This is a genomic window from Geomonas sp. Red276 (assembly GCF_054784495.1).
The window spans coordinates 1-57,671 of sequence record NZ_BLXW01000020.1 but is presented as its reverse complement, the minus strand read 5'-3'; the positions used below and the strand labels follow the sequence as shown (position 1 = coordinate 57,671).

General features: G+C 62.0%; 44 protein-coding genes, 1 pseudogene and 1 riboswitch (1 of these 46 running past the window's edge). Of the genes and pseudogenes, 16 read left to right on the top strand and 29 right to left on the bottom strand.

Annotated features, from left to right (window positions below; all coding sequences use genetic code 11):
- Positions 1-1,424: the 3' portion of a methyl-accepting chemotaxis protein gene (locus ACYVL5_RS14680; protein WP_460596326.1), read on the top strand. It extends 193 nt beyond the left edge of the window; 1,424 of the gene's 1,617 nt are visible here — the last part of the coding sequence; its start codon lies off the left edge, out of view; it ends in the stop codon at positions 1,422-1,424.
- A gap of 215 nt (positions 1,425-1,639) precedes the next feature.
- Here ACYVL5_RS14680 and ACYVL5_RS14675 read toward each other — a convergent pair whose 3' ends face one another.
- From ACYVL5_RS14675 to ACYVL5_RS14665, 3 genes are all read right to left on the bottom strand, one after another.
- The gene (locus ACYVL5_RS14675) at positions 1,640-2,848 is read right to left on the bottom strand and encodes a class I SAM-dependent rRNA methyltransferase (RefSeq protein WP_460596325.1); all 1,209 of its coding nucleotides are present in this window, start codon (positions 2,846-2,848) and stop codon (positions 1,640-1,642) included.
- Between the two features lie 247 nt (positions 2,849-3,095).
- Positions 3,096-3,479 (bottom strand): hypothetical protein, encoded by a 384-nt coding sequence (locus ACYVL5_RS14670; protein WP_460596324.1) that lies wholly within the window; start codon positions 3,477-3,479, stop codon positions 3,096-3,098.
- Positions 3,480-3,674: 195 nt separating this feature from the next.
- A complete protein-coding gene (locus ACYVL5_RS14665; protein WP_460596323.1) occupies positions 3,675-5,303 on the bottom strand; it encodes an ABC-F family ATP-binding cassette domain-containing protein in 1,629 nt (542 codons plus the stop codon).
- A gap of 248 nt (positions 5,304-5,551) precedes the next feature.
- Here ACYVL5_RS14665 and ACYVL5_RS14660 point away from each other — a divergent pair, with 248 nt between their 5' ends.
- Both ACYVL5_RS14660 and ACYVL5_RS14655 read left to right on the top strand, forming a co-directional pair.
- Positions 5,552-7,024, top strand: a complete 1,473-nt coding sequence (locus ACYVL5_RS14660) for a hypothetical protein (protein WP_460596322.1) — start codon at positions 5,552-5,554, stop codon at positions 7,022-7,024.
- A 44-nt stretch (positions 7,025-7,068) separates the two neighbouring features.
- The gene (locus ACYVL5_RS14655; RefSeq protein WP_460596321.1) at positions 7,069-8,982 is read left to right on the top strand and encodes a metallophosphoesterase family protein; all 1,914 of its coding nucleotides are present in this window, start codon (positions 7,069-7,071) and stop codon (positions 8,980-8,982) included.
- Between the two features lie 21 nt (positions 8,983-9,003).
- Here ACYVL5_RS14655 and ACYVL5_RS14650 read toward each other — a convergent pair whose 3' ends face one another.
- The 8 genes from ACYVL5_RS14650 to ACYVL5_RS14615 all read right to left on the bottom strand — a co-directional run bounded on the left by ACYVL5_RS14650 (position 9,004) and on the right by ACYVL5_RS14615 (position 16,960).
- Positions 9,004-9,240 carry a hypothetical protein gene (locus ACYVL5_RS14650; RefSeq protein WP_460596320.1) on the bottom strand — a complete coding sequence of 79 codons (237 nt, stop codon included), beginning with the start codon at positions 9,238-9,240 and terminating at the stop codon, positions 9,004-9,006.
- A 180-nt stretch (positions 9,241-9,420) separates the two neighbouring features.
- Positions 9,421-10,119: a YggS family pyridoxal phosphate enzyme gene (locus tag ACYVL5_RS14645; RefSeq protein ID WP_460596319.1), complete on the bottom strand. Its 699-nt coding sequence runs from the start codon at positions 10,117-10,119 to the stop codon at positions 9,421-9,423.
- Between the two features lie 13 nt (positions 10,120-10,132).
- A complete protein-coding gene (locus ACYVL5_RS14640) occupies positions 10,133-10,708 on the bottom strand; it encodes a Maf family protein (RefSeq protein WP_460596318.1) in 576 nt (191 codons plus the stop codon).
- A gap of 23 nt (positions 10,709-10,731) precedes the next feature.
- Complete coding sequence (locus tag ACYVL5_RS14635) at positions 10,732-10,932, bottom strand: hypothetical protein (protein ID WP_460596317.1); 201 nt, start codon at positions 10,930-10,932, stop codon at positions 10,732-10,734.
- Positions 10,933-10,994: 62 nt separating this feature from the next.
- Positions 10,995-12,320: a methylenetetrahydrofolate--tRNA-(uracil(54)-C(5))-methyltransferase (FADH(2)-oxidizing) TrmFO gene (trmFO, locus tag ACYVL5_RS14630; RefSeq protein ID WP_460596316.1), complete on the bottom strand. Its 1,326-nt coding sequence runs from the start codon at positions 12,318-12,320 to the stop codon at positions 10,995-10,997.
- Between the two features lie 125 nt (positions 12,321-12,445).
- The gene (topA, locus tag ACYVL5_RS14625; protein WP_460596315.1) at positions 12,446-14,776 is read right to left on the bottom strand and encodes a type I DNA topoisomerase; all 2,331 of its coding nucleotides are present in this window, start codon (positions 14,774-14,776) and stop codon (positions 12,446-12,448) included.
- A gap of 47 nt (positions 14,777-14,823) precedes the next feature.
- Complete coding sequence (gene dprA / locus ACYVL5_RS14620; protein ID WP_460596314.1) at positions 14,824-15,903, bottom strand: DNA-processing protein DprA; 1,080 nt, start codon at positions 15,901-15,903, stop codon at positions 14,824-14,826.
- 19 nt (positions 15,904-15,922) lie between these two features.
- Complete coding sequence (locus tag ACYVL5_RS14615) at positions 15,923-16,960, bottom strand: LysM peptidoglycan-binding domain-containing protein (RefSeq protein WP_460596313.1); 1,038 nt, start codon at positions 16,958-16,960, stop codon at positions 15,923-15,925.
- A gap of 486 nt (positions 16,961-17,446) precedes the next feature.
- Here ACYVL5_RS14615 and ACYVL5_RS14610 point away from each other — a divergent pair, with 486 nt between their 5' ends.
- The 8 genes from ACYVL5_RS14610 to ACYVL5_RS14575 all read left to right on the top strand — a co-directional run bounded on the left by ACYVL5_RS14610 (position 17,447) and on the right by ACYVL5_RS14575 (position 26,259).
- Positions 17,447-18,637, top strand: coding sequence for a peptidase U32 family protein (locus tag ACYVL5_RS14610; RefSeq protein WP_460596358.1), 1,191 nt, complete (start codon positions 17,447-17,449; stop codon positions 18,635-18,637).
- Positions 18,634-20,319 carry a glycosyltransferase family 39 protein gene (locus tag ACYVL5_RS14605; protein ID WP_460596312.1) on the top strand — a complete coding sequence of 562 codons (1,686 nt, stop codon included), beginning with the start codon at positions 18,634-18,636 and terminating at the stop codon, positions 20,317-20,319. Before ACYVL5_RS14610 ends, ACYVL5_RS14605 begins: the two co-directional genes overlap by 4 nt.
- A gap of 81 nt (positions 20,320-20,400) precedes the next feature.
- Entirely contained in the window at positions 20,401-20,757 is a 357-nt protein-coding gene (locus ACYVL5_RS14600) for a hypothetical protein (RefSeq protein ID WP_460596311.1), read from the top strand.
- Between the two features lie 289 nt (positions 20,758-21,046).
- Positions 21,047-22,210 (top strand): DegT/DnrJ/EryC1/StrS family aminotransferase, encoded by a 1,164-nt coding sequence (locus tag ACYVL5_RS14595; RefSeq protein ID WP_460596310.1) that lies wholly within the window; start codon positions 21,047-21,049, stop codon positions 22,208-22,210.
- Between the two features lie 18 nt (positions 22,211-22,228).
- Positions 22,229-23,182, top strand: a complete 954-nt coding sequence (locus tag ACYVL5_RS14590) for a glycosyltransferase (RefSeq protein ID WP_460596309.1) — start codon at positions 22,229-22,231, stop codon at positions 23,180-23,182.
- Positions 23,179-24,099, top strand: coding sequence for a formyltransferase (locus tag ACYVL5_RS14585; protein WP_460596308.1), 921 nt, complete (start codon positions 23,179-23,181; stop codon positions 24,097-24,099). The genes ACYVL5_RS14590 and ACYVL5_RS14585 overlap by 4 nt, the downstream gene beginning before the upstream one ends.
- A gap of 147 nt (positions 24,100-24,246) precedes the next feature.
- The gene (locus ACYVL5_RS14580) at positions 24,247-25,287 is read left to right on the top strand and encodes a bifunctional UDP-4-keto-pentose/UDP-xylose synthase (protein WP_460596307.1); all 1,041 of its coding nucleotides are present in this window, start codon (positions 24,247-24,249) and stop codon (positions 25,285-25,287) included.
- Positions 25,288-25,371: 84 nt separating this feature from the next.
- The gene (locus ACYVL5_RS14575; protein ID WP_460596306.1) at positions 25,372-26,259 is read left to right on the top strand and encodes a 4-deoxy-4-formamido-L-arabinose-phosphoundecaprenol deformylase; all 888 of its coding nucleotides are present in this window, start codon (positions 25,372-25,374) and stop codon (positions 26,257-26,259) included.
- Between the two features lie 163 nt (positions 26,260-26,422).
- On the opposite strand, the gene ACYVL5_RS14570 is transcribed toward ACYVL5_RS14575, so the two are convergent.
- The 7 genes from ACYVL5_RS14570 to ACYVL5_RS14540 all read right to left on the bottom strand — a co-directional run bounded on the left by ACYVL5_RS14570 (position 26,423) and on the right by ACYVL5_RS14540 (position 38,869).
- Complete coding sequence (locus tag ACYVL5_RS14570; protein ID WP_460596305.1) at positions 26,423-26,725, bottom strand: helix-turn-helix domain-containing transcriptional regulator; 303 nt, start codon at positions 26,723-26,725, stop codon at positions 26,423-26,425.
- On the bottom strand, positions 26,697-27,059 hold the full coding sequence (locus ACYVL5_RS14565) for a type II toxin-antitoxin system RelE/ParE family toxin (RefSeq protein WP_460596304.1): 363 nt from the start codon (positions 27,057-27,059) through the stop codon (positions 26,697-26,699). The genes ACYVL5_RS14570 and ACYVL5_RS14565 overlap by 29 nt, the downstream gene beginning before the upstream one ends.
- 80 nt (positions 27,060-27,139) lie before the next feature.
- Entirely contained in the window at positions 27,140-28,105 is a 966-nt protein-coding gene (locus tag ACYVL5_RS14560; RefSeq protein WP_460596303.1) for a GGDEF domain-containing response regulator, read from the bottom strand.
- A gap of 235 nt (positions 28,106-28,340) precedes the next feature.
- Complete coding sequence (locus tag ACYVL5_RS14555; RefSeq protein WP_460596302.1) at positions 28,341-30,125, bottom strand: ATP-binding protein; 1,785 nt, start codon at positions 30,123-30,125, stop codon at positions 28,341-28,343.
- A gap of 23 nt (positions 30,126-30,148) precedes the next feature.
- Positions 30,149-31,546 (bottom strand): hypothetical protein, encoded by a 1,398-nt coding sequence (locus ACYVL5_RS14550; RefSeq protein ID WP_460596301.1) that lies wholly within the window; start codon positions 31,544-31,546, stop codon positions 30,149-30,151.
- Positions 31,543-37,632 (bottom strand): OmpA family protein, encoded by a 6,090-nt coding sequence (locus tag ACYVL5_RS14545; protein WP_460596300.1) that lies wholly within the window; start codon positions 37,630-37,632, stop codon positions 31,543-31,545. The genes ACYVL5_RS14550 and ACYVL5_RS14545 overlap by 4 nt, the downstream gene beginning before the upstream one ends.
- 22 nt (positions 37,633-37,654) lie before the next feature.
- Entirely contained in the window at positions 37,655-38,869 is a 1,215-nt protein-coding gene (locus tag ACYVL5_RS14540) for a COG1470 family protein (RefSeq protein WP_460596299.1), read from the bottom strand.
- 171 nt (positions 38,870-39,040) lie between these two features.
- On the opposite strand from ACYVL5_RS14540, the gene ACYVL5_RS14535 reads away from it, so the two are divergent.
- Positions 39,041-39,298 carry a DUF4911 domain-containing protein gene (locus ACYVL5_RS14535; protein WP_460596298.1) on the top strand — a complete coding sequence of 86 codons (258 nt, stop codon included), beginning with the start codon at positions 39,041-39,043 and terminating at the stop codon, positions 39,296-39,298.
- Positions 39,292-40,677, top strand: coding sequence for a TldD/PmbA family protein (locus tag ACYVL5_RS14530; protein WP_460596297.1), 1,386 nt, complete (start codon positions 39,292-39,294; stop codon positions 40,675-40,677). The genes ACYVL5_RS14535 and ACYVL5_RS14530 overlap by 7 nt, the downstream gene beginning before the upstream one ends.
- A 117-nt stretch (positions 40,678-40,794) precedes the next feature.
- Here the strand turns inward: ACYVL5_RS14530 and ACYVL5_RS14525 are convergent, their stop codons facing one another.
- The 4 genes from ACYVL5_RS14525 to ACYVL5_RS14510 all read right to left on the bottom strand — a co-directional run bounded on the left by ACYVL5_RS14525 (position 40,795) and on the right by ACYVL5_RS14510 (position 43,990).
- The gene (locus ACYVL5_RS14525; RefSeq protein WP_460596296.1) at positions 40,795-41,130 is read right to left on the bottom strand and encodes a type II toxin-antitoxin system RelE family toxin; all 336 of its coding nucleotides are present in this window, start codon (positions 41,128-41,130) and stop codon (positions 40,795-40,797) included.
- A 26-nt stretch (positions 41,131-41,156) separates the two neighbouring features.
- A complete protein-coding gene (locus ACYVL5_RS14520) occupies positions 41,157-42,053 on the bottom strand; it encodes a protoglobin domain-containing protein (RefSeq protein ID WP_460596295.1) in 897 nt (298 codons plus the stop codon).
- A 28-nt stretch (positions 42,054-42,081) separates the two neighbouring features.
- Entirely contained in the window at positions 42,082-42,438 is a 357-nt protein-coding gene (locus tag ACYVL5_RS14515) for a response regulator (protein ID WP_460596294.1), read from the bottom strand.
- A 136-nt stretch (positions 42,439-42,574) separates the two neighbouring features.
- Positions 42,575-43,990: a tetratricopeptide repeat protein gene (locus tag ACYVL5_RS14510; protein WP_460596293.1), complete on the bottom strand. Its 1,416-nt coding sequence runs from the start codon at positions 43,988-43,990 to the stop codon at positions 42,575-42,577.
- 200 nt (positions 43,991-44,190) lie between these two features.
- Here ACYVL5_RS14510 and ACYVL5_RS14505 point away from each other — a divergent pair, with 200 nt between their 5' ends.
- The 3 genes from ACYVL5_RS14505 (at position 44,191) to ACYVL5_RS14495 (ending at position 48,942) form a co-directional block, all read left to right on the top strand.
- A complete protein-coding gene (locus ACYVL5_RS14505; protein WP_460596292.1) occupies positions 44,191-45,207 on the top strand; it encodes a metalloregulator ArsR/SmtB family transcription factor in 1,017 nt (338 codons plus the stop codon).
- An 82-nt stretch (positions 45,208-45,289) separates the two neighbouring features.
- Positions 45,290-45,367, top strand: a riboswitch (cyclic di-GMP riboswitch).
- 76 nt (positions 45,368-45,443) lie between these two features.
- Positions 45,444-47,942, top strand: a complete 2,499-nt coding sequence (locus ACYVL5_RS14500) for a coiled-coil domain-containing protein (RefSeq protein ID WP_460596291.1) — start codon at positions 45,444-45,446, stop codon at positions 47,940-47,942.
- A 76-nt stretch (positions 47,943-48,018) separates the two neighbouring features.
- Positions 48,019-48,942 (top strand): ketopantoate reductase family protein, encoded by a 924-nt coding sequence (locus tag ACYVL5_RS14495; protein WP_460596290.1) that lies wholly within the window; start codon positions 48,019-48,021, stop codon positions 48,940-48,942.
- Positions 48,943-48,996: 54 nt separating this feature from the next.
- Here the strand turns inward: ACYVL5_RS14495 and ACYVL5_RS14490 are convergent, their stop codons facing one another.
- From ACYVL5_RS14490 to ACYVL5_RS14460, 7 genes and pseudogenes are all read right to left on the bottom strand, one after another.
- On the bottom strand, positions 48,997-49,413 hold the full coding sequence (locus tag ACYVL5_RS14490) for a hypothetical protein (RefSeq protein ID WP_460596289.1): 417 nt from the start codon (positions 49,411-49,413) through the stop codon (positions 48,997-48,999).
- 155 nt (positions 49,414-49,568) lie between these two features.
- Positions 49,569-52,274: a hybrid sensor histidine kinase/response regulator gene (locus tag ACYVL5_RS14485; protein WP_460596288.1), complete on the bottom strand. Its 2,706-nt coding sequence runs from the start codon at positions 52,272-52,274 to the stop codon at positions 49,569-49,571.
- 693 nt (positions 52,275-52,967) lie between these two features.
- Positions 52,968-54,194 carry a tyrosine-type recombinase/integrase gene (locus tag ACYVL5_RS14480; protein WP_460596287.1) on the bottom strand — a complete coding sequence of 409 codons (1,227 nt, stop codon included), beginning with the start codon at positions 54,192-54,194 and terminating at the stop codon, positions 52,968-52,970.
- 17 nt (positions 54,195-54,211) lie between these two features.
- The gene (locus ACYVL5_RS14475; RefSeq protein ID WP_460596286.1) at positions 54,212-55,486 is read right to left on the bottom strand and encodes a tyrosine-type recombinase/integrase; all 1,275 of its coding nucleotides are present in this window, start codon (positions 55,484-55,486) and stop codon (positions 54,212-54,214) included.
- Positions 55,487-55,619: 133 nt separating this feature from the next.
- Positions 55,620-56,402: a metallophosphoesterase gene (locus ACYVL5_RS14470; RefSeq protein ID WP_460596285.1), complete on the bottom strand. Its 783-nt coding sequence runs from the start codon at positions 56,400-56,402 to the stop codon at positions 55,620-55,622.
- 114 nt (positions 56,403-56,516) lie between these two features.
- Complete coding sequence (locus tag ACYVL5_RS14465; protein WP_460596284.1) at positions 56,517-57,092, bottom strand: Arm DNA-binding domain-containing protein; 576 nt, start codon at positions 57,090-57,092, stop codon at positions 56,517-56,519.
- A gap of 269 nt (positions 57,093-57,361) precedes the next feature.
- A pseudogene (locus tag ACYVL5_RS14460) lies at positions 57,362-57,671 on the bottom strand (hypothetical protein); the annotation flags it as partial.

Below are 57,671 nucleotides of genomic sequence, written 5' to 3'. Positions count from 1 at the left end.
GGAAGGATGTTCTCCTGAGGGGGAATGACCCGGCGAAGTTGGAAAAGTACTGGGGGAATTTCGAGAAAAAGGAACAGGAGGTCCAGGCCGAAGGAAAGGACCTTACCAAGCGCCTTGACGATCCGGAGGCCCGCGCCCTCATCGAGCAGTTCCTGGAGGCGCACCGGCAAATGGGGGTCAATTACCGCAAGGGTCTCGCCGCCTTCAAGGAGGCCGGCTTCGTCCCGCATGCGGGGGATCAGGCGGTGGCGGGGATGGACCGCCCCCCCACGGAACTTCTGGAGAAATCCTCGACCCGGGTCATGGCGACGGCGGAGCAGATGGGGACGACCGCCCAAAAGAGGGGCTACCGCAGCATCAACGAGTGCCTGGTGTACATGCTGGTGGCCCTCGTGGTGACCATCGGGGTGATCGGCTATCTCATCAAGAAGCTCGTCGTCGCCCCTGCCGAGCGGCTGGTGGAAAGCCTCGGCAACCTCGAGCGCGGCGACTTTTCCGTCCCGGCCGTCTGGACCCGCGCGGATGAGCTCGGAAAGATCGGGGCCAGCGCCGAGAAGGTCCGGGTGACCCTGGGAGAGATGGTCCAGCGGGTGAGTCTTGCCACCACCGACGTGGCCGGCACCGCGCGCGAATTGAGCCGCACCTCGGAGCAGATGGCGAGCGGGATGGCCGAGCTGACCAGCCAGAGTGTCACCGTGGCAACCGCCAGTGAGCAGATGTCCGGAACCTCCGCCGACATCTCCTCCAACTGTGTCGAGCTGACCCAGGAAGCCAACATGGCGAGCGACGCGGCCTACACCGGCGCCGAGGTAGTCAACGCCACCATCCAGATCATGAACAGTATCGCCGAGCGCGTCCGCCTCACCGCCGGTACGGCGGCATCCCTCGGCCAGCGTTCCGAACAGATCGGCGCCATCATCAACACCATCGAGGATATCGCCGACCAGACCAACCTTCTCGCCCTCAATGCCGCCATCGAGGCGGCCCGGGCCGGCGAGCAGGGTCGCGGTTTCGCCGTGGTCGCCGACGAAGTGCGCGCGCTGGCGGAGCGGACCACCAAGGCCACCCGCGAGATCGGCGACATGATCCGGAGCATGCAACAGGAAACGTTGACCGCGGTAACGGCCATGGACGAGGGGGTCCGGGAGGTGGAAAAAGGGAGCGAGGAGGCGGCGCGCTCGAACGACGCCCTGAGCCGGATCATGGACCAGATAAAGACCGTGTCACTGAAGACGGAACAGATCGCCACCGCTGCCGAAGAGCAGAGCGCCACCACCAACGAGAGCTCCCGCAACCTCAACTCGATGTCGGACATCGTCACCAGGACCGCCTCGGGATCGCAGGAAGCCGCCCGGGCTGCCGGTCATCTCTTGACCCTGAGCGGCGAGTTGGAGCGGATGGTGAACCAGTTCAAGGTGGCTTAGCGGTCGGCAGGAATTACCCCTGGCAGTCGGCAGGGTAACACTGCGGGAGTCGGCTAGATGACTAGATGGTCGGCTAGGTGGCTAGATGGTCGGCTAGATCGGTGGCTAGATGAGTGGTTAGGTGTCGAGTCCCAGGCGGACGCGCATGGTGCGGAGCGTGGGGGCGAGGCGCACGCCCGTCAGCTCGTGGCCCATTCCCCCGTCGGGCCCGCCCACTACATCCCCTCCCCTTTGACACAGATCGCGTACTTGAGATAGCGCCCCTCGGGGAAGGTCACCGGGTACGGAAAGTCCTCCGGCTGGCCGTGCAAGGCGATGACATCCAGCGAGCTCCCCGCCTGCAGCGCCCCGCGGCGGAGCTCCTTCAGGTACTCCGCCACATCGACCTTCTGATGGTTGGAGGAGGCGATCAGGAGCCCCCCGTTTTTCAGGATTTTCAGCGCGGCGGCAACGAGGTCTGAGGTGCCGCCGCGGGTGGTGAACCGGCTCTTCGCGGTGGTGGAAAAGGAGGGGGGATCCATCAGGATGACGTCGTAGACCTTTCCCCGCTTGGCCAGGTCGTCGAGTACCGCCAGGCAATCTCCGAGCAGGAACTCGTGCCGCTTGGGGTTGAGCCGGTTGGCGTTGAAGTTCTCGCGGGCGACCTCCATGTAGGTCGAGGAGGCATCGACGCTGGTAACCAGGCTGGCTCCGGCCGAGGCCGCCGCCACCGAGAAGGCGCCGGTGTAGGAAAAGAGATTGAGAAAGCGCTTCCCCTTCACCCGCGTCACGAGGTCACGCCGGTTGTTCCGCTGGTCGAGAAAGAGGCCGGTGTTGAGGCCGCGCTCCAGGCTGATCCGGTAGTTCAGGCCGTTTTCCATGACCAGCAACGGGTCGGGAGCGGGGGAGCCGGTCAGAAGCCTTCCGTACTTCTTGTCCTCCCTCTCCGCCTCGAGTTCCCTGGTCTTCTGGGGCCGCCCCTTCTCATAGATCCCTGCCGGTGCGAGGAGCTCGTCCAGCGCCTGGGTCACCAGCTTCAGGTGCTTGCGCCACCCGTTGCAGTAGAGCTGGATCATGAGGTAGTCGCCGTAGCGGTCCACGGTCAGCCCCGGGAAGCCGTCCCCTTCGCCGTTCACCAGCCGGTAGGCATCGGTGTCGGTGAGATCGACATGATCGCGCCGGATGGCTACCGCCCGCTCCAGACGCTTCTTGATCCATCCCCGGTCGAGACGCATGGGATGGCGGGAGAGGATGCGGGCGACGATCCGGTCGGCAGGGTCCAAAAGGGCGGTGGACAGGAAACGTCCGGCCGGATCGACCAGTTCGACGAGGTCTCCCGCCTCCCCGGCGGGCCACTTCTTGGTGTAGGCATCCGCGATGATCCAGGGATGCCCAAGTTCAATCATCCTGACCGATTCAGCTCCGACCGAGCGCTGTGGCAACATCGATATACCTCTTCAGAAATATACCCTCGCCCCTTCAGGGGAGAGGGTGGCCGAAGGCCGGGTGAGGGAGGTTTTCCTCCACCGCCTGAACCGCCCCCTCACCCTGCCCCTCTCCCCTGATGGGGGCGAGAGAAGATGATGAATAGGGGCGAGCGGAGTGGCCTGCGGCGGAAAAAGAGAGGGGCGACCCACCCTTGCCGAAACCGGCTCAAGGTTGGTGTCGCCCCTTTCTTACGACCTACGGAATTTAGTGAGTGGCCTGGGTCTTGATACCAGCCTGCTCCATGGCCATGGCCAGCTTGGCCTGCTCGAGGGCCTCCATCTCCTTCAGCTTCTCGCCGAGCCAGAAGTGAAGGTCACGTGCGGTCTGGTAATTCACCACCACGCCGTTGGTGACGTGCCGGACGATGCTGCGGCCAAGGTCCGCCGGCTCCACGCCGGTCTCGTCACCGATGGTACCAGTCTGGGTGATCTCGTGGGAAATCGCGTTCGGGAGCGGCTGACGCTCAAGGTAGAAGTTCATGATCAGCTCGCCGCGGGGAGAGACGCCGCCATGGGCACCGTTGACATAGACCGGGCTGTAATCATAGGTGAAGACGTATTTGAAGGTCATTTCCGGGTTCTTTGCCATGTTCTGCTCTCCTTGGAATCGAAAGTAATTTCCCGCCACTGCGCGGGCACAATGCATGGTTTATAGCATGGAGGCCAGGGTCTGGCAAACAGGAATAAACCGCCCTCACCCGGCCTTCGGCCACCCTCTCCCCTAAAGGGGCGAGGGTATAGCAAATACCGCCTTCGGCCACCCCTGAAGGGGCGAGGGTATAGATTAGTGGAGGACGCCGCCGACTTTGGACAGGTAGTAGTCGTAGTTCCCTTCGTAGAGCCGCATCTCGCCGTGGTCGACCTCGATTACGCGGTCGACGAGCTTGCGAAGGAAGTGACGGTCGTGGCTCACCAGCATGACGGTGCCGGTGAAGCCCGACAGGGCGTCGAGGAGGATCTCGCGCGACTTGATGTCCAGGTGGTTGGTCGGCTCGTCCAGCACCAGGAAGTTGACCGGGCGCGCCAGCAGGGTCGCCAGCACCACGCGGCTCTTCTCGCCGCCGGAAAGGTTCTCGATCCGCTTGTCGACGTCATCCCCCTGGAAAAGAAAGGAGCCGAGCAGGTTCCTGATCACCCCGATGGTGGCCATCGGAATGACGTCCTGGACGGTTTCGAAGATGGTCTTCTTCGGGTCGAGGATCTCCATCGCGTGCTGGCTGAAGTAGCCGAGCTCGACGTTGGCCCCCAAGTTCACGGTGCCGGCGGTCGGCTCGGTCTCGCCGGCGATGGTCTTGAGGAAGGTGGATTTACCCGCGCCGTTCACCCCGACCACCGCGATCTTGCTGAGCCTCTTGATGGTGCCGGTAACGCCGGAGAAAACGGGATGCAGGGTTCCGTCCGGGTTGGTCCAGCTCTTGGCGAGGCCGTTCATGACCACGACGTCATCGCCGCTGCGGGGCGGTTCGGCAAACTCGAAGCGGACCACCTTATCCTCGGCGGGGATCTCGATCCTTTCGATCTTCTCGATCTTCTTCACGCGCGACTGCACCTGCGCGGCGTGTGAGGCGCGGGCGGCGAAGCGGGCGATGAATTCCTCTTCCTTGGAGAGCATCTCCTGCTGACGCTTGTAGCTCGCCAGAAGCTGCTCCTTGCGGATATCGCGCTCTTTCTCGTAGAAATCGTAGTTGCCGTTATAGGTGGTGATGGTCTTGTTGGCCACCTCCACGATGCGGTTTACCACGCGGTTCATGAAGTCGCGGTCGTGGCTGGTCATGAGGAGGGCGCCCTTGTACTCGCTGGCGATCCACTCCTCGAGCCAGACGATGGACTCGACGTCGAGGTGGTTGGTCGGCTCGTCCAGGAGGAGGACGTCCGGCTGGAGGGTCAGGATGCCGGCCAGCGCCACGCGCATGCGCCACCCGCCGCTGAAGGATTCGACCGGGTTATGGTAGCGGTCGGGTCCGATGCCGAGGCCGGTGAGGACTTCCTTAGCACGGGAATCGAGATCGTAGCCGCCGCGGTGCTCGAACTCCTCCATCGCCTCGCCGTAGCGGGCAAGGAGGGCTTCCATCTCGTCGGGAGAGATGTCGGTCCCCATCTGCTCTTCCATCTCCTTCAACTCGGCGGCGAGCCGAACGGTTTCTGCGGAGACCGCCATCACCTCTTCCAGCGCGGAGCGGCCGGCCATGTCGCCGATGTCCTGGGAGAAGTAGCCGATGGTGGTCTTTTTCCCCACCGTGATCTCGCCGGAATCGACCTCCTCCTCACCGGTGATGATCCGGAAGATGGTGGTCTTGCCGGCGCCGTTGGGGCCGACCAGGCCGGCCCGGGTCCCGGGAAGGATCTGGAAGCTCGCGTCCTTGAACAGCACCTTGGAGCCGTGCTGCTTGGTGATATTGGAAAGATGAATCATAGGGGTCTCCCAAGGCTGAAATAACCAATCAGCGTTAGCATGAAGCCCCGTGCGAAAACAACTTAATTTTTCCACAGCTTGTCGGGGATTTCAGAGAGTGGCTGGAGAAGGAGTCACGGTGCGGGGAGTGTTTCCCGCTTTGGCGTCGAGGTATCGATGACGTTCGACTAAAGTTTTCCCCTACCTTCTCCGAAATGAGCACGGAAGAGCACTGCATTGGCATTAGCCGCTTCGGCAAGGAGGGATGCATGAGTAGGTCGTGGTGCAAGGCGGCCATGACACTGATTCTGTCAGTGGCTTCTTTGGCATGTTTTCTGGGATGCAGCAACTCTGCGCCCCCCGAGCCGTCCCCGTTGAGTGCTGCCAACGTGAACCTTGTCTTCGTTGTCAGTGAAGACCTCAACGACCATGCCTTCGGTGACGTCAACCAGAGTACGGCTAACCTCACCAGCCAGGGATTGCAACGGTCGCTGGCCATGGCCACCTACCTGCGGCAGTCGGTACTGGGCGGTAACAACGTCAACGGGATCTACGCCCTCGAGCCGATGACCCATCTGCAGACCGCCCATGGTTATCCGGACATGAACGCGCTGGTGGCCATCCAGCAGTTTGCCCTTCTGAACCAGATCACCCTGTCGAGCGATCCCGCCGGAGGTAATCCCTACACCGGCCAGAACTACCCCATCAACGTCTCCTACGCGTCCGGCGCGGTGCCGAGCGGGGTCGCAGTGCCGTCCCAGTTTTACCCCGACTGCCAGGGCCTCGATTTCAACGATACCAACGGGAACAACGAGGCCCTGATCGGCGGCATCATCGCCGCCAACGCTCCCGGCTACTACGTCTTTTCCGCCCCCTGGCAGACCGTCAGCAGCACGCTGGCGAAGCTTAACGCGCTTCACGGCTTCAACCTGGCAGTTCCCACCCAGTACGCCGGCCCCAACAGCATCTACGCGATCTCGATCCCTCCCGCCGGGTCGCCCGCCTTGGTCACCTTCAACAGCAACGTCATGCCCGCGGTTACCTACCCTACCCTGCCGGCCTCCGCCCTGGTGAGCGCCGCATGCACCACGCCGACACCGGCCACCATCACGGTCACCGCGGGAGCGGGTGGCGCGGTGATCCCCGCCGGCATCAACCGGAACCAGACGGTCTATATCGTCCGCCACGCCGAGGCCCATCCGCACGGCTACTGGTCGGACAACAACTATGTCGGCGCCGGCCAATGGCGCGCCCTCGACCTCCCGAACGCGCTCCTTGGCAAGGTTGATGCCGACCAGGTGTGGTCCCTCGATCCGTCGCAGTCGAGCGTGGGGACCGTGAGCAGCTCGGGCATCTCCCAGTGGTCCGGCGTCGCGCCGGCCCTGACCGTGCAGCCGTTCGCCATCGCGAACGACCTCCCCTACAACCTGCTATCGAGTATCATGTCGAGCGCCTCCAACTCTCCCCAACTCACCAGCACCTTTTTCTTCACGGGGGGGACCTTCTCCAACCACAAGCTCCTTTTGGGCTGGACCTACACCCAGGCCCCGCAACTGGTCAACGCGCTCATCTCCAGCTATTTCCCCAACGGAGGTGCCCCTACCGCACCGGCGTGGTCTCCCTACGACTACGACTCGCTGTGGGTCATCACCATCGACGCCATCGGCAACCTCACCGCGGATTTCACCCAGTGCGAAGGAATCAATTCCGCGACCTTGCCGGTATCGCCACCGCTTTTCTGACCGTCTCAGGCAGGCAACCTACTCCATAAATGAGGAGACAAGACATGGCATCGAACGGTTCAGACGATTCAAGGATGAATGGCAGCGAACTGCAGGTGGAAGACGTGGTGGAATTCCGGCCATCTTCTCAATATGCGGATTCATGCGGGGAGAAAAGAGGCGCCCAAACGGAGGGGGGGCTCACCAGGAGGGATTTCGTCAAATACTCGGCGGGGACCATCGCCTGCCTCTACCTCGGGACGCTCCAGACCGGATGCGGATCCTCCACCACGGCCGCCACCCCGGTCATGCGGTGGCCGATCGCCAAGGACGTCTATACGACCGTCCAGCAGCAGATTCTTCCCGTTCTGATAGCCGCCGACCTCCCCCAGTTGAACCCGAGGGACGTGAGGCTCTACTCCGAATTCGGGTACGACGCCTGGCACGTGGGGGGGGGGCAGCCCCACACCGTCTGGACCACCATCGCCCCCGACTACGGCAGCGCCCCCCACGCCGCACGCCTCATGTCGTTCTTCACCATGTCCGACATCCACATCTCCGATAAGGAGTCCCCGGCTCAGCCGCTCTACGTCACCTGGAGCGCGCCCTTCGGCCCGACGGCCAATTCGTCGGCCTACTCGGCGGTGCTCCTTTCCTCGACCCAGGTGCTCGATGCCGCAGTCCAGACCATCAACGCCCTGCACAAAAAATCCCCCTTCGACTTCGGGATTTCGCTGGGAGATGCCATCAACAACTGCCAGTACAACGAACTCAGGTGGTACATAGACACGCTGGACGGGAAGGTCATCACCCCCAGCTCCGGGGCCCATATCGGGGCGGACCAGGTCGACTACCAGCGCCCGTTCCAGGCGGCGGGGCTGGACAGGACGATCCCCTGGTACCAGGTGCTCGGCAACCACGATCAGTTTTGGATGGGTTCGGCGGTGGAGAACGACAAGACGTACGCGGCCCATATCTCGGACACCATCCTCGACATGGGAATGGCGCCGGATCCGCAGGTGGCGGTGAACGCTACGGGGTACTACATGGGGGTGATCGACGGGTCCGACCCGTTCGGGGCGGTCATCCAAGCGGGACCGGAGCAGAATTTCTCGCAGCCGCCGAAGGTCGTTGCCGATCCCGACCGCCGCTCGCTGGCGACGCCCACCTCGTCGAGCAGAAACTGGATACGGGAATTCTTCAACACCACCTCGGCACCGGTCGGCCACGGCTTTAACCTGGTGGACCCGGCCCATGGAGACGACTTCGCCTGTTACAGCTTCGTCCCGAAATCCGACATCCCCCTCAAGATCATCGTGCTGGACGACAACTGCAGGGGGGCGGGGCAGCCCTATTACTTCACGGGGAGCCTGGACCAGGTCCGGCTCGATTGGCTCAAGGCCGAGTTGCAGGGAGGGCAGGACAACAACCAGTTGATGATCATCGCGGCGCACATCCCGTTCAGGACCTACCGGGACCTGGTCACCGATCCGGCCCAAGTGGCGTCCAATCCCCCCATGATGTCGCTCTTTGTCCCCGCCCCCATCCTGGGATCCACCTCGGTGGTCTCCGATGCGTCCCTCTTGGCGCTACTGCAGGGATACCCGAATCTCATCATGTGGATCTCCGGGCACCGGCACATGAACACGGTCACCCCCCAGATTCATCCAACCGATCCGACCCGGAGCTTCTGGGAGGTGGAGACCTCGTCGCTGCGCGATTTCCCGCAGCAGTTCCGCACCTTCGAGCTGTACCGAAACAGCGACAATACCATCTCCATCGTGATAACCAACGTGGACCCGGCGGTTTCGGCCGATTCGCCGGCAGCCACCTCGCGGGGCAACGCCATTGCCACCGCCCGCATCACGGCGGCCGCCGCCTTCAGCGACGTCACCTCCCACGCCCTCAATGCCGAGCTCGTGGTGCAATTGACCGCCACCATGCAGGGGGTCATCGCCACCGCGGGCACGCCTTTGTGAGGCGCGGAAGCTGGGAGAAGGTCACCGTTTTCCGGTGACCTTCTCCACCGCGTTGCGCAACAGGTTGGCCAGATAGATTGAGCAGAAGATGATGAGAGCGACCTTGACGAACTTGAGCCAGACGGGGTCGGGGATAACGGTGGGGATACCGAAATTGGTGGCGAGATACCAGGCGGATATGCCGACGCCGACGACCGCGCCGGCCGCCACGAAGGGGCGCCTGAGTTTGGAGATTTGCTTTTTGGGCTGGGAGTCCATAGGACGTATCCTTAAACCTTCAATCAATGGAACGCGGATGACGCGGATTGGACGGATAAAGGCGGATCAGGCAAAGACAAATCATAAAAGGGGTTAAACCTGAAAGCTTAAAAGGTTTATCCGCGTAAATCCGTTAAATCCGCGTCATCCGCGTTCTAAGCGCCTTTGACTTTTCTGTTGTCATCTGTTGCTGTAATCCCGCTCGCCGAAGAGGGCGGAGCCTACCCTGACCAAGGTGGCTCCTTCGGCAATGGCGGCTTCGAAGTCGCCGGACATCCCCATGGAAAGCTCGCGCATCTCGACGTTAGCAATGCCCGCCGCTTTTACCTCTTCGGCCAGCTCCCTCAGCGCCCGGAAATAGGGTCGCGCCGCTTCCGGATCATCGAAGAAAGGAGGCATGGTCATGAGCCCCTTCACCCGCAGGTGGGGGAGAGCGGCGACCTCCTTCACCAGGTCGAGCAGCTCTTCGCTCGTGGTCCCGCTCTTGGTAGCTTCCTGGGAGATGTTGACCTGGATGAGGACGTCGCAGCTCTTGCCGAGCTCTCCCCACTGCCGGTCGATCTCGCGCGCCAGGGAAATCCGGTCCACCGAGTGGATCAGGTCGACCAGGCCGGCAATCTGGCGCACCTTGTTGCTCTGGAGGTGGCCGATGAAATGCCAGCAGACTTCTTTCGGGAGCTCCGCCGCCTTGGCGACCAGCTCCTGGACGTAGTTCTCGCCGAAGATGGTCTGCCCGACCGAAAGCGCCTCGGATATCGCCTCTGCCGGCTTGGTCTTGGAAACCGCTACCAGCTTCACGCTTCTGGGATCCCGGCCGGCCTTCACCGCCGCCTGCTCTATCCGCTGCCGGATGGTCTGAAAGTTATCGGCTATCGACACGGCTCCCCCTTCCTCAGATGGCTCCCATTACCCTCAGCTGCTCGACCACCTCGCAGAGAGGAAGCCCCACCACGTTGGTGTACGACCCGTCGATTTTGCGGACCATGTGGGCGGCGCCTCCCTGGATCGCGTAGGCTCCCGCCTTGTCGAACGGGCATCCGGTGGCGATGTAGGCGGCGATCTCCTCGTCGCGCAGGTGCTTGAAAAAGACCTTGGTCCGCACTGCCTCGCCTACCGCGCCGTCACGCTCGCGGTCGTAGATGGCGAAACCGGTCACCACCTCGTGGGGAATGCCGGAGAGCTTTTTCAGCATCCGCTCGGCGTCGGCTGCGTCCTTCGGTTTCCCCATGATCTCCCCTTCGCAGAGGACGATGGTATCCGCTCCCAGGAAGAAGCGCCCTTCCGGGCTGAGCTTGGCGGAGGCCTTCGCCTTCTCCTCGGCAAGGCGCAGGACGTGGTCGACGGGAGGCTCGTCCGGCAAGGGAGTCTCGTCTATATCGGCGGGCACGACCCGGAAGGTGATCCCGGCGGACTCCAGGAGCTCGCTGCGTCTCGGGGAAGCCGAGGCGAGTACGACTGCACTTTTCATTGGATAGTCTCCCCGAGGCGGCACTATTTCAGCTGCATCCGTCGGCACTTCAAGGCGAGGATGACAGCCGCGATGGTGATCGCCGCCCCTATAATGAGATTGAAAGTATTGGCGGTGGTCAGTCCGTAGACAAGGGAAGCTATCCCCATCACAAAGACCAGCGCTTCGAGTGAAATCAGCCTGCCCAACACCGAGATTTCCTGGTTTCCCTTGTCACTTCGCATGGCATCCCTCCGCGAAGAACATCGATGGCGACTATCTCAACGTAATTGTTCCGACGCTTTAGCTAACCTGGCGTATCCTTATTTACTTCCGCACCCCACTGCTCCAGCGCTTCCAGGCCGCGCTGGGCCAAAAGCCCCCGCTTTTCCTTCTTCTTGATCTTCTTCCCCGGCAGAGGCGGAAAGAGCCCGTAGTTCACGTTCATCGGCTGGAAATGGTCCGCCTCGGCATTGGTGATGTGCTGGGCCAGGGCACCGATGGCGGTCTCCGGCGGAGGCACGGTCAGCTCCTCCCCCTTGGCCAGCCGGGCGGCGTTGACCCCGGCCAGGAACCCGCTGGAGGCGGACTCCACGTATCCCTCGACGCCGGTGATCTGGCCGGCGAAGAAGACCCTCGTATCGCTCTTCAACTGACAGGTGGCCAGCATCAGTTTGGGCGCGTTGATGAAGGTGTTGCGGTGCATGGAGCCAAGCCTGAGGAACTGGGCCTGCTCCAGGCCGGGAATGGTACTGAAGATCCGTTTCTGTTCCGGCCAGGTGAGCTTGGTCTGGAAGCCGACCAGGTTGTACATGGTCCCCTCCCGGTTTTCCTGGCGAAGCTGGATGACGGCATGCGCCTCGACCCCGACCCGGGGATCGACCAGGCCGACCGGTTTCATGGGACCAAAGCGCAGGGTCTCGATGCCGCGGCTGGCCATCTCCTCGATCGGCATGCACCCCTCGAAGTGGACCACCTTCTCGAAGCTCTTGGGCTCGACCTTCTCCGCCTTGAGGATCTCCTGCACGAAGGTCTCGTACTGCTCCTTGTCCATCGGGCAGTTCAGGTAATCGTCGCCGTCACCCTTGCCGTAGCGCGAGGCGCGGAAGGCCTTGGAGAGGTCGATGGAGTCGGCGGCGACGATCGGGGCGATGGCGTCGTAGAAGTAGAGGTACTCGCCCACCAGCTCGCCGATCCTTTCCGCCAGGGTCCCGCTCGTGAGAGGCCCCGAAGCGACCACGACGATCCCTTCGGAGGGGATCTCGGTCACCTCCTCGCGGATCACCTCGATCAGGGGGTGCTGCTCGATCTTGGACGTAATGTACTCGGAGAAGAGCGAGCGGTCGACCGCCAGCGCGCCGCCGGCGGGAACCTTGGTGGCCTCGGCCGCCTCCATGAAAAGGGAGTGCAGGCGGCGAAGTTCCTCCTTGAGAAGCCCCACCGCGTTTTCCAGCGAATCGCCGCGTAGCGAGTTCGAGCATACCAGCTCGCTCAGCCCCGGAAGGTGATGCGCCTCCGAGTAAGCGTTCGGTTTCATCTCGAACAGCCTGACCTTCACCCCTCGGGAAGCGATCTGCCAGGCCGCCTCGCACCCCGCCAATCCCCCGCCAATTACGGTTACTGTCTTAGTCAATCGTTACTCCGTCTTAGGTTGTCGGACCTGTCGGACCTGTCGGACATCGATGAGGTCCCGAAACAAAGCGCGGGGTCCGAGGACCCCGCGGGCATTGCCAGAAACAGTGCGGTCACTGAGTAAAGCTAGTCGGTGCTCTTCCAGTCGCACCCTTCCTTCGGACACTTAAGGAACTCTCCCTGACGCTTGTACACCTTCTTCACCAAGAGCGGGAAACCGCACTTGGGACAGGGCTGCTGGACCGGGAGATCCCAGAGCGCGAACTTGCACTCGGGATAGCGGTTGCAGGAGTAGAAGAGCTTCCCGAAACGGGACTTCTTCTCGATCAGCTCCCCCTTGCCGCACTCGACGCAGGTGATCCCGGTCCCCTTGGGCTTCACGAGCGGCTGGATGTTCTTGCAGTTCGGATAGGCGGAGCAGGCGAGGTATTTTCCGAAACGCCCGTCCTTGATCAGCATCTTGCTCCCGCACTTGTCGCAGACTTCCTCGGACTCCACCACCTCCGCCGGCTCGTTGGTCTCCTTGTCGAGCGGACGGATGTAGCGGCATTCGGGATAGCCGGTGCAGGCGTAGAACTTGCCGAACTTGCCGAGCTTCACCACCAGCGGCTTGCCGCACTCCGGGCAGACCTCGTCGGTCGCCTCGGTGGTGAGATCGGACTTGCTCACCTCCCCTTCCTTGAGCCTCAAGAGGTTGATGAACGGCCCCCAGAACTCGTGCAGAAGCGGACGCCACTGCTTCTCGCCGCGGGAAACCATGTCGAGCTCTTCCTCGAGGTTGGCGGTGAAGTTGTAGTCGACGTACTGGGTGAAGTGGTTGGTGAGGAGATCGGAGACCACCATCCCGACGTCCTCGGGGATGAAGCGCTTCTTGTCCAGCCGCGCGTACTTACGCTCGATGATGGTGTTCATGATCGAGGCGTAGGTCGACGGACGGCCGATCCCGTACTCCTCCAGGGTCTTCACCAGGGTCGCCTCGGTGTAGCGCGGCGGCGGCTGGGTGAAGTGACGCTCGGGGAGGAGCTGCTGAAGGTTCAGGATGTCCCCCTCGCTAAGCGGCGGGAGGAGCCCCTCCTTCTCTTCGACCTCGTCGTCGACCCCCTCGATGTAGAGCTTCATGAAGCCCGCGAAGCGGATGACGGTGCCGGCCACCCGGAACCTGAAGCCCGGCCCCGCGGAGATGTCCACCGAGGTCTGGTCGAGAAGCGCCTCGGCCATCTGGCAGGCCACCGTCCTCTTCCAGATCAGGTCGTAGAGCTTGAACTGGTCGGAGGAGAGGAACTTCTTCACCTCGATCGGGGTCTTGGAGATATAGGTCGGCCGGACCGCCTCGTGGGCCTCCTGGGCGTTTTTCGACTTGTTCTTGAAAAAGCGCGGCTTCTCGAGCGCGTATTCCTTCCCGTACAGGGTGGTGATCACCGAACGGGCCTCGTCGAGCGCCACGTTGGAGAGCGCCACCGAGTCGGTACGCATGTAGGTGATGAGACCGACCGCGCCGTCGCCGACGTCGATCCCCTCGTAGAGCTTCTGGGCGGTCGACATGGTCTTCTTGGCCGAGAAGCCGAGCTTCCTGGCCGCCTCCTGCTGCAAGGTGGAGGTGGTGAACGGGGGTGAAGGCTGGCGCCGACGCTCGCTCTTGGTGACCTTCTCGACCTTGTAGACCGGGTTGACCGGGTCCTTCACCACGAGCGGCTTGGACTCCGCGTCATCGGCAAGCGCCGGGAACTCCTTGCCCCCCAGCTTGCCGAAGATCCGGAAGGCGGCGTCGCGGTCCGGGATATCGAACTTGGTGAGCTTCTTCCCTTCCGCCTCCACCAGCGAGGCGGTCAAGGACTGCTTCTTCGCCGTGTCGAGTTTGGCGCCGATGGTCCAGTACTCCTGCTCCTTGAAAGCCTGGATCTCCTTCTCGCGCTCGCAGATGAGCCTGAGCGCGACGGACTGGACGCGGCCGGCGGAAAGGCCGTAGCGGATCTTTTTCCAGAGGAAGGGGGAAAGGGTGAAACCGACCAGGTAATCGAGGATGGAGCGGGCCTGCTGGGCGTCCACCAGATCCTGGGCGATGCCGCGCGGGTTCTTGACGGCGTGGACGATGGCGTCCTTGGTGATCTCGTGGAACACCACCCGCTTGATGTCGAAGCCGGCCTTCTTCTTGCCGTCCAGCCCGAGAGCGGCCAAAAGGTGCCAGGAGATCGCCTCCCCCTCGCGGTCGGGGTCAGTCGCGAGCAAAAGCGAGTTGATCCCCTTCATCTCCTTCTTGATGGCGTCGATGTGCTTCTTGCTCTCGGGGAGCACCTGGTATTTCGGTTCGAAGTCGTGATCGACGTCCACCGACCCCTGCTTGCTGGGGAGCGCGCGGACGTGCCCGAAGGAGGCCAGTACCTTGAAATCCGGCCCGAGGAATTTCTCTATGGTCTTCGCCTTGGCGGGAGACTCGACTATGACAAGGTTGTGCGACATGGGTCCACCTAGGTTGATTGAAATAAGCGATCGGGGTCGCCGGTCGCTCAGGTTACCGCGAAATGCTTTCCGGGGAGCTGCATCACCGCCCCCTTAAGCTCCAGGCGCAGTAACGTAGCGGAAACCTCCGACGCTGTCAACGCGCTCCGCACGATGAGGTCGTCGATGTGCAAAGGCCCCTGGCAAAGGAGGGCGTAGATCTCGGCCTCCCGGCCGGTCAGCGCGAAGGTGGGAGGCTGCGGGATCTCCCCGGTCGGGCGGGGCTCGATGGAGAGCTCTTCGAGGATATCCTCGACCCGATCGACCAGCTTGGCCCCTTCCTTGATGAGCGCGTTACACCCCCGGCTTCCGCTCAGGGTGACGTTGCCCGGGACCGCGAAGACCTCCCGCCCCTGGTCCAGCGCGTAGCGGGCGGTGATCAGCGAGCCGCTCGCCTCGCCTGCCTCGACCACCACCACGCCGCGGGAGAGGGCGCTGATGATCCGGTTGCGGCGGGGGAAGTTCTCGGCCAAGGGCGCGGTCCCCAGGGGGAATTCGGTAATCACCGCTCCCTGCTTGGTCAAGGCCTCATGAAGAGCGCCGTTCTCGGGAGGGTAGATGACGTCGATACCGCAGCCAAGGACGGCGATGCTCCTGCCTTCGTTTTTGAGCGCCCCCCAGTGGGCGGCGGTGTCGATGCCCCTGGCCATCCCGGAGACCACGGCGATCCCCTGGCCGGCGAGGTCGTGGGCCAGGCGGGTGGCGGTCGCGAGCCCGTACTGCGAGGCGCGCCGGGAGCCGACCAGGGCGATGGCCGTCTCGCTCCCCTTGAGCTCCCCCTTCACGTACAGGAAAGGAGGCGGGTCGGGGATTTCCATCAACAGGCGCGGGTAGCGCTCGGAGAGGATGTCGACCACGGCGGCCCCGCTCGACGCGAGACGCTCCTCTTCGGCGTCGGCGAAGGGCCGGTAGTCGTGGCTGGAAAGGGATTCGACGGCGGCCCGGCTCACCCCTTTCACCTGGGAGAGCTCCCGCGCCGAGGCCTTCAGCACCCGCTCCGGTGTCCCGAAATGCGAGACGAGACGGAGGAAGGTGACGTTTCCGACCAGGGGAACGGATTTCAGGCCGAACCAGTAGTAGTGCTCCATGGGGTTCCCCCCCCGCAAGCTACCTACTCTTCCTCATTTCCACCCGGTCGCCGCGGTAGATGGTGTCGACGCTCTTCACGATCACCGCGGTCGAGGTATTGAGCCCGGTCTTAAGCACCACCAGGGCGCCGACCACCTCGACCGGGAACTTGTCCACCCGGGACTTGGCGTAGCGCTGGTCGGGCGTCACGTCGCGGACGATGTACAGGAGGTTCCCCGGCTGCACCCCTTGGGCGCGCCCGAGGTCCAGGAAGACCAGGTCGCGGACCGCGATCACCTTGTTGCCGGTCTGGCTCTCGACGATGTACCCGAGCAGGTCGCGGTCGGCGGCCCTAAGGGGAACGGTAACCTTCTTCTCCTGCACCGGCAGCAGGTAGCTCCCGGGGGTGATCTCCTGGTACGACTTGGTGATGATCGCCTTGGAGGCCTTTTCCTCGACCTCGGAGAGCTGCAACTCGCCCAGCGGGATCACCCGGTCCCCGACGATCTCGTTGGTCACCGGGTGGCTCACCGCCCCCATCTTCTTGTAGATCGAGAAACGGTCGCCGACGTTGGCACCGTTACTCCTGCCGAGGTCGGTGTAGACGATGTCGTCGGTCCCGACGATCTTGCGGTTCTGGGCGGTGGCGATGATGGCCCCCACAGGCGGCTGGCCGTCTTCCACCAGGAATCCTTCGCTCCCGGTCACCGAGAAGGTCTGTACCGGCTCTTCGGGGGGGGACGGGGCGACCTCGCTACTGGGGGGAGCCGCCGGGACGGCCTCCGCGGCCGGGGCCGCCTGCTGCGGCTTGGGCTGCTCCAGCTCGATGCGGTCGCTGTAGACCCTGATCTTTTGGCCGGGATAGATGAAATGCGGGTTGCCGATCCCGTTCTCGCCGTTGGCCGCCCAGAGGTTTGGCCAGTAATGGGGATCGTTGAGGAAGCGCTTGGAGAGCCCCCACAGGGTGTCGCCAGGGGCGATGGTGTAGATGGTGGGCTGGTCAGACGCCGCAGCCGCCGGGAAAACGGGGGCCGCCAGGGAAAGTAAAAGCAGTGCCACGGGAAAACGGTATCTCATAAGCTCCTTTAAGGGGCTAAGGGCGCCCCGGCCTCCTCCCCGCCGGGCTATCTCCGGCGCGGTCCGTACTCCAGCATTATATATAATGGGTTCCGCGGTCAAGCTTGCCTAATGTTGGCTGGAAAAACCTCTCATGAGGCTGGCGGGCTCATTTTTGTCCTGCCGGGGTACCTGGTCGGCCGGTAAAGGGCCGTCCAGAGCGGGCTCGCAGCCGCCGGGAAAAGTGTCAAAAAAACCTCTCCCGGAGAAAAATTTAACATAATTAAAGCTTTTTGGAGGTCAATGTCAAGGAGAAAGCGGCCTTTTGGGGGTTCATTACACCGGCGTTCTGTGCTAGTGTGTGCGCCGCATCGACTTCAAAGAGTACTTCGCTCCCCTTATGGGGCGACGTGGAACTGGGCATACGTGACAAGTAATACCATAACGACAGGTAACGGCCTTAGGGCGGGCAGGGTTAAACCCGAGCTCCTCGCCCCGGCCGGCAACATGGAGAAACTCAAGGTGGCCATCCGCTACGGCGCGGACGCCGTCTACCTGGGGGGAAAGGCCTTCGGGCTTCGCAACCTGGCCGACAACTTCACCGTTTCCGAGCTGGCCGAGGCGGTCCAATACGCCCATCGCCACCGCGTGAAGGTCTATCTCACCGTGAACGCCTTTCCCGGCAACGGTGCGCTGGAAACGCTGGAAGCCTTCCTGGACGAGATCGAGCCTATCCCCTTCGACGGCCTGATCGCCGCCGACCCGGGCGTGATCGCCCTGATCCGCGAGAAGCAGCCCGCCCGGGAGATCCACCTCTCCACCCAGGCCAACACCACCAACTGGAAAAGCGCCTCCTTCTGGCATGGCCAGGGGGTGAGCCGGGTGAACCTCGCCCGCGAGATGCCGCTCGACGAGGTCAGCGAAACCGCTCGGAAATGCCCGGGCCTGGAGCTGGAGGTCTTCGTCCACGGCGCCATGTGCATCTCCTACTCCGGGCGTTGCCTCCTCTCCAGCGCGATGACCGGCCGGGACGCCAACCACGGGGAGTGCACCCAGCCCTGCCGCTGGAACTACGCCATCGTGGAGGAGACCCGCCCCGGCGAATACTTCCCGATCGTCGAGGACGACAGCGGGAGCTTCATCTTCAACTCGAAGGACCTCTGCCTGATCGAGCACCTCCCCGCCATCATCGGAAGCGGCGTCCACGCCCTGAAGATCGAGGGGCGCATGAAGGGGATCTACTACGCGGCGAGCGTCATCAGGGTCTACCGGGCGGCGATCGACAGCTACTGGGAAAACCCCGCCGGCTACCGGCTGAAACCGGAGTGGCTGGAAGAGCTCAGCAAGGTGAGCCACCGCGGCTACACCACCGGCTTTCTGTTCGGCAAACCGCGCGACGTCGACCACGAGTACCTGAGCCGCTACATCAGGAGCTACGAGTTCGTCGCCATGGTGCAGGAAAGCTCTGGCGGCGGGACCCTTTTAGGGGTGAGAAACCGCCTCAAGGTCGGGGACACCCTGGAACTGATCGGCCAGGGGGCACAGTTCGCCTCCTTCACGCTGACCGAGATGACCGACGAGGAAGGGAATCCCCTCCAGGTGGCCCATGCCAACCAGCGGGTGGTGATCCCGCACATCCCCGGCGCCTGCGAATACGACCTGATCCGGCGGGAGAAACCCTTGAAGGTGGCGGCATGAAATTTTTCAGAGACGAGGCGGCAAGCGCGTTCAGGGACCTCGGCGTCCTCCTGATCGGCTTCGGGGTACTCTTTTTCCAGTTCCTGGGGCGGCTCCCCCTGATCGACCCGGACGAGGGGCGCTACATCGAGATCCCCCGGGAGATGCTGGTGCGCGGGGACTTCGTCACCCCGATCCTCAACCACGTCAAGTACTTCGAGAAGCCCCCGCTTCACTACTGGCTGAACGTGATCTCCCTGAAGATCTTCGGCGAGAGCGAACTGGCGGCGCGCGTCCCCGGGACGCTCTGCGGCCTGCTCACCGTCCTTCTTACCTACTGGGTCGGGCGCCGGCTTTTCAGCCGCCGCAGCGGGCTGCTGGCCGCCATCATCCTCGGCACCTCGGTGGGATTCGTGATCCAGTCCCGGATCAACTTCACCGACATGACCCTCACCTTCTGCCTGACCGGCGCCTTCATCTTCTTCATGCTGGCGGCGCGGGAGGGGTACCCGAGGCAGGGGCTCCACTACTACCTCTTCTACGCGTTCATGGGGCTCGCGGTGCTCGCCAAGGGGCTCATCGGCATCGTGCTGCCGGGTGCGGTCATCTTCATGTACATGCTTTTGACCAGGCGCTGGCGGCTTCTCAAGGAGATGAGGATCCCCACCGGCACCATCGTCTTTCTGGCGGTCTGCGCCCCCTGGTTCGTGCTGGTTTCCCTGCGCAACCCGGAGTTTGCCCACTTCTTCTTCATCCACGAACACTTCGAGCGCTTTCTGACCAAGGTTCACCACCGCTACCAGCCGTTGTGGTTCTTCGTCCCGGTGCTTTTGGGGACCATGCTCCCGTGGTCGCTTTTCATCCCGGCCGCGCTCAAAAGCGGGTGGCGGGAGCGGAAGAGCGATCCTGAGAAGCTCTTCCTGTTTCTCTGGGCGGTGATCATCTTCGCCTTCTTCTCCAAGTCGAACTCCAAGCTCATCCCCTACATCCTCCCGGTGTTCCCGCCCCTGGCACTGCTGATCGGGGACTGGTTCGTCAAGGTATGGAACGCTCCTTCGATCCGGCGGGTGAGCATGGCCACCGCGGGGCTGCTGATCCTGATCGGCGCCGGCGCCATCGCCTACCCGCTCACCTTCCGCCATCCCGAGATCGGGACCACGGCGGGAATAGTGGTGGGCGCCCTCTTCCTCGGCCAGGGGATCGTCTGCCTCATCGCGGGGCGCAAGGGGGATCCGGCCGGCTTCATCGTGCCGCTGGCCGCCGCCACCTTCGTGGTGATCGCCGGAGCGCCGCCGTATATCTACGAGCAGGTCGCGGTCAAGAACTCCGCCCGGGAACTCTCCCGCGCCATCCAGAGCTATCCCCGCCAGGACGTCCAGGTCGCCTGCCTGTCGGATTACCAGCAGGGGATCGCCTTCTACACCCACCGCCGCGTCACGCTGGTGGGGGACGACCGCGACGAGCTGGATTTCGGGAGCCGGCAGGGGGACAATGCCGCCTGGTTCCCTACCCTTCCCGAGTTTGCCGCCCAGTGGGACTCCGGCAAGCCTTTCCTCGTGGTGGTCAAAAAAGGTGAGCTGGCCAAGTTCCAGGCCGCCTGCCAACGCCCCGGCCGCCTTATCATGAAAGCCGGCAACCGCCTGCTGCTCGCCAACGATCAACCTACACCGGCACCCCCTCCCCTCCCCTCGCCAAAACTGTAGGGTGGGCACCCCGTGCCCACGCGGGTCCACGAGGAAAGGTGGGCAGAGGGCTGCCCACCCTACTTTCTTTGGAAACTTAGGATGGCGATACCCAAGCTCAGGATGGCGATACTGGAGCTCAGGATGGCGATACCCAAGCTCAGGATGGCGATACCCAAGCTCAGGATGGCGATACTGAAGCTCAGGATGGCGATACCCAAGCTCAGGATGGCGATACCCAAGCTCAGGATGGCGATACCCAAGCTCAGGATGGCGATACTGAAGCTCAGGATGGCGATACCCAAGCTCAGGATGGCGATACCCAACCTTAGGATGGCGATACCCAAGCTCAGGATGGCGATACCCAAGCTCAGGATGGCGATACCCAAGCTCAGGATGGCGATACCCAACCTTAGGATGGCGATACCCAAACCTAGGATGGCGGTACCCAAACGGTGAGGCAGCACCGGTACCCTATCCTCACCATGCCCCTCCCCTTGAAGGAGAGGGAACCTTTCGCCGTAGGGGTGGGCACCCCATGCCCACGCGGGTACACGTGGAAATGGTGGGCAGCCCTCTGCCCACCCTACGTTCTACCTTGAGTCAAAACCCTACCCTGCCTCCTCCCCTCTCACTGTATCCAAACCCGTATACTCAAAAACCTGCCACGGCGGGGGAAAGTGTTTGACCCGAGGGGCGGTTCATGTAATATTGGCAGGTCGATGTCTAATGAGCAGGAGGGCTTTTCGTGCGAGAGAAATTTCTTCCCTTTTCCATCCCGACCATAGGTGAAGAAGAGATCAACGAGGTGGTGGACTCCCTGAGAAGCGGGTGGATCACCACCGGTCCGAAGGTGAAGCGTTTCGAGGACGCCTTCAAGGATTACGTGGGCGCCCCGCACGCCGTACCCCTCTCCTCGGCGACCGCCGGACTGCACCTCGTCATGCTCGCCCTGGACCTCAAGCCGGGCGACGAGGTGATCACCACCCCGATGACCTTCGCCGCCACCGTCAGCATGATCGTCCAGGCCGGCGGGAAACCGGTCTTGGCCGACATCGAGCCCGGCACCCTCAACATCGACGTCAACGAGATCCGCAAGAAGATCACCCCCAGGACCCGCGCGCTCGTCCCGGTCCATTTCGCCGGCCAGCCGTGCGACATGGACGAGATCTTCGCCCTGGCCAAGGAACATAACCTCGCCGTCATCGAGGACGCCGCCCACGCCATCGGCACCGAGTACAAGGGCGCCCGCATCGGCTCGCTCGACAGCGTCTCGGTCTTCTCCTTCCACCCGATCAAGAACATCACCACCGGCGAAGGGGGGATGGTCGCCACCCGCAACGAGCAGCTTGCCGAGGAAATCTCCCTCATGAAGTTCCACGGGATGAGCCGGGAGGCCTGGAAGCGCTACGAGTCCAGCGGCACCCCCAACTACGACATCATGATGCCGGGCTTCAAGTACAACATGATGGACCTGCAGGCCGCCCTCGGCATGCACCAGCTCGCCAAGCTCGACAGCTTCATCGAGATGCGCACCGTGCTCGCCCACTACTACACCGAGGCCCTCAACCAGGTCGACGAGGTGCTCACCCCGCTGGAGGTCCCCTATCCCCACCGGCACGCCTGGCACCTGTACACCCCGCTCATCAGGATCGAGGAACTCTCCATCGACCGCGACGAGTTCATGAACGAGCTGAAAAAGCTCAACATCGGCTCGGGGCTCCATTTCAAGGCCATCCATCACCACCCCTTCTACCGCGAAACCCTCAAGGTGGAGCCGGGTGAGCTGCCGCACGCCGATTACGCCTCCGACCGTATCCTTTCACTGCCGCTTTTCCCGCTCATGACGCTGGACGACGCGCGCGACGTGGTGGAGGCCATCAAGACCGTCATCGCCAGGAACAGGAAATAAGAAAGGCACCTGGAGACCATGGAAAAACCGTACATCAGTATCGTGATCCCCGCCTATAACGAGGAGGGGAACCTCCCGTCGCTCATGGACAGGCTCCTGCCGGTCATGCGGGGACTGGGAAAATCCTTCGAGATCATCTTCACCGACGACGGCTCCCGCGACCGCACCCTCCCCATCCTCAAGGCCATGACCGGAACGGTCCCCGAACTCCGGGTGATCGAGTTCAACGGCAACTTCGGCCAGCACATGGCGATCCTGGCCGCCTTCGAGCGGAGCCGCGGCGACATCGTCATCACCCTGGACGCCGACCTGCAGAACCCTCCCGAGGAGATCCCCAAGCTGGTCGCCGAGATCGAGAAGGGGCACGACGTGGTGGGGACCATCCGCCAAAAGCGCCAGGATACCCTCTTCCGGAAGGTAGCCTCCAGGATCGTCAACATCACCACCAACAAGATGACCGGGATGAAGATGAGCGACTACGGCTGCATGCTGCGCGCCTATCATCGCCACATCATCGACAACATCAACCGCTGCCAGGAAACCACCACCTTCATACCGGCCCTCGCCCAGACCTTCGCCGCCAACCCGACCGAGATCCAGGTCGCCCACGCCGAGCGGAGCGAAGGTGAGAGCAAGTACTCGCTCTACAAGCTGATCAGGCTCAACTTCGACCTGATGACCGGCTTTTCCGTGGTCCCGCTGCAGCTCTTCGCCCTGATGGGGATCTTCACCTCGCTCGCCTCCGTCGGTTTCGCCCTCTTCCTGCTGATCCGCCGCTTCATCATCGGTGCCGAGGTGGAGGGGGTCTTCACCCTGTTCGCCATCCTCTTCTTCTTCATCGGCGTGATCATCTTCGGGATCGGGCTGGTGGGAGAGTACGTCGGCAGGATCTACCAGGAGGTCCGCAGGCGGCCTCGTTACGTGGTGAGGAGAGTGCACGGCGGTGACGAGGAGTCGGGGGTGAACTGGTGAGCGGGAAACGGACCCTCGTCGTCTGCGCCTATCACAACGTCGGCTACCGCTGCCTCTCCGAACTCCTCCGCCAGGGTGCGGAGGTGGCGCTGGTCTTCACCCATGAGGACTCCGCCACCGAGGAGATCTGGTTCGAGTCGGTGCGGGAGCTGGCCGAAAGAAACGGGATCCCGGTGGAGACCGGCGACATCAACCTCCCCGAGAACGTGGCCCGTCTGCGCGAGATAGCGCCGGAGCTGCTCCTCTCCTTCTACTACCGGAACATGATCAAGCCCGAGGTGCTGGAGATACCGAAGAAGGGCGCCCTGAACCTGCACGGCTCCTATCTCCCCAAGTACCGCGGAAGGGTCCCCATCAACTGGGCGGTCATCAACGGCGAGACCGAGACCGGCGCCACCCTGCACTACATGGTGGAAAAACCGGACGCGGGCGACATCGTGGACCAGGAGAAGGTTTCCATCGAGTTCACCGACACCGCCCACGACGTCTTCGGGAAGGTCACCGAGGCAGCGGTCAGGGTGATCGCCCGCTCGTTCCCGCGACTTCTCGACGGCACCGCCCCCAGGATTCCTATGGATCTCAAGGCCGGTAGCTACTTCGGCGGGCGCAAGCCGGCCGACGGGAAAATCGACTGGAGCCGGAGCGCGGTGGAGATCTACAACCTGATCCGCGGGGTGACCCACCCCTATCCCGGGGCCTTTACCGAGTTTGACGGGAAGAAGATCCTGATCTGGAGCGCGGTACCGGTGGAAGGAAATGGCGAGCCGGGGAAGATCGTGAGCACGGAACCTTTGAGGGTCGGCACCGGGGCCGGCTTGCTGGAGATCAGCTCGCTTCAGCAAGATGGATCGGCGGAAGTCTCCGCGACCGAATTCGTGAGCCAGCGCGCCATCCGCTCCGCCAGCTTCGCCGACTGATCGCCGACCTGGATCCATATTCCCTCTCCCCTAAGGGGGGCGAGGGTATGTTTAGTCATCCTATCCCGTAACGATAGATCATAGAGCAAGCGTTCCGGACTTTTGACCCGGCCGCGACAAAATTAGAAATCCACGATTGGAGACAACATGAAAGTTCTTATCCTCGGCGTCAACGGCTTCATCGGCAACGCCCTCACCAGGAGAATCCTGGACACCACCGACTGGGAAGTCTACGGGCTGGACATGAGCTGCGATAAGCTCGAGCATTCGATGGGGCACCCCCGCTTCAACTTCCTGGAGGGTGACATCACCATCAACAAGGAGTGGATCGAGTACAACATCAAGAAGTGCGACGTGGTGCTGCCGCTGGTGGCGATCGCCACCCCCGTCACCTACGTAAAGGATCCGCTGCGCGTGTTCGAGCTCGACTTCGAGGAGAACCTCAAGATCATCCGCCAGTGCGTGAGGTACAAGAAGCGGGTCATCTTCCCGTCCACCTCCGAGGTCTACGGCATGAGCCCGGACGCCGAGTTCGACGAGGAGAACTCGCCGCTCATGCTCGGCCCGATCAACAAGGAGCGCTGGATCTACTCCTGCGCGAAGCAGATGCTCGACCGCGTCATCTACGCCTACGGCGAGCACGAAGGGCTCCGCTACACCCTGTTCCGCCCCTTCAACTGGATCGGCCCCAAGCTCGACTCCATCTCCACCGCCAAAGAGGGTAGCTCCCGCGTGCTTACCCAGTTCCTCTACAACATCCTGGCCGGCGAGCCGATCTCCCTGGTGGACGGCGGCAACCAGCGCCGCTCCTTCACCTTCGTAGAGGACGGGATCGACTGCCTCATGAAGATCATCGAGAACAAGGACGGCTGCGCCGACAGCGGCATCTTCAACATCGGCAACCCGGTGAACGACCTCTCGGTCAAGGAGCTCGCCTACAAACTGCGCGACCTCGTGAAGGAGTACCCGGGGTACGAGGAGAAGGCGAACAACTGCCAGATCGTCGAGACCACCTCCGACAGCTTCTACGGCAAGGGTTACCAGGACATGCTGAACCGCGTCCCGTCCGTCAAGAACGCCAAGAACAGGCTTGGGTGGGAACCGACCACCAGCATCGACGATGCACTCAAGAAAACCCTCGACTTCTACCTGATCGAGCAGCGCGAGAAGATCGAGCACCTGCTCTAACCAACACGCTCCCTTTTCCGCACTCCCTCCACCTCTCCCTCCCCTTCAAGGGGAGGGTAGGGGTGAGGATGGGGTATCCCACCTATGACCTACGTAGCCCTCAAAGTCGACGTCGATACCTACGTCGGAACCCGCGACGGCGTACCGCGCCTTTTGGACATCATGGAGCAGGCGGGCATCCGCTCCACCTTCTACTTCTCCATGGGGCCGGATAATTCCGGCAAGGCGATCCGGCGGATCTTCACCCGCAAGGGATTCCTCCAGAAGATGCTGCGGACCAAGGCGCCGGGCGCCTACGGGTTGAAGACCATGATGTACGGGACCCTGCTGCCGGCCCCCCAGATCGCCGCCTCGTTCCCGGAGGTGCTGCGCAACACGGCCGCCCAGGGGCACGAGACCGGCGTCCACTGTTGGGACCACGTCTACTGGCACGATTTCCTGCCGCGCCTTAGCGAGGTGCAGGTGGCCAAGGAGCTCGGCCAGGCGGTCGATCTCTTCCAGAAGATCATCGGCGCCCGCCCGACCTCCACCGCCGCACCGGGGTGGACCGTCTCGGCGACCTCCCTTGCGCTTCAGGACAGCATGAAGCTCGACTTTTGCAGCGACTCCCGCGGCTACGCCCCCTTCTACCCGGTCTTTGAGGGAAAGCGATACTCGACGCTCCAGATCCCGAGCACCTGGCCTACCCTGGACGAGATCATCGGCACCGACGGCGTCACCGCCGACAACGTGAACGACTTCTACCTCTCCAGGCTCAAGCCGGGGCTGAACGTCCACACCATCCATGCGGAGATGGAAGGAGGGGTCATGTCCGAGTCCTTCATCAGGCTGATCGAGCGCCTGCAGCGGCTGGGGGTCCGCTTCGTCACCCTGGCCGAGGCCGCCGCCCTCTTCGGCAAGGATGCCCCCGACGCCCAGATGTACATGGGCGAACTCCCCGGCCGCGCCGGCCTGGTGGCCATCCAGAAGTAGCCCCCTCATCCTCACCCCGGCCCTCCCTTTAAGGAGCGGGAGAGAAGATCTCCATCAATCACAAAAAAATGGGTTACCGACACAGAGTCAGTAACCCATTGCTGTTTTCATAGATTGAGAAGATCAGTCATGCCTGAGCAGCATCATCAGTGATGCCATCCACTCACTGCTTGGCATCATCGACCTCAACGGATAGCCTGAGCCCCATGGCGTGCAACACTGTCGTTAACGTCTTCATCTCCGGATTCCCTCGACGAGAGAAGGTCCGGTATAGACTTTCCCTATTGAGATGGGTCTTCTCCGATATAGTGGCAACCCCACCGTGAGCCTCCGCGACATTTCTCAATGCCAAAAGGAAAACCTCCCGGTCGCCTTCCTCAATAGCTGCATTGAGATACGCTGCAGCTTCACGTGGATCCCTTAGAGCCTCGATCAGATCAGCCTGGTAATTTGTCCGTCTCGCCATTTTTCTTTCTCCACAGGTAATCTACCCAACACTTTTGCGCCAGCTTAATGTCTTTGCTCTGTGATGATTTCTCACCGCCAGCTGGTAACAATATTAATGAGTATCCTTCCCTCGCGAAATAAATACGGTATCCGGGGCCGTAGTCGATCCGCATCTCCCAGACGCCATGACCGATATATTTGTGGTCGCCGAGATTGCCAAGGCGAGCTCGGTCGAGCCTGACACGCATCTTGGCTCTGCCAGCAACGTCCGCCAACGCTTCCAACCATGCCTTGAACGGGCGCTGCCCCTTCTCCGTCTCGTAGTATTCGATGTCCAGTTGGTAGATCTGCATAGTATTTGTAGCTTATATACTACTTTGGTGTCAAGTTTATGAGACTATGCCCACCGTGTAAGGAGAGGGCGTAGCACGAGTTATCTATCCGTCACCGGCGGGGGCTGGCCCAGGACGCGGTTGCGGCCGCTGCGCTTCACCTCGTAGAGAAGACGGTCGGCGTAGGCGAGGAGGGCGGGGGGGTCGATGCCGTCGTCCGGATAGCAGGCGACGCCGACGCTGACCGAGACGATACCGAGCGGCTGCTTTTCGCGCCCGGGGAACGGCTCTTCCGCGACTCGCGCCCTCATCGACTCGGCGATCCGCATGGCGTCCTGCTTCGCGGTCTCCGGGAGCATGAGCACGAACTCCTCGCCCCCGTAGCGTGCCGCGACGTCCGAGGACCGCACCCCGGATTTCAGTATCCCGGCCAGCGTCTTCAGCAGGCTGTCCCCTTCCGGGTGGCCATGGGTGTCGTTGTAGACCTTGAAATGATCGACATCCATGAAGATGAGCGAGCACTGCTTCTGGTACCGCTTCGCCCGGCTGATCTCCTGAGCGAGGGACTCCTGGAAGTAGCGGTGGTTGAAGAGCCCTGTCAGGCCGTCACGGACCGCCCTCTCCTTCAGCGCCTCGTTAGCCTCCTGCAGTTCCTCGTTGGCACGTTTCAGCTGTTCCACCAGCTCACGGTTCTGGGCCACCAGCCTCGCCTTCTCCGCCGCCCTTCCGGCCACCGCCGAGATGAGGTCGAGGCTCTCGAACGGCTTGATCAGGTAATCGTAGGCGCCGGCCCGAAGCGCGGTGACCGCGCTGTCGAGCGAGGCATGGCTGGTCATTATCACCACCTGCGTGTCGGGATTATGCTGCTTGATCTCGGTGAGCAGCTCGATCCCGCTCATGCCACCCATCCGGATATCGGTGATCACCAGCGGGTGCGACACCTCCCGGAAGGACTGCAACGCCTCCTCCCCGCTGGAGGCCTCCGACACCTTGAACCCATCCGCCTCCAGGACCTGTGACAGCACGCTTCTCAAGGTCTCCTCGTCATCAACAACCAGTAGATTCATGGCTCTACCTCCTTATCCTGTCGTAGCTACTTTCCTTCCTCAACTCCATACCGCCTCGTCCCCTTCAAGGGGCAGCGATCCGTATCCCCTCGCCCATTTAGGGGAGAGGGGGAGGGGTGAGGGAGGTGGTTTTAAAATCCACCCTCACCCGGCCTCCGGCCACCCTCTCCCGGGGGGAGAGGGCATGACCCATTTTCCCCTCTCCCTCCGGGAGAGGGGCGGGGGTGAGGGAGGATTACGAGGCAATTTCCTGTTTCCCCACCGGCAGGGTGATGACGAAGGTGGCACCCTCCCCTTCCCCGCCCTCGATGCGGATGTCGCCTCCATGGTCCTTTACGATCCCGTAGGTCACCGACAGCCCCAGGCCGGTCCCCTGCCCGGCAGGCTTGGTGGTGAAGAAGGGGTCGAAGATCTTGGTCCTGATCTCCTCGGGGATGCCCGGCCCGCTGTCGGTAACCCGCAGCTCCAGCCACCCCTGCGCCCCCTCCCTGGCGGTCAGGCGGATGGTGCCGGGGGAGCCGGCCATCGCCTGCTGGGCGTTGATCATCAGGTTCATGAGCACCTGCTGGAGCTGGTTGGCGTTCCCGGAACAGGGGGGGAGCGCATCGGCCAGCTCCTTCTCCACCCGAATGCTGTTGATACCCAGCTGATGGTCCACGATGGAGATGGCATCGGCGACCACCTGCCGGAGGTCGACCTCCTCGAACTCCACCCGCTCCTGCCGCGCGAACTTCAGGAGGTTCTCGATGATGGTCTTGCAACGCTTGGTCTCCTTCTCGATGATCTTCAGGTTCTTGCCGATCGGGGTCCCCTCCTCCACCCCCCGCATCGAAAGCTGGGCGATTCCCAGGATCCCCGCCAGCGGGTTCTTCACCTCGTGGGCGATGCCGGCCCCCAGGGCACCGAAGGCCGCCATCTTCTCCGACTGGACCAACTGGGCATAGAGCTCCTTGAGCGCCTTCTCCCGCTCGTTCAACTCCACCGCCATCGTGTTGAAGGAGTCCGCCAGAGCGCCGATCTCGTCGGAGGAGTCGGTCTTCACCTCGATGTCGAAGCGCCCCTGCCCGACCATGCGGGTCGCCTCGGAGAGCTTCTCGATGGGACGGGTGAGCCGCCGGGACCAGAAGAGGCTCAGAAGGGAGGCGGCGGCCAGGAGTGAAAGGGAGACCGCGAGGAGGTCGGAGAGGAGCTCGCGCGAGGTGAGGTAGGCGGCGCTCTTGGGGATCTGGACTCCGGCGGTGAGCCTCCCGCAGGCGATGGGGGAAAATCCCCCCACCATCCCTCTCCCGTCGCTGCGGTACTCCATGGTGGTGCCGGAGCCGGGAAGCCGCCCCACCCGTTCCCACCACCCCCGGGCCACCGCGGCCCCTATCTTCCTCTTGTCCGAATGGGCCAGGAAGGTCCCGTTGGAGTCGAGCAGGAAGGTCTCGAAGACCCGCGAGCGGCGGGCGAGCCCCTGCAACCGGTCCAGCCGGATCACCGCCGAGGCGGTCACCGCCGCCGCCCCGTTTCCGGACGGCTCGCAGATGGTCAGGGTGAGGGTCGGGAGCCTGGGGGAAACCGTGGAGTTCTCGACGTGCGATTCCCCTGCGGCGAGCGAGGCGGGCGGTAGATGGCGCTCGCGATACCGCTCCAGCTCCTCCTTCGCGACACCGGTTGCCTGGAGCCCGGCGGCATCGTAGACGGTCTCCTCGCCGTCGGCAGTCGCCCGGGTCACCATGACGAACTCTCCGAACTCCTCGAAGAGCCCCTTGAGGACCCGCTGCCGTTCCGGGTCCACCTCCCCCGCCATCACCTTGGAGAAGAGGCGCAGCCGCTCCCGGTAGCCGGTCATGAGGGCGTTGGCCTCGGCGGCGGTATGGAGCACGACGGTGGAGGTGAGGTCATGGATGTAGGCGGTCTTGTCGACGTGGAAAAGCCTGGCCATGGTGAAGGTGATGACGCTGAGAACCACCGAGACGACCAGCAGCATGGCCACCAGCATCTTGAACCTGAGGGGAAGTTTCGGATTGGTCCTCATGCGTCCTCCTTGATTGGCGGCGGTCACGGCGCCGCGGGGGGAGGGGTATCGGGGTCGCCGTAGACGACGCGGGAGGCATAGCTGGCGTTGCCTGCCGCGTCGAAGGCCTCCACCCGGATCAGGTTGACCCCGGCCCGCAGCCGCAGGGGATGCTGGAACTTCCCGGCCTCCTCGAGGGGGATCTCCACGCCGTCGACGAAGACCCGGGAGCCGGCTCCCGCCCTTCCGTTCAAAAGGTAGAGCCCCGGTCTCACCTTCTGGGTCGGGAAGTCGACCTTCAGCTCTGGGGTCCCCAGCTTCTGGACGAGCTCGCACTCCCCGACCCGGCTGAACGCCCCCTCCCTCCCCTCCTCGATCCTGCTGACCCGCCAGTAGTAGGTTCCCTTGGGGAGATTGCCGGCATGCCAGGTGTGGGAGAGGGATGGCCCCTTCGGATAGCGGAGGGCGGCAGCCCGGGCCGCACCGGCTTTCCCCGCGTCTTCCCGGCGGCAGGGGGCGGCCCCCTCGCCGGGGAGGGCCGCCGAAACGGCACCGGTCATCCGGCTGCCGGCGGGGGCACCGTTGCAGATGAGCCTGTCGTCGATAAGAGGGGCGGCAAAGCGAGGCGAATCGGCCAACTGGAAGTGGAAGCGCCCGGCCGGCGCATTCCAGGCGAAACGAGCCTTTGGGGGTACCAACCGGTAGAGGTAGCTCGATTTTTCCCCGCTCAACCGGGGCGCTTCCGGGAGCCTGACCGGGCGCCCCGGGGCCGCCCCCTGCTTCAGGGTGAGTCCGTAGTTGGCCGGGACCCGCACCGCCCTCCCCCCGGTCACGATGCTGGCGCTGCCGGCGTAGACCGCAAGGCTCTGGGAGCCGTCACCGGCGGGGGAGATGACGAAGCGTGCCGCCCCCGGGGCAATGGCGGCGACATGCCCGGCGGCGGCAACTTCCACCCGCATCTTTCTTCCGGCCGAGAGATTCCCCCGCACCTCTCCCTCCACCTGCACCCGGTAATTCCGCGGCCCCTCCGCCTCCTCGACGTTGGTCCTGGTCACCACCATGAGCGAGTTGCTCCCGAGGTAGAGGCGATCCTTGGGGGCGAAGGCTATCTCGGCTCCCGAATCGTCGAGGGTCTGCACCGCGTCACGGCTGCAGAGCGGCAACCCCTGGCTCGCTCCCCCCCAGGCGATGGAATCCCCCCGCCTGAAGCGGACGTCGTGGCGAAGCGAGGAAAGGGTCGCCTCCACCTGCCTCCCCCCGGCAAGCCGGCCCGGAAGCGGCTCGGCGGATCCTCCCACCATTTCCTTGAGCGGCGTCCCGCTCGGGAAGAGCACGTAGAGAAAGGCCATGAACAGCGAGAAGAGCACCAGCACCAGTACGAGCGCCCCCCCCGCCTCCAGCGCCACCTTTCCCCACTCTTTGGGCAGCTTCCCCCCTTTCATCGCGGCGCCTCCCCGGGTCCGGTCGACTCCTCGCTCGTGAGCCGGATGTTGAGAAGCCTGGAGCATCCGATCCCGTTGCGGAGCACCATCCCGATCACCCGCTCTCCCCTGGCCACCGGGAGCTCGACGGAAAAGGCGCCGGAACCCGCCGGGACCGGGCGCCCGTCGATTTCGAGGATACTTCCCGGCTCGACGTTCCCCGAAAGCGTGCAGCGCCCCCTCCCCTGCCTGTCCACCGCGAGCCACCCGTCCTCCTTGCCGTGGGGGACCCTCTTCTCGTCCACCGGACCGGCGACCCTGATGCCGGGGACCGGGAGGGTGGTGGCGAGCATCCTCCCCTGGGAGTCTCCCATCTCGATATCGAGGAGCTCGTGGTCGGCAGGGATTTCCGCCTCGAAGCGCCCCATCCGGTCGACCGGGATACGGCTTCCGTTCACCAAGAGGTACGGCGCGGTGCGGTAGCGGTCATCGGGCTTCACGGGGACGATGTCGGTGAAATCCCCCTTGAGCTCCACGCGGCGGTTGGCGCGCCGCCCCAAGGTGGTGACGTTATCCGCCACCGGGCGCGACTTCCCGTACCAGCGCCGGATGAGCCGCGAGGGGGCGATCCCCTCCTCGCGGACGAGGTAATCGACCGCCGACTGGCAGCGCTTGCGGGAGAGTTCCATGTTGTAGGCCACGGTGCCGATGGCGTCGGTATGCCCCTCCACGATCACCCTTTCCTTCGGGTGGGCCCGGATCACCCGCGCCGCCCCCTTGAGAAGACGCTTGGCCTCCGGGGTGAGGTTCCAGGTATCGAAGACGAAGGCGCCCCCGGCCAGGGTCAGGAGCACCGCCTCACCCTTGTCGATCCCGAAGAGATCCCTGCCGGTCGCGAAGCTGGAGCCGTCGCGGTAGACCACCCGGAGCTGGTACTGGTAGATCCCGCCCTGCTGCAGCGGGGCCGTCCCGCTCCCCCACGTGATGCGGGGAGGAGGCGCCCCTTCCCCCTTCACCTCGTGGACCGGGGCGCCCTCCTGGTTCATGACGACGAGCCCCCAGGAAGCGACCGAGGCGGGATCTCCCACCCTGGCGAGGAAGGCCTGCGGGGTAACGAGGCTAGCACCCTTGAGGTTCCCCTCCCGTTTCAGCCGCTCCCTGGTGACGGTGACGTCGGTGGAGGGGAGCCGGACCGGACCGCCGTTGACGAGCAGGGTGAAGAGCTCGGCGCTCCCCGAGAGCCTCAGCGGCTCGTCCACCCGCACCGCCATCACCTTCAGAAGCCGCACCGGGACGGGAGTCACCTGCGCGGTAACCGCCGGCTGGGCGGCGGGCGGCTCCACCGCTGCGACCTTGGGAGGAGCGGGGAGCGGGACGGCCTTGGCCTCGGAGCTCTCGAACATATCCTCGTCGAACTTGACCTTGATACCGACGAAGGGCCCCTGCCCCTGGAAGCTCTCCCCGGTCAGGTCGCGGTCGTCGAGCCGGGCGTAGTTGTAGCCGGCTTTCAGCACCACGTTGCGGTACACCCGGTAGCCCGCCCCCGCAATGGCGCCGAAACTGTGGAGATCGGTGTCGTACTGGTTCATGAGCTTGAGATAGAGGGAGAGCTCCCAGCGCTCGGCGAGGTCGTAGGAGATCCCCCCCAGGATGAGGTCGGTATAGGTCCGGGAGCTCTGCCCAAGGAGACTTTGCCAGGCCACCTTTCCCGCGTACTTCCCCTGGAGGGTCCAATCCTTCACCACGCGGTAGGTGGGCTCCGCGGAGAGGATGAAGCTCTGGGTGGTGCCGGTCCCGGCCGTTTCGTTGTCGTCCAGCTTGTAGCGGGCCAGGGTCAAAAGTTGCAGCGCGCTCCCCCCCAGCGGGCGGCAGGCGGTCCCCAGGTAGCTGTCCAAAAGCCGGTCGTGGCCGGTGGAGAGGTCGCGGTCGGAGAAGGTCCCCTTGGCGAGGAGGGTCCATTGATCGGTGGCGCGGTAGGCGAGCGAGGCCCCGTAGAGCGAGCTGGTATCGCCCGGTCCGGTCCGGATCTCGTAGCGGCCGGTGGCCTTGAGATCCTTCCGGCGCAGGTACTCGCCGGCCAAGGCAAAGGCGGTCCGGGTGCCGGAATCCCCCTGCACCGTCTGCACCCGCTCGAGCGAGCCGTTCAGGAGAAGCCCTTCCATGAGGCGGTAGCGGCTGCTCAATCCCAGGATCGCCTGTCCCCTCTCCTGCGACAGGGCGTGCTCCAGCTGGTAGCCGGTGCGCGACTCCATGCTCATCCCTTCGCGGTCGAGGAGCTTCGTGTTGAGATCGACGCTGCTTTGGTCGCTGCTTCCCCCGCCACCGCTCGAGAGCTGGTAACCGGTGACGAGCCGCATCTTCTCGGTCAGGCGGCTCTCCATCCCGACCCTGGTCGCCTGGCGGACGAGCGGGCTCCCCTCCTGGTACTCCTCGGTGACGAAGAGCTTGGTGGTGTCGCTCAGCCGGTAGTCGAGCTTCAGGAAGGTGCGCGACTGGTACTCGGCCACCGTCGAGGGGGCGAGGAGCAGGTCCTGCCGCAAGGTGGCGTCGAGACGGGGAGCAAGCGCCCCCTTGATCCCGCCGTAGAGAAGGTCCGAATGTCCCTCGGCGCCCCCCTTTTCCTCCTCGATCCTCTTGAAGCCCCCTTCCGCCTCGAAGAGGGAGAACTTGCGGAGGATGCCTGCCTGATTCCCGAACTGGCGGGAGCCGTTGATCTCATCCCTGGCCACGAAACTCTCGCCGAAAAGGAGCGTGTCCGGCAGGCCGCGGTAATCGAGGCGGCCGCCGAACTTTCTGGTGCCGGTTTCGTTGCCGGTCATGGAGGGGTTCGCGAAGTCGGCCTCCACCTTGCGGTAGTAGCCACCGACGGTGAGCGCATCGAAGGGATTGGCGGTGAGCTCCGTCTTCCAGGCGCTCCCGCGCCCGTACTCGAGCGTATCGCTCACCGCCCCTTCCCCCTTGAGGCTCAGCCGCTCGCCCAGCTTCAGGCCGCCATCGAGACCGTAGAGGGTGGAGTCCTTGAAGCTCTTCTGCTCGACCACGGCCGTGCCGCCGACGTACGATCCGGTGTCCGATTTGAAAATGGCCCGTCCGCCGTACACGTACTGCTCGGAGGCCCCGGCCTGGCTCTGGTAGACCACCTCGATGGTGACCGGGTTGAGGTTCTGGTCCAGCGAAGGGACCGGCTCCTTGAAGAGGATGGCCCCGGAGTTGTAGTCGATGGAGTAGTCGAGGTAGCGGATCTTCTCGGCGACCGATATGAGGCGTTCCGAGTGGTAGCGGTCCCGGACCTCGATGCGCACCCGCTCGCTGTTCTCGAAGACCGGCTTGCGGGAGAGGAAGTAGTACCCCGAGGTGCCGTTGCCGGGGATCTCGTCCCGGACGGTCTGTTGATCGCTGCGGCTTTCGAATCCCTTGACGTCCATCTCGCGCGTGTTCACCTCGAACTTGACGCCGTTGAGCGCGCGGTCGTAGCGGGAGAATTCGTTCTCCGAGAGGTCGGTCTTGAAGTCCCCGGCGAGGAGGTAGGAGCGGCCGGCCTCCAGCTTGAAGTAGATCTTTCCGCGGGACTGCGCCTCGTAGCCGATGTCGGAGGCGTCGCCGTAAACGGGGTAGTACTTCTCGGGGTCGATGGTCTGGAAGACCCCGTCCAGGGGCTTCTTGTCCGAGTCGTAGGCGGCGGTGAGGAGGTACTTGCCGAGGATCTGGCCGCGGGTGAAGAAGGCGAGCCGCTCCTCGTGGAAGATGCCCGACTCGAAGCGGTCCTGACGGTCGATGTTTTCGATGTGTCCGCTCACCCCCCTGGTACCGACGGTGAGGTCGCCGAGGCCGACCAGGATCCAGTCGCGGAGCTGATTGGAGAAGAAGAGGTCGACCGAGCCGGAGGCCCCCTGGCCGCCGCTCACCGTGATGCGGTCCTGGCCGGCCTTTTGCGCGGCGCGGACGTGGAAGATGCCGACGCCGTCGTTGAGGAGGACCTGGTGGCCGGGGAGCGCGGGGTCGCCGTCGGGGTCGATGATGGTGCCCCGGGAGAGGGAGACGGTGACCATGGCCGGGCCGGGGATTCTCTTGCCGGCGGCGTCGAGGGACTCCACGGTGAAGGGGACCACGGTCTTGCCGTCGGCGGGGACGTCGAGGCGGTCAGGGGTGACCCGGAGGCGCGCCGCCACCGCGAGGGGGCGCTGCGGCACGCCCGGTGCCGGCTGGCCAGCGGCCGGGGTGGCCACAGTGGACCCGGTGGCCCCGACTGGTCCGACTGGTCCGACTGGTCCGACTGGTCCGACTGGTCCGACTGGTCCGACTGGTCCGACTGGTCCGACTGGTCCGACACCCACCACCGCAAAATCCCCCCGTGCCGGTCCCCCGAACGGCACCGCCACAAACTGCGACCACCCCACCCCCGCAAAGGCGGTGTTGTACGGCACCGCCCGCAACCCCGGCGCCAGGGTACTCCGGTCGATTTTCACCACGTGCATCCCCGCCGCCACCCCCGTGAAGGAGTACTGCCCCTCGAAGTCGGTAAAGGAATAGGAGCCATCCTCCAGGTAGATCCGCACCCCCGGCACCCCCGGCTCACCTTGCCCCGGCACGCCGTTGCCATCCCGGTCCTCGAAGACCCGCCCCATGATGATCGCCCTGTCCCCGAGGATCGAAGACCGTACCCTCACCGAAGCGCTGGCCGGCGCCGACGTCACCGGCACTCCCGTCGCCGTACGCCCCGTGGCGGTGGCCACGTTGACCGCCAGCCCGACGGGGGCGTCGCCGGAAACCGCACAGCGGTAGGTGAGGGTCTTTCTGGCACCGGCGGCAACACTCCCCAGGTCCCACGTGGTATCCTCCCCCGCCCCCTGCGGATCGGCCGCGGCCATCCCGTCCACGGCGGCGCTTCCCTTGAGAAGCCGGAAACCCCGGGGAAGACGGTCGTAGAGGGCCAGGCGGGAAAGGTCGGCAGCGCCGTCGTTTTCAACCAGCACCGAATACGCCACCACATCCCCCACCTCGGCGGTGGCGGTCCCCGCCGATTTGCTGACCCGCAACCCCGCGGCAACCACGCTGTTGACGACGGTGTTGGAGAGCACGGGATCCGTTGTCACCGCACTGGTGGCCGTGACGTTGTTGGCTACCGCGACCCCTCCGGAGACGCCGGGCCGAATCCTCGCCTGGAAGGTGATGGTTCCCGAATAGCCGGTAGGAAGCGTGGCCAGGTCGAGGTAAAGGTTCCCGGTGGCAGCATCCCAGGTCGCCGCCCCGTTCACCCCGTCCGGAAAGACCACGCTCCCCGGCTGGTACTCCAGCAGCGGATTGAGGAAGTCGGTCACCCGCACCGAGGCAAGGTCGAGGAGCCCTCCGTTGGCGACGGTGATCCGATAGGTGAGCAGGGTCCCGGCCAGCACGCCTCCCGGCGGATCGACCTCGATAACCGGCGCGGCCAGCCCCCCCGACGCCGGTATCAGCAGCTGGTCTTTCAACGACGCGCTTCGCGAGGGGAAAAGCGTGGAAAGTGCGGTGAGCGTAAGGATGTCCATGATCCCGTCTTTGCCGGCCGGTGGGGTGATCCGCACCACGAAATCCGCCGAGGCCCCCGGTGCGATGGGACCGATCATCCCGTCGCCGGCCGGAGTGGTCGCCAAGGGACTCTTTCCGTCGGAGGCGAAGTACTGCACTTGGGGGAGTGCTCCGTCCTGGGCGAGGGTGGCCTGCAGCACCACGGTCTTGAGAAGGAAGGTGTCGGCCGCGTTGCCGCGGTTGGTGACGGTGTGCAGGAAATCCACCGGACGCCCTGCCGCGGTGACCGCCGTTCTCGGCGGCGCGAGCCCCGGGTCGGCCAGATCCTGGACGGTGACCTGCGTCTGGTTGGAGACCGCCTGCCTCGGCGTCGGGGTGGTGAATCCTGCCGTGAACCCGTGGGTGATCACCGTCCCGGACGGAGTCAGCGCCCTCGCCGTGACCGGCAAAAGGAGTACGAGCAGAAGCGCCAGGTGATAGGTCCCCACCGCGATTGCCGGCCGCGGTTTTCGGGGCGCACGCCCTCCCCGCCCCTTGAGGGAGAAAGAAAGGGGGCGGCTGGCCGGTAACCTCTTCGCGATCTTCCTTACGGCAGAAACCATAACCGCCCTTTCACCGCGCGGGTCACTCTACCTGGACACGATAGTAGACATAGAGGGTCTTACCCGGCGAGAGCGCGCCCCCGGTGGATTCGGTCGCCCCCTGGCCAAGCCGTGCAATCACCCTTCCGGCATTCTCCTTCGCGGTGCCGCACTCGGCGCCGGCACAGGGGGATCCTCCTCCCGTACCGGAGGTGCCGACCCAGAAGGTCCCGGCAACGGGAACGGTATGCTGCGGAAGCGGTTGATCGATGGAAAGGGCATTGGCGGGAGCGGAGCCGCTGTTGGTCACGCTCATCCGGTACTCCAGGGTGTCGCCGGGGTACGCCGCCGCCGAGGTCTGGAAGCTCCCTCCCTGGGTGATGTTGCGGACGGTCTCGGTCACGGTCACGGCGGCGGCGAGGGCCGTGGTGGTAACGTCGTCGCTTCCTCCCGCCCCGGTTCCGGCCACCACCAGCCTGGTCGCAGCGTTGGCGCCGTCGAGGCTTTCCGCCGGTACGGTGACCGCAACCACGAAACGGCTGGAAAGTCCGGGGGCAAGGGGGCCGGTGGATACCTTGGGGGCGCCATCCTCGCCGCGGACCAGGGCTGACCACCCCCCGGGAGCGACGGTGGAGAGGCCGAATTCGTTGACCGCGCTCCCGACGTTGGTAACCGTGTAGGCATAGACGACCACGCTTCCGGGAAGGCCGGTGCCGTCGGGAGGAGCAGAGACGGTCACCGCCGGAGTAGATCCGCAGGCCACCGTCTCGGTCTTCACCTGATCGAGCCTTGCGCCATCCGACACCGAAACCGCCGTGACCGCCACCCGGAAGCTCGCCCCGGGGGTGATGGCCGCCGGGGTGACCTGAACCAGGAAGGAGACCGAGGTACCCGGCGGGAGGAGTGCGGTGAGATACCCCTCACCCGCGTATTCCATCGTGCGGTCCCCCCCGGCATCATCCAGGTAGGCAACGGCGAAGCCGCTTCCCCCCCCGGTTCCTTTAAGCAGAAAGCGGTCCGGGAAATCGCCGGCATTCGTGACCTGGACCCGGTACCTGGCCGGGCTCCCCTCGAAGGCACCCTGCGACACGCTCTGCAAGGACGCGGCGGCTTCGATCACCCCGCTCCCGAGGTAGGCGGCATCGCTGTCGGCGGCGCCCCGCACCGCGAGGTCGGGCTGGAAAGCGCCCCAAGCGCTCCCGGCGGTTAAGGGGATGAGAATCAGCAGCCAGAGGACCAGGTAAAGCCGGACAACCACGAAGGCTCGCGGACGGGGATCTGTATTAAATTTTATTAATACCATGCCAGAGAAAATATCAGATGGCGGGGGAGAGGCAAGAAGGGGAAAGAAAATTTGTTTTTTACCACCCGTAGTGGTATGTAAATTTGGTGAATTCCCAATCAAGGACGGGACGTTAGGGAGAGCAGGATGAGAGAGGCTGCTGAAGGGATGGCATTGGAGACGGCAAACAGATACTACCGGCTCGCCGGCCGCGACCTGGTTTACATGAAGTTTATCCTCGAGGCATACGAAGGACTCTCCACCATGAGCACAGTGGACGGAAAGCGGGGGATCGTGAAGGTCAACTACCCTCTTCCGTTCGCCGATGACATGGCGAAGCTTATGGAGGCCCTTGGCAAAGAGATAGAGGTCAGGGAAGTGACCGAGGAGGGGGAACCGTGCTAGAGAGCTTCGACACTACTGCCATCCTCAAGCGCGCGCTGGCCGGCGGCGGAGAGTACGCGGACATCTATTTCGAGGACAGCGCGACCACGGCGGTGGCCTGCGACGACGGCAAGGTCGAGCGGATCCTTTCCGCCGGCGACCGCGGGATCGGCATCAGGGTCATCTCCGCCCTCGGCACCTCCTACGCGTACACCAATCTCCTGACCCCGGAATCGCTCCTGGAGCTGGCCAATACCCTGAGCCGCGGCGTCCGTAACGGAGCCCCCTTTGCCGGCGACATCAACCTCGGCGGCCGCAAAAGCGGCTCCTTCCCGATCGCCATCTCCCCGGACCGGATCGGCCTCACCGACAAGGTCGCCCTGGTCACCCGCGCCGACCGTGCCGCCCGCGATCACGACCAGCGGGTGCGGCAGGTGATGGCGACCTACCGGGATTCCCTCGTGAAGAGCCAGACGGTGAACTCTTTGGGGGAATTCCACGAGGACATCGCCACCTCCACCGTATTCTTCGTGCAGGTAGTCGCACGCGACGGGGAAGTGACCCAGACCGGGTACGAGCCGATCGGCGCCCAGCGCGGCTTCGAGCTCTTCAACGACGCCTCCCCGGAGGAGCTGGCCGTGCGCGCCGCGTCGCGCGCGGTGATGATGCTGGGGGCGAGGAAATCGCCGGCGGGGCAGTTCCCGGTGGTCCTTTCCAGCGAGGCGGGGGGGACCATGGTGCACGAGGCGATCGGGCACGGGCTGGAGGCCGACCTCGTACAGGCGGGAACCTCGGTCTACCGCGGGAAGATCGGGGAGCAAGTCGCCTCCGAGCTCATCACCGTCATCGACGACGCGACCATCCCGTACGCGCGGGGCTCCTTCAGCTTCGACAGCGAGGGGAGCCCGGCCCAGAGGACCGTGCTGGTGGAAAACGGCATCCTCAAGGGGTACATGTACGACCGGCTCTCCGCCATGAAGGACGGCTGTCTATCCACCGGCAACGGCCGGCGGGAATCGTACCGCGCCCGCCCGATCGTGAGGATGACCAACACCCTCATCGCACCCGGAGAGAGCGATCCCGCCCAGATCGTGAAAAGCGTGGACCGCGGCATCTTCGTCCGGCGCATGGGTGGCGGCCAGGTCAACACGGTGACCGGGGATTTCGTCTTCGAGGTATCGGAGGGGTGTCTGATCGAGAACGGCCAGGTGGGAGAGCCGGTGCGGGGAGCGACGCTGGCGGGTAACGGGCCGGAAGTGCTGAAGAAGATCACCATGGTGGGAAACGATCTCGGCTTCGGGATCGGGACCTGCGGAAAAGACGGCCAAGGCGTCCCCGTCGCCGACGCCCAGCCCACCCTCCTCATCACCGGCATCACCGTCGGCGGGTCGAAGAAGTAGTCTGTAATCTCAGCGAAAAAGAGAAGGGGAGCCACCCTCTCCCCCAAGGGGGCGAGGGTATAATCGGGGTACCCTCCCCTTCAAGGGGAGGGACAGGGTGAGGATGGGGTTGGAGCCCTAAACCCTGTTGGCCTCGTTCTTGTGGTAGACGTCGAAGAAGATCACGCTGTTGTCATCCACCTGCTGGCAGAAGCCGCACTTGTCCTCCAGCTTCTTCCCCTCTTTCCTGCAGCTCTCGCACCAGTGATAGATGAGCCGGTAGTCGCGGCGGCCGACGTACTTCTTCAACCGGCCGTGGTGGCCTCCGTGCATCCAGCCGTCGGCGTCGCCGGGGTTTTCCAGCAGACGGTCGATCACGTCCATGATGCGCGCGTGCCCGGGGGGATCGTGCTTTTGGATCTTCTCCAGCTTGGTGCTGAAGATCGGGGTGGGGAAAAAGGTGAACTGCGACAACGATGCCTCCCGTACCGAGCGCCCCGTCAGGCGCTATTCCCCTGGCTGCGGGCCACCAGGTAGTAGACGATGCCCAGGATGAGCAGCGTGCCGGCCAGGAAGACCTGGGTCTCCAGCGCATCGTGGCGCAGGGTGGATATGAGGATGTCACGGATCAGGGCCACGATGATGACACCGATGAAGATGAGGATGTTGAACTTGCCGCCTTTGAGGGTCTTGATCTCGTTGTCCATCAACTCGATCATCATCCAGAGGATCAGGAGCGAACCGAGCGCGGAGAGGATCCCCTTCTCGAAGTCCCCCTGGAAGATATGCACCACGTCCCAGCCGAAAAGCGCCACCACGGAAAGGGAAACGCCGGTCAAGGCGGCGACCAGGATGAGGTTCAGTCCGTAGGTGAAACGCTCGGCGGCATGGATGAGCTTCGACTCCAGCTTGTGGGAGACGAACACCTTGCGGAGTTCCTCTTCCTGGTAGGAGGAGCTCATGACGTCGAGGTTGATGTCGATGATCTTCTCCACCGCGATCCGGTACTTGCGGCGCTGCTGGATCTCCGGGTAGGTGGCCTGCAAAAGCTCGATGAGGAAGCGGCGCACGACGTTCATCGCCGCGTTCACGTAGTGGGCCTTCAGCCCCGAGGAGACGTGCGCCTGCCCGATCCGCTGCAGGGTCAGCATGTACTGGTTGTCGTAGATCCCCGAGAACAGGGAGAGAAACCACTGGAGGTGGACCCTCTTGAGTTTCCCGAGGGTCCTATCGTCGCGCAGGAAGGTGGCGGTTTCCGGTATCTTGTAAAGATAGTCGTAAAACTCGTTGATCATCCTCTCGCTGTGCTCGGTGGCCAGCGGGAGCAGATCCTTCAGCAGTCCAGCATCGACCTCGGTAAAGAAGTAGTGATCTTTGATGTCCTGCATGGTCAGCATGAAACGCTTCTCCTGCCTTTCGAACCGTCTACTTGCCGAGCAGAGTCCCGACGTACTTCATGAGCTCGCTGGCGTTGACCGGTTTGTGGTAGATACGGGTGAACTTGTCCTGGTAGGGGTTCACATCCTGGGGGGGGAGTCCGGTCAGGGCGATGACCGGGACGGAGGTACCGTGCAGCTTCATCAGTTCCGCCGCCGAGACGCCGTTTAGGTCCGGCATCACCAGGTCGGTGATCACCACGTCGAATTCCTCATCCTCGACATGGGCTAAAAGTTCGGAGCCGTTGGAAACCGCCACCACTTCGTATCCCTGGTTGGTGGCGAACTTGCTGAGCGCTTCCCTGGTCGCTATCTGATCGTCGGCAATGAGAATCCTCTTCGTCATCACAGCACCCCCATCTGTCAGCACGTATTGAATTGTAGTTAGAGCTAAGGTCACGGCAGCGGCGGAAGCCACAGCTTACACGCTCGCGTTTTCATAGTCTAGCAGGTTTTCAAGGTTTGTGCCGGGTCCGATGCTCTTACTGCAATTTTTCTAAAGTGCGCATGATAAACTCCTGCCTGTCGAGCTCGGCGGTGTAAGCTTTCCGACAGCGGTCATCGCGGCATCTCTCCCTGGTCTCATCCAGAAAGGCCATCGACTCTTCCAGACGGTTCGCTTTTCCCATGTTGCGCACGAAGGATGCGAGGGAGAAGGTGTTGTCGGGGTCCGCGATCAGCGCCTTGCGGTAAACGTCGGCCGCCTCGGCGTATTTCCCTTCCGCCTCCAGCCCTTTGGCCTGCCCGTGGAGGAGCCGGCTCTGGATCATCATGTAGTGGTCCTGCCCCATCGCGTTGATGGCGAGCGCGCTGTGGGACTGCAGAAGCTTCTGCGCTTCACCGAACTGCGACTGGTGGGCCCAGATCTCCACCATGCGGGCGACGACCTCGATGTTGTCGGGATCCAGATCGAGCGCCTTCTGGTAGTACTCCAGGATCTTTTCCGGAGCCCCCTGCGCATCCCGCTCGCGGTCGCCCAGCGAGGAGAAACAGGTGGAGAGCCCGCTGCTGATCACCGGGGTGGTGTCAAACTCCACCGCCAACTCGTCGAGCAGGGTGGTGGCGGCCTTGGTAAGCGAGGCATCGCGGGCGTCCTTGACGAATTCGCACAGCTTGGCGGGAAGGACGAGCTTGATGGTGTTGGAGGCGAAGGGGGCCGGGTTGTCCTCGGCCACCAGCGTCGAGATCCCCTTGACCGCCTCCTGGTCCCGTCCCAGCATGGTGAGCGCCAGCGAGCGGTAGAGGGTCGGATAGAGACGGGTGGTGCTGGTGGGATCCGCCTCGCTCTTCAGCGAGATGCTCCGCTCGAACTCGGCCAGAGCCTCCTTGGGCTGATTGCCGTGCAGAAGCTTGGCACCCCGTTCGGTGCAGGTTTTGGAGGTGAACAGCTTGGAGCGCCGCTGGTACTCGGCCTCCCCCTCGTCCCCGTCCGCTTCCTTTCTCAGGGTGAAACGGACGTTATCGAAGACGCAGTCATAGACCGGGGAGTCGTACCTCTCATTGAGCTCACCGGTGACCTCGTTTCCGGAGACCGCGAGCGAGAGGCGGTGGTCGGTACCCTTTAGGTCCAGGTCGGCCGGATAGGTCACCTTGAGGTTGCCGAGGTCGGGTCCGGTGAAAAAGCCCTGCTCCATGGAATTGCCGTTGAAAAAGCCGGTGACGGCCTGACCGTCTCCCGCGCCGTCGATCCTGATCACGACCTCGACCGGCAGCCTGCTTCCCTGCCGCAGCTTCCCGTCGCAGGCCTTTCCGGTGACCTTCACCAGTTCGACATCCCCCCGGTAGACGGAGGTATCCGCCTTGGCCTCCCCCGCCTGCACGCAGGAAGCCCCCCCCATCACCAGGCAGAAAGCGGCCGCCAGCACTGCCGTTTTGCTACGCCCCTTCGTTTCATCCATTGCACTGTCCTCGCCGGAACCGGGATTTTCGATCCGGCCCATTCAGCCACAAAACGGTGCAAGATGCAATACCTGAGACGGTACCAGCAGGCCAATCGGCACCACATTTTTACTTCGACCAAGATAAAAATGGTTTGACAGCAGACGGGGAGTGGATTACCTTTCTATTTCGAGATCAATCGAAACGAAAGGAACCTCCCATGACAGCGGAAAAGAGTCTCGCCATCATCAAGGCGCTCGCCGACGCATCCCGGCTGGCCATCGTCAAGTCGCTCCTCGAGCGCTCCCAGTACGTGGAGGAAATCGCCAAGCGCCACGCCCTCGCCCCCTCCACCGTATCGTTCCACCTGAAGAAACTGGAACAGGCGGGCCTGGTCTCCAGCCGCAAGGAGCAGTACTACGTCATGGTGCAGGCCAACGCCCCGGTCTTCGAGACCACCTTGAAGGAGCTGGTTTCCGCCGTGCCGGTCCGCGAGGACCTCCAGGACGAACGGATGGAGCAGTACCGGCGCAAGGTGCTGGAGACCTTCTTTCCCCACGGCGTTCTCGGCAAGCTCCCCGCCCAGCACAAGAAGCGGCTCATCGTGCTCGAGCAGTTCGCCCAGCGCTTCGAGGCGGGGCGCCGTTACAGCGAGTCGGAGGTTACCGGCCTGATCCGGCCCCTCTTCGACGACTACTGCACGGTCCGGCGGCTGTTGGTGGACGAAGGGATGATCCGCCGGGATGACTCGGGATACTGGCGGGAAGGGGATGGGTGCCTTAAACCGGTCCCCCTGCCGCAAACTAAGGGAGAAAAAGTGGTGAACCAGCAAGAGCAGCGGGCAGCCGTGAAAAGGCTCCACAAGCAGAACACCCCCGACATGGGGGTATACCAGCTACGCAACACGGTGAACGGCAGGATCTACATCGACTCGAGCAACAACCTCGAGAGCACCCGGAAGAGCAGGATGTTTCAGCTCAGGATGGGGAAGGTGGTCTTCAGCCACGAGCTGCAGGACGATCTCAATCGGCACGGAGCCGACAGCTTCGAATTCAGCGTGCTCGAGGTACTTCCCGCTCTTCGGCCGGGCGCCAATGTCGACCGTGAGCTCCTCGGCCTCAAACTCCGCTGGCAGGAGAAGCTTCACCCATTCGGTGACCAGGGCTATAACAGTCTCAAAGGGTTTGAGCGTGAGCGGAAACAGATCAACATCCTGGAGCAGCTCGCCGAGAGATGACGACCCTTTTTTTCAATCAAAATCTTGATTTCTTAGAGATTTAGTTGTAGCTTTATGACCGGGAAAAGACATATTTTCTGATAGACGACAATACTAAACCATCCGCGAGGATGGGGCGGAAAGCCCATTGGGTCTCACGTAAGACAGCCGGGTTGCCGAAATATCACTTCGGCAACCCGTTTTTTGTGTCCTGAGCCGAAGCCTTCTCCAGCTATTTTGATAACTGTGGAGGCGCCATGTTAGCCTTGGACTCTTCGATCGCCAATATCGAGACCTCGGAATCCGAAGTCCTCGACCTCTTCCAATCCCAGCCGCTCCCCCTCAACCTCAACGGCTCACGCCCCGAGCCGCGGGTCGCCTACATCTGCGCCGTCAAGAAGAACACCAACGTGCAGATCTACGTCGCCCTGGCCGGTGAGCGGGGGCGCAACCTCGTCTATACCGACTCGGACTGCTCGGTCAGCGAGAACGACTACCAGGGGTCGCTGCAGGAGGCGCTGGGGTTCGCGCAGTCGATGGGATTTGCGCCGGAACGGGTCAATCTCAACTACAGCCCGGCAATGAGGGCGGTGGTGGTCCGCAACTACAAGATCTTCAACCTCCCCGGCAGCAAACCGGAGAGGGTCCTCACCAAATCGTCTCCCCAGGCCGCCTCCGCGGGGTCCGCAGACACCGTGCAGCCCCTCCCGTCGATGGCCGCCGCGGCCGAAGCCGCCGTGGCACCCTCTTCCGCAAGAGCCGCCAAGCCAAGCCCGATGCCGGACCTCTCCAGGGAGCAGGCGAACCAGGTCGCCATCGCCGAGGTCTTGGTCAAGATCGGCAAGGAACTCGACGCCATGCGGAGCGAGCGGGACGATCTCCTCCTCCGGATGCAGGAGCTCTCCGCCAACCACCTCGGGGCCTCCGCCAAGGTAAAAACCCTGCAGAGCGAAAACGAACGGCTCGCTTCCCGGCTGGGCGAGGTCGCCGATGCCGCCGGCAAGCTCGACACGGTTTCCTCCGAACTGGCCGCCGCGCGGGAGGAAGCGTCCCGCCTCTCACGGGAACTCGACGAGGTGCGTCAGCAGCAAGCGGCCTTGAAGGCGGAGCACGAGGCGGTCCAGGCAGAGCGTGAGGCGCTGCAGGCGGAACGTGGGGCTCTACAGGCGGAGCGTGAGGCTCTACAGGCGGAGCGTGAGGCGCTGCAGGCGGAGAACAAGGGACTGAAGGTAGACAAAGCCGCCTTCACGGAAAAGCTCGCCGTCGCCGAACAGGAATCGACCAGGCTTGCCGCGGAGCGCGATGCCCTCTCCCAACGCACCGAGGAGTTGAGACAGGTGGTTGAGCGCACCGAAAGTGAGCTCCACGAGACGCGGGCCAAGGTGGAATCCGTTTCGGGCGAGATGGAAACCGAGCGGTCACGGGTCCAGGAGCTCGAGGCGAAGGTCCAGGGACTCGAGTCACTGCTCCAGGAAGTCAACGAAGGGGCTGCATCCCGGGAGACCGAGATCGAAACGGTGCGCGCCGAACTGGCGGCGGTAATCGCTGAGCGCGAGCTGCTGGTTGAGCAGGAGAAGGAGAGCGCCGGCAACAAACTGGAAGCGGCCCGCGCCAAGCTTAAGGCCGTCACCGCCGAAAAGACCGCCAGCGACCAGCAGGTCGAGAAACTCGAGAAGAAGGTCGCATCGCAGAAAGGGGAGCTGGATTCGCTCCGAGCCGAGGTCGCCTCGCTTAGCGAGGAGCGCGAGACCCTGGCCAAACGCGAGAACGAGCAGAGCGCCCAGCTGGAAGCCCTGCTGGCGCGGCTGGACGCGGTTGTCGTTCCTTCCGGAAAAGCGGTACCGGAGGAGCTGGCGCCCCTTTCCATACACGAGGCAAAAGCGAATGATCCCGCGCCTCCTCCCATCCACGAGGCGGCAGCGGCTGCCATCGCCGAATCGGAACCCTCCCTGCAGCCGTCGGTCCCGGCCGACATGGCCGAAGTCGAGTTTCCTCCCTTCGACGAGTTGGAGCTCGCGGCACGTACCGGCAGTGAAGGGGAAGCCGTCGAGGCGGTCGCCGATCAGATCCCGGAAGGAGAATCCCCCGTCCCCCACGAGGCTCCCGCCGGCCACGGCACGGTCGAGGCGGCTGCCGTCCCCGCGGAAGCTGAGCCGCCCAAGGCCGCTCAGCCTCAACCGTCGCCGGCCCAAGCCGAGGTCAAGGAGCCTGAGCAGACGATGCCCGAGCGGAAGGCACCGGACCCGCAGCAGGATTCCATCTACAGCGGCTGGCCGGAAACCGTCGCCACCGCAACGTTCCTCGCCGCCCCGCAGGCGAGCGGCTTCGGGTTCGACTCCTTCCCCTCGTTCTCCGACGACGATGAGGAAGGGCCCGGGCTGTTCCTGCTGCAAAAGGAAATGCACGACATCGAACTGGGCATCCCGGATAACCTCGTGGCGCTCTACAAATCGTTCAACGTCACCCAGGTGGCTCCCGACGGCAAAGGACCCGAGCGCTGCGAGGGGTACATCTGCTGCGTGAAACGGGATGGCGGGCTCAAGGTCTATGCGCTCATCGTCGGTCTGCAGACCGGGACCATCGGTATCTACGCCCCCGAACACCAGCCGGCCGACGAGCAATCCCTCTCGGGCACCATATCCGGAGCCAGCGAATTCTTCGAACAGGTGGGGCTGATGATGGAGCCGCTCGACATCAGCTCCCCCGAGCGTCGCACCGGGCAGATCTCCGGTTGTCCGGTCTTGAAGGTGGCCTGAGGGGCGCGGACCCGTTGCGGAAACGTTCCTTTCTTTGTATAGTGGCGGGAAATTTTGAGGAGCATCGTCCCTGCCCATGACCCACTCCACCTACCGAATAGCCGTCATCGGCGCCGGAGCCCTCGGCGCCATCTACGCCAGCCTTCTTTCCAGGACCGCACACCCCGTCTCCTTCATCGCCGCCGGTGAACGCCACGACCGGTTGAAGCGCGACGGCGTGACAGTCAACGGAACCTTTTACGCCATCGACGTGAGGACGCCGGAAGAGGCCACCCCCGTCGATCTCCTCATGGTCGCCGTCAAGCACCACCACCTCGATGAAGCGATCGGCCAGATGACCAACGCCGTCGGCCCCCATACCGGCATCCTCTCGGTCATGAACGGCATCGACAGCGAGGAGCGTATCGGCGCCGTCTTCGGGAGGGAGAAGGTCCTCTACGGCCTCTCGCTGGGGATCGATGCCGTGCGGGAGGGGAACGCGGTCACCTACCAGAACCTGGGACGCATCCAGTTCGGGGAGAGGGAAAACGGCACCTTGAGCGGCCGGGTGCAAAGGATCGCCGCGCTCTTCAATGAGGCGGGAATCGCCCACGAGACCCCCAAGGACATGATCCGCAGTCTCTGGTTCAAGTACATGATCAACATCGGGGTGAACCAGGTATCCGCCGTGTTGGGAGCGACCTACGGCGCGTTGCGGGAATCGGCCGAGGCCAGGGAGATGATGGAAGGGGCAATGCGGGAAGTGATCGCGGTGGCCATGGCCGCCAAGGTCGATCTCGGCGATGCCGACATCGAGCAGTGGTACCGGATACTGTCATCGCTGGGGGCGAGCGGGAAAACCTCCATGCTCCAGGACGTCGAAGCCGGCCGCAGGACCGAGGTAGAGATGCTGGCCGGCACCCTCATCCGTCTCGGCCGCGGCTACGGGATTCCGACCCCGGTCAACGAGAAGCTGTTCGAAAAGATCAGCGGCATGGAAGCTGGTTCGCTATCGTCATGAAACGAGAAATGCCCGCCAGGGAGCGGGCATTTGCGTAGGCAGGTAACGCCGGATTCAGACCGATTTTGCCGGCGGCTGCATCATCTTGGGATCGAGGGGGAACTGCGTGGGGTAGCCGGAGAACATCGCCCAAAGCGTTTCCCGCAGCTCGCGTTCCGAGTGGCTCCCGGTACGGACCGTCTGCGGCTGCAGCGGGGGAGCCAGCTTTTCGAACGCGAGGTAAAAGCCTCCCTCTTCCAGTTGAACGGAAAGCTTCACGTTGGAGGCCTCGCGCCGTCCGGTAAGAACCTGCTTACGCCCATCGGAGAGCACCCACCGCCCCCGGCTGAAATAGACGCTGTAGTTCTTCTTCCAAAGATTGCGCCCCCAAAGCCTCTCCCCGGTATCCTCCAACACGGCAACGACCATGGCAGCCACCGATTGCACATCCTGGCCGGGACCCGAGACCCCGTTCGACGTTTTGTAAGACATACAGCGACCCTTCCCTCGTGGCGTCGCGTGCGAATTGCACGCGATTGAAGGGAAGTATCACGATTTCATTAAAACCGCAAGTTACAAAATATGGTCAACATATTGAATGCGCTGATGAATTTATAGCTAGGAGATATCCGACAGATCCGGAAACGTTACTTTTTGCCGTTTCGGCTGTCCAGGATCCGCCTCACCGCCCGGAGCAGGTCCTGGGGCTGCACCGGTTTGGTGATGAGGTCGACCCCTTCCTGCAGCTCTCCCCTGCTTTTTATGAAGTCCTTGGTGTACCCGCTGGTGAACAGGATCCTGGTCTGCGGTTTGAGGCGGGCGATCTCCCGGGCGGCTTCCCAGCCGCTGCGCCGGGGCATGATCATGTCCATGACGACGAGGTCGACGGACTCCGCATGTTCCCCGAAAACCGCCACCGCTTCCTCTCCATCGCTGGCGGTGAGCACCCGGTAGCCGCTCGTGGCCAGCACCTCATGGAGCAGAGTGCGCAGGGCGGGGTCGTCCTCGGCGACCAGCACCGTCTCATCTCCTCCGGCCGCGGCAACCTCGCCGGTTGGCTGCTCCCGTAGCGGCACCCCGGCCTCGGCCGCCAGGGGGAGGTAAATCTTGAACGAGGTTCCCTTCTCCGGCTCGCTGTACACGTGGATGTACCCGTTGTGCTGGGTGATGATGCCGTGAACGATGGCCATCCCGAGGCCGGTCCCCTTGCCGACCTCCTTGGTGGTGAAGAAGGGCTCGAAGATCTTGGAACGGGTCACCTCGTCCATCCCTGCACCGCTGTCCGATACCGACAGGACGGCATACCGGCCGCTCGGAGGCGCGGCACCCCGCTCACCATACGCCTCCACCTCCTGCACGTCGGTCTCGATGACCAGCAGGCCACCCTTCGGCATGGCATCGCGGGCGTTGGTGCCGAGGTTCATCAATACCTGCCCGATCTGCCCCACGTCCGCCTTCACCGGCAACTCCGGCTCCCTGACGATCACCCTGAGCTGGATGTCCTCCCCGATGATGCGGACGAGGAACCGCTGTATCTGCTGCACGATGTCGTTGAGGTTGACCACCTTGATGTCCATCACCTGCTTGCGGCCAAAGGCGAGCAGGCCGCGGGTGACCTGGGCCGCCTTCTCCGCCGCGGCGAGTATCTGGTCGACCTTTTCCTGGAGGGGGCCCGGCAGCTGGGCCGACAGGCGCAGGATGGTGGCATATCCGGCGATGACGGTGAGGATGTTGTTGAAATCATGGGCCACGCCCCCCGCCAGCTGCCCCACCGCCTCCATCTTCTGCGACTGGAAGAGAAGCTCCTTCATCCTCCTCTGCTCGGTGACGTCCTCCTTGATGGCGATGTAGTTGGTGGTCTGGCCGCCCTGGTTGCGGATGGGAGAGATGGTGACGTGCTCCCAGAAAAGGTCGCCGTCCTTCTTCTTGTTGTGAAGCTCACCTTCCCAGATGCCACCCGCCGTGATGGTGTTCCAGAGGTCCCGATAGGTTTCCGGCGGGTTGGTCCCCGATTTCAGGATGCTCACGTTTTCCCCCAGCACCTCCTCCGGCCGGTAACCGGTCAACTGGGTGAACCGGGGGTTGACGAACTCGATATTGCCTCGGGTGTCGGTGATCAGGATGCTTACCGGGCTCTGCTCGACGGCCTGCGACAGTTTGCGCAATTCCCTGGTGGCGCGCTCCCGCTCGGTGATGTCCTCGACGAATCCTTCAAGGTAGCTCCCCCCCTCCGACGGTTCGTTCACCACGCGGATATAGAGATTGGAGGAGAAGGTGGTGCCGTCTTTGCGGCGGTATTCCACCTCGCGGCGGATGAAGGATTCCGCCGCCAGCACCTCCCGTATCACCGAGACCCGCTGCTCGGGGTCCACGAAGTACTGCCGCCCGATGTTGGTAGTGTCTTTTTGAAACTGCTCGGGGGAATCGAAGCCGAAGAGCTTCGCCATCATCGGGTTAACGTTGATGATGCGCCCCTCCATCGTCGTCTGGAAAATCCCCACCGGGGCGTTTTCGAAGATGTCCCGGTACCGTTTCTCGGTCGCCCGCAGCAGCTGCTCGGCCATCTTACGGGCGGTGATATCCCGGAAGCTGGCACGGATGAGCCTGCGGTCGGGAGACGGCAGCCTGGTCAGATGCACCTCGCAGAGGAGCTCCTTCCCTTGTGCGTTGCGGACCGAGCGCTCCAGGACGACCTCTTCTCCGGCTAACACCCTTGCGGTGGCGGTCCTCATGCTTTCCAATACGGCGAGTCCGTCCGGCTGCTGTTCGGTGTAGAAACGTTGCGGGCTGTGTCCGATCAATTCCCCGCGGCTGCAGTCGAAGAGCTCGGTCGCGCTGTGATTGACGTCGACGATGCTGATCTCGTCCCCATCGATCACCATGATGGCGTCGGGAGCCTTGTCGAGCAGCGTGCGGTACCGCTCTTCGGTCAGCCGCAGCAGCTGCTCGACATGCCTTCGTTCACGTATCTGCCTCTTCAGGGTCGTTATCCAGATCAGGAGCAGGACAAACAGCAACGCGGCCCCGCCGAGGATGGCCCCTTCGATGAGCCGGTGGGCCTTTTCCCGGGTCAAGACGATGACCTGCTGGCCCGACACGTCCCCCTGGCCGGTTTGGGCCAGGAGACGAGGCTGCTGACGCTGCGAAAGATGCCCAGGTAGCTCCGGGCCCGACAGGTACTTCATGGCGTGGACGAGGTCGATGGGGAGTCGTACCGCGACGCCGTCTGAAGGCTGGATGGTGGGAGGGAACTCGAGGTTGGCTGCAAGGAGAACGGGGGGCGGTGCGGCGTGAGAGAGGCGCAGAGGGAGGAAGCAGATCAGAGAGACGAGAATGATGTGTTTCTTCTTCATGCCACCGCCTGCCGACGCCCGGTTAGGGTCTGAAAAGAGCCAAGCACCCCTGAGACAGCAATTAAACACTAGGATTGTATCAGTTAGACTCGCTATGTCAGGCTACTGCAGGTTATTAGACCAGAGATGATCGTACTTCGACCACACCACCCTGAAGCGTGCCCACGGGAAAATTTAACTCATCGCAAAACGGTATACCGCCTCTCGATCTCCGTGCGAAAAGAGGCGGGAGTCCTGTTCAGGTGCATACCGATCCCCTGGATATAAGAAAGGGGCTGCGCATGACGCAGCCCCTTCCCGTTATTCAAAATTTCCAGCCCATAATCGTGGTGCCCGGAGCCGGGGTCGATGGTTCCGCCTAACCTACTGAAGTCATAGTGTTTATTTGTGGCAATCTGGACACATGTCATTAATAATACCACTAAACAAGAAATTCCTTTTCTACGAGTGTGAAGCAGACGATCGGCACCAAAAATCGAACTTAAACATCCTAAAATACAGGGTTTACCACCAGAAAACGGCCCCAACTTACACCAAAAATACTCTCAAAAATGCAGCACTTTACCGGGACGGAGACGGCGCAAGGTCGGGCACGCTGTCCCACTCCTTTACCACGGAACTGACAAGTCGCACAAGGCCTTTTTGCCTGGAGGTAACCCTTTCGATGACTCCCAGGCTTCCGGTTCCTAATCTTTATACCCCTTTGGTCCCGAGCCACTTCGTCCCACTCTTCAAGGCGTCCAAGTAATCGGCCCAAGTTTGCATCATTTCACGCCTTGCGTCAAGATGCGTCGTCCGGATGTATGCGCGGCCGTTGGGGTCCTTCACTTTGTGCGCCAGTTGGTGCTCGATAATATCAGGCCTAAAGCCCAAGACCTCATCAAGCATCGTGCGGGCCATCGGTCTAAACCCGTGTGCAACAATTTCGTCTTTTGTGAAGCCCATGCGACGCAATGCAATATTGAGGGCATTGTCACTCATGCACTTAAGCGACGAACGGCAACCGGGAAAGACCCACCTGCTACGGGAGGTGACCGATTGAATCTCCCGGAGGATTGCCACGGCCTGACGAGATAACGGGACAATATGAGGTTCGTCCATCTTCATTTTATCGGCAGGAATGCTCCATAGTCCCGCTTCAAAATCTATCTCGGTCCACTCAGCCTGCCGTAGTTCTCCAGGCCGGACAAACACGAGAGGAGCCAGTTTCAGGGCACACTTCACCACAATAAAACCCTGATAGCCGTCGATAGCCCGAAGGAGCGGTGCAACCTTTTTTGGATCAGTAGGAGCTGCAAAATGGCTTTCCTTAACAGGTGGCAATGCTCCAACCAAATTAACCACAGGATTACTTTCTGCTCGCACAGTTGCAATTGCAAACCGAAAAACTTGACCACAAATGCGACGTGCCCGGTGTGCCGTATCTAAACTTCGATCCTTTATCCGTCGCAATATCTCAAGTACATCCCCTGCATTCACATCACTTATTGGAATCGCTCCAATGGATGGAAAAACATACATTTTAAGGATGGTCAATATCCGACAGGCGGTCTTTTCTGCCCATTGAGATTTAAACTCTTCATGCCACTCCCGCGCCACCACCTCGAAAGTGTTGGCTCCTTCTTTCAACTTCTTAGCTTTCTGCTCCTTTTTAACTCTACCCGGATCATGGCCATCAGCCAGCAGCTTTCTAGCGTCATCCCTCTTTTTACGTGCATCAGACAACGAGATCAGGGGGTAACCCCCGAAAGAGAGGAGCTTCTGTTTGCCGAGGTAGCGATATTGTAACCGCCACAATTTTCCACCTGAAGGAGTCACAAGCAAGTGCAGTCCGAAGCCATCCTGCATTTTATACGGTTTATCATGGGGCTTTGCATTTTTGATAGTGATGTCCGATAGAGGTGCAATTCGCTTAGGCATGTTTCTTCCTCCGGATTTCAAAGTACTTCTGACGTCACCTTGGAACCACCGGCACCCCCTGTGCCACCAGCAACTACCTTTGGAACGCCATTTGCCCCCCCTTTTAGCTCGTCAAGATAGTCAGCCCACCTTTGCATCATTTGACGTCGTGTATCGAGGTATTTGCCTTCCCCGTCAGAACCCTGCAAATCAGGATCGTTAACGGTAAACGACAGTTGTCGTTCGATTACATCAGGTGCAAATCCAGTCCCCTCAAGAGTTGTCTTCGCCATAAGGGTAAAATTGCCCATAACTTGGCACTCATCAAACCCCATTCGTCGAAAAGCGGCGACAACCGCATTGTTGCTCATGCAACGTGGGGACGAGCGGTGACCAGGAAAAACATAAGCGGAATTACCAGTCAAAGACCGAAGTTCCTTAATAATCATTATTGCCTGACGTGACAAAGGAACCATATGCGTGATTTTGTTCTTGTTTTGGGGATGAATCGACATGTACCACAACCGTTCTTCTAGGTTTAATTCTGACCATAGAGCATGCAGTAATTTTTCATATTCAACAATTAGTAATATTGAAAGTTGCATAGCATATTTTATAATGTTAGACGGTTCGTATTCATCAATACTTCTAATAATTTGCAAGACAAATGTTAATTCAATTGTTGCCGCAGTTTGTTTAACTTTGGCACTTCGCCTGGTTATGTGTAAATCACTGACTGGGTTAAGCTTTGTAATTCCAGCTTCAATGGCAAATTTGAAAATATGGTTGAGTACTGTCTTTACCTTTTGTGCAGCTCCCTTAGATCTATTTTCAATTTGCTGCAAAATTATCAACAATTCAGATTGTGTCAAGTTGTTTATATGCTTCTTGCCTACATAATGAAAAACATCAATTTCAAGACGAGCCAACATCTCCTTTGCATATGAAGGAGCCAACATGCACTTTGCTTGTTCGTACCACCGGCGAGAAACGTCCTCCAGGGATTTCACCTCTTCTTCCGGACGTCGTACCTTCAAGATCTTTTTAAGCTCACTTGGATCAACACCGCCAGCAAGTTGCTTTCTGGCCTCTTCTAATTTTTGCCGCGCTTCGACCAAAGAGACTGCGGGATATGCTCCAAGGCAGAGCAACTTCTGCTTACCTGCGAATCTATATTGGAATCTCCATAGCTTGCCCCCTTTCGTGGTCACAAGCAAATGCAGCCCGTAGCCGTCCGAGAGCTTGTAATCTCTATCTCCAGGCTTAGCATCTTCAACCTGGGAATCCGATAATGGCAAAATTCGCTTAGGCATTGCTTTCCCACCACATTTGCAATACAAATTCAGAAATACGTCCTCGGCCGCATTCACACGAGCTGCCAAAATGTATTTGATCGTGTAAAATACAACTCATCGACAGCTCTTTTAAAACAGCACAAGTTGATGCTCATAATTTGATTACTAGGTTTTTTAAATACAGAGGGTTCAGCTGGTCAATATATCCACGAGGGTTCACAATCACTCGGGTTTTTCCTATTATATAGTCAAAAGAATCGTGCGTGTGCCCATGTACCCACAGTTCAGGGCCGTGATCTCTAATTTCACTGGACAGGTCGGTAACGAAAGCCGAATTTAGACCATCTCCTTTGAACTCGGCACTGATCGAGAGAGGCGAGATGCCGTGATGCGTCAGCACAACTGATTTCTTTCCGCTTGCCTGCTTTAGGACGTCAAAGATATAGGCCTTCGACTGGAAAAAGGCATCAACAGTATCTTCGGGAGATAGCCGGTCACCTGTTGGTTTTTTAACAATCTCGAAGTCGTTCATATTCTCCTTTGCATTTTTCATCTTCAAGGGGTCCTTCCCTCCGAAGTCAGTCCACAGCGTTGCCCCAACAAATACGACCCCTCCAATCTCAACAAATTGATCTTCCAAAAAATGTACATTGTCAGGAACCATACTCTTCAATTCGGAAACCCTCGAAAAGAAGTCATTGTTGTAAAAGAAATGGTTTCCTGCCACGTACACTACAGCCAAGAACTGCTTGGCAAAGAAGCTTAAAGGCCTTAGCCAAGTACTTTTGCGATGCGCCATCCCTAAATCTCCAGCTATCAGCGCTACCGTTTCTTTATCAGTCGAAAGAGGAGGCACTACTATCGGCAGAATGCGTGTTATTTCCCTGAAAGGCCAAAACTCACAGTGTAAATCGGAAAATGGACGAACGTACATTAGGCTCTCTCCAGAACAGCATATTGAGGTGGCGATAAGATTTGGCAGCTACTAAGCCCCCTGGTACAGGATTCCATTGCCCCACGGCACGAAGCGTGGTGTATCAACAACATGTCACTGCAACAGTTTCTGTCTGTGAGCCATTTGCCTACCGGGATCAATGTTGTGAAGAAGCATCATTTTGACTTTATCTCTCACCACCCGGGCATGCCCCACAGACACTACTGGAAATATTCCGATAGATAACGATGTCCTCCTACCTCCGTACTGGTAACGCACCCTCCATATCTTCCTGCCAGACGGTGCCACGATCAAAAGCAAACAATCACCATCCGACATGGAATACTCTTTATCTTTACTCTGGGCATTCTGTATCTGGGAGTTGGACAATCGCTGAATCCCCTTATAAATGACTCGCCTGCGGCTAAACCGCTGATGGGGGTCATTATTGCCACACAGCATTCTTCTGATCACATGTGTCATGTTCCTGGCTTCGTCCAACGAAACTAGCGGAAATGGTCCGAGAGATAAAGATGTCCTCCTGCCTGCGTACTTATAACGCACCTGCCATATCATGCTGCCTGAGGGTGCAACAACCAACTGCAGGCCATTTTTGTCCGATAATGAATACTTTTTATCCTTGCGCTGTGCATTTTTTATCTGGGAGTACGTCAATAGCCGCAGCCACATGCACACCTCCGTTAAGATCACAGGATCACAGCTCCTGAGCTGTGTAGTAGCCAAATGTCTGTGTGGGTAACTCAACGGCGACAATGACCGCTACGCTATAACTTCGCTGCGGTCAGGTATGGCGGCTAATTGTGGATCACATTGAAAGCCGATCCACAATCGGCGCCCAACTTTGCCCCACCTACAACGCTGCCCGTCCCTGGGTGCCGATAGAAGTCGACTGGAAGCCAATCCACAAGCGAGGTCCAGAGGTCTTTCAGTTTAGGAGGTTAAGTGCCCACCGACAATTTCTCTCCTCCCTTCACGGTGTCCAGATAGTCCGCCAGTCGCTGCATCATTTCTCTCCGCTCTGGAAGGAACAGCGTGTGCTCGGGGACGAATTTAGAAAAGCTCTTTACCCTATGACCAAGTTGGATATCTATGAAATCCGGTCTCGCTCCAAGGATCTCGTGCGCATTCCGCTGAAGTCGGCCACCCAATCCGACGGAAGTCGGCCGGGTGTTCCGATTGAAGTCGGCCACCCCCTGAGGGGTGCGCCGCTGGGTGTTGGTTACTGTCTCACATGGTTTCGCACGGGTC

Excerpts from the sequence above, each read along its gene's own strand:
- ACYVL5_RS14520 (WP_460596295.1), bottom strand. The coding sequence starts at position 42,053 with ATGCTGACCATGCAGGACATCAAAGATCACTACTTCTTTACCGAGGTC.
- ACYVL5_RS14535 (WP_460596298.1), top strand. The coding sequence starts at position 39,041 with ATGAGAGAGGCTGCTGAAGGGATGGCATTGGAGACGGCAAACAGATAC.
- ACYVL5_RS14650 (WP_460596320.1), bottom strand. The coding sequence starts at position 9,240 with ATGGACTCCCAGCCCAAAAAGCAAATCTCCAAACTCAGGCGCCCCTTC.
- ACYVL5_RS14485 (WP_460596288.1), bottom strand. The coding sequence starts at position 52,274 with ATGAAGAAGAAACACATCATTCTCGTCTCTCTGATCTGCTTCCTCCCT.
- ACYVL5_RS14615 (WP_460596313.1), bottom strand. The coding sequence starts at position 16,960 with ATGAGATACCGTTTTCCCGTGGCACTGCTTTTACTTTCCCTGGCGGCC.
- ACYVL5_RS14565 (WP_460596304.1), bottom strand. The coding sequence starts at position 27,059 with ATGCAGATCTACCAACTGGACATCGAATACTACGAGACGGAGAAGGGG.
- dprA (WP_460596314.1), bottom strand. The coding sequence starts at position 15,903 with ATGGAGCACTACTACTGGTTCGGCCTGAAATCCGTTCCCCTGGTCGGA.
- ACYVL5_RS14675 (WP_460596325.1), bottom strand. The coding sequence starts at position 2,848 with ATGTTGCCACAGCGCTCGGTCGGAGCTGAATCGGTCAGGATGATTGAA.
- ACYVL5_RS14480 (WP_460596287.1), bottom strand. The coding sequence starts at position 54,194 with ATGCCTAAGCGAATTGCACCTCTATCGGACATCACTATCAAAAATGCA.
- ACYVL5_RS14475 (WP_460596286.1), bottom strand. The coding sequence starts at position 55,486 with ATGCCTAAGCGAATTTTGCCATTATCGGATTCCCAGGTTGAAGATGCT.
- ACYVL5_RS14575 (WP_460596306.1), top strand. The coding sequence starts at position 25,372 with ATGACCTACGTAGCCCTCAAAGTCGACGTCGATACCTACGTCGGAACC.
- ACYVL5_RS14555 (WP_460596302.1), bottom strand. The coding sequence starts at position 30,125 with ATGAGGACCAATCCGAAACTTCCCCTCAGGTTCAAGATGCTGGTGGCC.
- ACYVL5_RS14600 (WP_460596311.1), top strand. The coding sequence starts at position 20,401 with ATGGCGATACCCAAGCTCAGGATGGCGATACTGGAGCTCAGGATGGCG.
- ACYVL5_RS14670 (WP_460596324.1), bottom strand. The coding sequence starts at position 3,479 with ATGGCAAAGAACCCGGAAATGACCTTCAAATACGTCTTCACCTATGAT.
- ACYVL5_RS14515 (WP_460596294.1), bottom strand. The coding sequence starts at position 42,438 with ATGACGAAGAGGATTCTCATTGCCGACGATCAGATAGCGACCAGGGAA.
- topA (WP_460596315.1), bottom strand. The coding sequence starts at position 14,776 with ATGTCGCACAACCTTGTCATAGTCGAGTCTCCCGCCAAGGCGAAGACC.
- ACYVL5_RS14580 (WP_460596307.1), top strand. The coding sequence starts at position 24,247 with ATGAAAGTTCTTATCCTCGGCGTCAACGGCTTCATCGGCAACGCCCTC.
- ACYVL5_RS14605 (WP_460596312.1), top strand. The coding sequence starts at position 18,634 with ATGAAATTTTTCAGAGACGAGGCGGCAAGCGCGTTCAGGGACCTCGGC.
- ACYVL5_RS14560 (WP_460596303.1), bottom strand. The coding sequence starts at position 28,105 with ATGAATCTACTGGTTGTTGATGACGAGGAGACCTTGAGAAGCGTGCTG.
- ACYVL5_RS14635 (WP_460596317.1), bottom strand. The coding sequence starts at position 10,932 with ATGCGAAGTGACAAGGGAAACCAGGAAATCTCGGTGTTGGGCAGGCTG.
- ACYVL5_RS14510 (WP_460596293.1), bottom strand. The coding sequence starts at position 43,990 with ATGGATGAAACGAAGGGGCGTAGCAAAACGGCAGTGCTGGCGGCCGCT.
- ACYVL5_RS14570 (WP_460596305.1), bottom strand. The coding sequence starts at position 26,725 with ATGGCGAGACGGACAAATTACCAGGCTGATCTGATCGAGGCTCTAAGG.
- ACYVL5_RS14490 (WP_460596289.1), bottom strand. The coding sequence starts at position 49,413 with ATGTCTTACAAAACGTCGAACGGGGTCTCGGGTCCCGGCCAGGATGTG.
- ACYVL5_RS14660 (WP_460596322.1), top strand. The coding sequence starts at position 5,552 with ATGAGTAGGTCGTGGTGCAAGGCGGCCATGACACTGATTCTGTCAGTG.
- ACYVL5_RS14655 (WP_460596321.1), top strand. The coding sequence starts at position 7,069 with ATGGCATCGAACGGTTCAGACGATTCAAGGATGAATGGCAGCGAACTG.
- ACYVL5_RS14610 (WP_460596358.1), top strand. The coding sequence starts at position 17,447 with ATGGAGAAACTCAAGGTGGCCATCCGCTACGGCGCGGACGCCGTCTAC.
- ACYVL5_RS14500 (WP_460596291.1), top strand. The coding sequence starts at position 45,444 with ATGTTAGCCTTGGACTCTTCGATCGCCAATATCGAGACCTCGGAATCC.
- ACYVL5_RS14545 (WP_460596300.1), bottom strand. The coding sequence starts at position 37,632 with ATGGTTTCTGCCGTAAGGAAGATCGCGAAGAGGTTACCGGCCAGCCGC.
- ACYVL5_RS14495 (WP_460596290.1), top strand. The coding sequence starts at position 48,019 with ATGACCCACTCCACCTACCGAATAGCCGTCATCGGCGCCGGAGCCCTC.
- ACYVL5_RS14470 (WP_460596285.1), bottom strand. The coding sequence starts at position 56,402 with ATGTACGTTCGTCCATTTTCCGATTTACACTGTGAGTTTTGGCCTTTC.
- ACYVL5_RS14590 (WP_460596309.1), top strand. The coding sequence starts at position 22,229 with ATGGAAAAACCGTACATCAGTATCGTGATCCCCGCCTATAACGAGGAG.
- ACYVL5_RS14465 (WP_460596284.1), bottom strand. The coding sequence starts at position 57,092 with ATGTGGCTGCGGCTATTGACGTACTCCCAGATAAAAAATGCACAGCGC.
- ACYVL5_RS14665 (WP_460596323.1), bottom strand. The coding sequence starts at position 5,303 with ATGATTCATCTTTCCAATATCACCAAGCAGCACGGCTCCAAGGTGCTG.
- ACYVL5_RS14505 (WP_460596292.1), top strand. The coding sequence starts at position 44,191 with ATGACAGCGGAAAAGAGTCTCGCCATCATCAAGGCGCTCGCCGACGCA.
- ACYVL5_RS14550 (WP_460596301.1), bottom strand. The coding sequence starts at position 31,546 with ATGAAAGGGGGGAAGCTGCCCAAAGAGTGGGGAAAGGTGGCGCTGGAG.
- ACYVL5_RS14640 (WP_460596318.1), bottom strand. The coding sequence starts at position 10,708 with ATGAAAAGTGCAGTCGTACTCGCCTCGGCTTCCCCGAGACGCAGCGAG.